A 57,671-nucleotide genomic window follows, 5' to 3' on the forward strand; every position below is an offset into this window, starting at 1 on the left:
AAGAGTTGGTTGAAATCTTCTTTACAAAGATGAATATGCCTATTAGACACACCAACGGGAATAGGTCGATGACGCAACTGTTCGAAGACATTATCAACTGCGTTGCGAATAACATTTTCGTTAATCATTTTTCTTACCCTTATTTATGCAATTGCCATGCGGTTCTCCTTTTATTCTTGGGCAGGCTAGGTCTTGGCAAAGATTGCATGTAGGTTCTAACGGTTGGTTGTGCTCTTGTTCATCGCTGGCTAGATCTTGATTAGAGATATCCTCCATAGATGTTTCTGCCGATAATTGATTCTGTTGTGTATCGTCATCTATATCAGCATTATCAATAACATCAGCAGGTTGGTTGGTTGTTGCTTCAACTTGTGGCTCAACATTCTCAATAGGAAGCGCTGATACTTTCGGTTGTTTTACCGTTGTATTTATCGCATTGAGCAATTGTTGATCTGGACGTGATATAACTTTATGGGAAACTAAACCACTGTGTTTTTCGGCTAATGAAGCACCTGTAGAGATTGCCGATTGAACAGCAGAAACGTCCCCTGTGATTTTTATCATCATCCAACCGCCACCATTGGTTTTTTCTATTTCAACAATATTGACGGCGGCGCATTTAGCCATAGAATCAGCAGTGTTAATTGCTAAAGCTAGTCCTTTTACTTCTAATAAACCAAGAGATGTCTTCACCGTGGTGTTCTCCTTACTGCTCATTCACTTATTTTAAATGGGATACCTTTGACCAAACGTGCTGCGTTGCTACCTAGGTTTCTGAGTTGTTCTGGTTTGGTAGTCGCGTTCGAGTTTGTTCTGAATAAAGGTTGTTGTTGTTGCAAATTTTTGTAATGAATTACTATTTCGTTATTGGAACAGGCGATTCCTACAGCTAGTGCCGATTGATGAGCGGCCTCATACGCGTTTTCTTCGATGGAATACTCACTATTAGCTTGCTTAATTTGAAACGGAATACCTTCTTCCTCAATACCCCAAAGGACTTGATTCCATTGGTTATCGATCTTGCCTTGTTCTGTCATGATCAAAATACTGGGTTTATGCTCGCTGAAGTTAATCATTGTTTTTCTCCTTTGACATGGAGAGGATTAAGCCTGTTGCGACGGCGTTTCTCGGTCCTTCACAGCCACGAACATTTCCTTGACCAGCAACAAGGTTGTAATGAGCAAGTGCATCGGTGACCAATTGTGGTATTTCGAAATCTAAAGAAGAGCCTCCGACCAAGACGACAAAAGGAATATCACGGATATTGCCTGTTGGGCTGACCGTTTTCAGTGCGCGTAAAGAGTTGGTTACAAAAACTCGTGATTTGGCGTTTTGTCGAATGTTGCGAACTTTTTCCAATGTAAGTTCACCGTCAAGTGGGATAAAGCCATCTTCTTTCACTACGACAACGCGAGCAAACACATCGGATGAAAGTGGTTTATCAAAAAATTGTACGGTGTTATCTTCATGACGAATATGAAATAAACTTTCAACTTTCGCGAGTGGGTAGCGTTTAATGTCTTCGGCTAAATAATGATCTTGTAAGCCCAATTCCGCTGCGATAATCATGGTGACCATTTGTCCTGCACCAGCGAGGTGAATTGCGACAATATCTTCCTTACTATTGATGATAGAAGCATCGGTTGAGCCTGCTCCTAAATCTAAAATAGCCATTGGTTTATCTGTACCTGGAGTGGTGAGTGCGCCTAAAATAGCCGCTTCCGCTTCAGCACCTCCTATCTGTACATCAATACCTAACGTATGGCGAATATCTTCTGCAATTCGTGCCATTTGTAAGTGGTCAGATTTCACCATGGACGCGATGCCAACAGCGTGCTCAAGAGCAAATTCACCTGCAAGCCCGCCTTGCACGTTTACCGGTACTAAGGTATCTACTGCGAGCAAATCTTGGATAAATATTTCATCACAAGGTTTATTGGTTAACTCCGCCATGGTCTGCCGAACATTTTCTATCATCCCGCCAATATTGGTTCCGGTCTCGCCAGTGGCATTGCTGAGTTGACCAATCGAAGAGACTGCATCCATAACTGCTTCGCTGCCACGGGCAATATCAACTTCTAGGGTTTGGTTTTTGCTGAATAACGACAATTTACCGGCAGGAATGACTCTTGCCTTAACATCACCTTCTGGCGTTTTAACCACAACAGCGGAACGAGTGCCAATTAATGCACGAGCCACTGGTACAATACTTTTAGTTTCGTCGGCAGTGAGTTCAAACATAGTCGCAATACCATATGGATTAGATAGGGTACTGATGACTTTGCCTTGTTCGGCGACTTCTATTGCGGCTTGCATACCTAGTGGAATTTTGTCGACAAAGGCAACCTCATCCACAATAGGTATGATTTTGTTGAGACGATTGTTAACTAGAACGCCATCGTCTTTTTGTAATATCGCGCCAGTAATGTTATACCCTGCATATTGCGCCGCGTTGATCATGGCTGCCGCATCTGCGAAATCGATCTCTTTAGGGACGACAACGATATAGGATTTCGAATTATCAAGTGTTAATAAATCATTAAAAGAAATGGTGACACCAACACCAATCCCAAGACCGCCTGGAGTCTTGGGATTATGACCAATCATGGTTGATTCGGTGATAATAGTCTCTGTTATCATCTCCATTGCAACATCACCGATCACAGGTGTGGCCTCATTAATTCGGATAAGATCAAGCTCTTTTAGAGAAATACCAGCCTTTGCCACTAAAAGATCTAGTGCTTTGTATATTCCTACTAAGTTTTGTTTGGTGCCTTTAATTCCAGTCGTATCTGTAATAGCACTGGCGATAAAATGCACATCAGTTGCATTATTCGGCTGAGCTAAAGTAATATTTGACTGAGCTAAAGTGACTTCAGTAGAAGAATTACCAATGTCTACGCCAACAATATAAGTCATAATCTTATCCATATCTTACGGTTGAATTGAGAGTGTTGTTGCTTAGTTATCACCTTGTAGTTTCTTTCTTTGTTGGTATAACTCAGCAGCTTCTCTAACGAACTCTGCACAAATAGTTGCTTGATATTTGCTATCTAATTCTTGAGCAATATCGAGTAACTCTTGTTTAGTAGAACGGTATGGTCTTAGCGCGTTGTAGATATCGAGTACTTTTTCGTCTGGTACTGCAGTTAATTCTGCGGCACGTTCGAAGTTAAGTGCTAAAAGTTCTCTACCTGCATCGCGTGCGATTTCAGCTTGAGTTCTTAGAACTTCAGGCGTGATACGCATGTCTTCATTGGTTACGCTACCGTTAAGTACGTTTTCTACCGTGATATCAGCAGCGGTTTTACCTGTTGGTGTTTTCACCCAATCAGGATGTACTGATGCTAAAGGGTAATCATTTACAGTCGCGGTTTTACTGCTAGTCGGTGCTGAGCTTGGAGCAGGCGCAGAACCTTGTTGACTATTCATTTTTTCCAGTACATCGCGAACCATAGATTCAATCGTTTCTGAGTTCATCTGTTCTTCCTTTTTAAATAACGACCGCTAGCTCAACCGCTTTTTTGCCAGTCACAACATGTTTGGTTTCTTTGATATGCAAGACGGCAGATTTTGCTTGGTACTTTGGTCTTGCCATCTGATCATTCAATGTTGGAACCGGTTGCGGGGTTTCCCCTTTAGCATATTTGGCGGCGTTTTTACCTATTTGACGATAGGTTTCTAACGTCAGCAAAGGTGCTTGCGGAAATAGCTCTAAGTTAGATAAAGGTGGTAAACCTTTTTGGTGTATCACCGTTGTTCCTTTAGATTGAATTCCGATACAAATACCAGAGCCACAAAGGTGCTCACCTTCCACTGCGACAAACGCAACATCAGAAGATTTGAAGCATCGAATAACTCGTGAACTTAACCCTTCTTCTTCAATTCCGGCAATCATTTCACGCAAGATGTTTTGATGTGGAACACCGATAATATTTTCGGTTTGAGATAGGCCAAATGCAGGACCGACCGCAATGACAACTTCATCACGTTTGGTGCTGATTTTGGCTTCACCTCGATCTTGCAAGAAACCTTCTGAGGTTGAAGTTGTAGCGTTGGTTACCGCTGTTTTCTTGAAAGAAACGGCTTGCGAATCTTGTTGTTGTTGCATGCTGCCGATAACATCTTCAATGATAGTTCGCAGCAATTTTTCGTTAATTTCCATAGTTAACCTCCTTAGCCGAGCTCGTTTGGATCAAGCGCATTTGGGATATTTTTAACTTGTTCCCAACGTTCGCCTTCAAGTCGATAACCCGATGCTGGACCCGCATAATCATTGAGATGATTGACTGCAGAACTCACTTCATTATCACCAACAATAATGGCTGATGTGTGCAAATAATCGCCGGAGATTTTAGCTTTTTGGATATTTAACATGTCTTTAGCAACATCTTCGAATCCACCTTCTACCAGCGCTTTTACCACTTCTAACCCGGTGCGATTTTGATCAATGATCTCTTGCGCCGCTTTAAGGTCTTCTACAATATTTCGTTCTGGCATGTCTTTAGAACCGTGAGCATACGTGGCAGCCGTTACTTCTTCATCGGTTATTGTTGGTAGCCCCATTCCTGCAAAAATAGCTTGCATTGCTCTAGCGGCTTTGTTACGTGTTGCCACGACTTCTTCTTCTAAAACAGGGTTTAACCCACCATCTACTTTTAGATCTCGTTGTAGAATGTTGTAGTCATCAAAATCTTCTGCATCTTCGTTGGAACCAGCAAACATGTTGTCGTAATTTGGTACGGCGGAATAACCAGAAGAGATGAAATCGGTTCCTGGTAAAAACTGCATCAACATACGAGCGGTTCGTCTCATATCTGAGTGAGTGAAGGTTTGGTCGTTACTTGATGCACATTCTAAATCTAAAGAAGAACAGATTAGGTTTTCTGCCAGTACAGCTCGAATGCCGGAAGGAACTGCAGATGGCACACCAATACAGCTTACCGAACCATTTTGTAGCCCTTGTACACCAGCAGCTTTAGTTATGTAGATACAACGAGCTTCTAGGTAGAGCATTGATTTACCTTCGGCATAGCCCATTTGAACTTCTGAGCCACTACCTGAAGTGAAGCGCATTTTTAAACCACGAGAAGCATAAGATGAAGCTAGGAACCCTTTAGACCATGGAGTATCATCACCATCGGTAAAGACTGGTTCAGTACCATAAACTGAAATGGTTTCGGCGTAGCAGGTGTGCCCTAACATACCAAGTTTCAGTTCGGTAGCTTCTTCTAGCGCACATTGAGTTAATACGCCAGGGCGACCAACTTGCGAACCTACTAATAAAGCGATGGCGTTGAATGGAGCATAACGAGCAACGGCAACGGTGGTTTCTTGTTCATCAAACCCGCGCAATGCGCCTTCTGCTGCGTCAGCCGCGATTTGTACTGGGTTGTCTTTAATATTGGTAACGTGTGCTTGTTGAGATGGTGTTTTTCTAGCGCGCATTTTCTGCATCGACATCATCATTTCGACTACGTTCATTTGTGACATAACATCAACAATTTTTGCTGGTGTCATAGCTGTCGTTAATGGCACGATATCTTTACGCGCTACATTTGGATCACACAGCATATTGGCGAGTTTGGCAGAATCCATCGCCATTACTTTCTCGGCGTTATCCAGATTAATACCATAGCGGGCAATAAAATGATCAATTAGGTCAAAATCGGCTTTTGGTTTGCTATCGAGTTCGACAACTTCACCATTGACAATTTTAATGGAAGGTACAGGATCGTTAGGGCTATCCATAGCGATAAACCCTTCTTCGACCCACTCTTTTACAAAGCCGTCCTGATTAACAGGGCGTTTTGCCAATGCTTCAAATCGTTTTGATTTCATGGATCAACCTCTGTTTAGCATTAGATATAAGAAGGACGGTCATTTGTTGGTTCGTCACCCATTGTTCCTAATAGGGTTTTACCAACTTCACGTGCTGATATAACAGCTTGGCGCACAGCGCCTGAATCACCTGAAATAACTAAAATCGCTTCATTACTGAAGCTCGTTCCGTTGGCAGGTGTGCTGTAAGCAACGGTTTCTACGTTGGCAGATTTCACTGCGGTATCGGCCATTAAAACGCCAACAGCCGCAGGGGCACCAACAATAATTCCACACGCTTTACCTAGAGGTGTACCAAATGCTTTCTCTAATGCGTAACTTGCACGTGCGCTATATTGCAACTCGATATGACCAGCGTCATTGGCGTAAACATCGCCAAAAGTACGGTCTAGTTCCTTAAGTGCAACTTCAACGGCACGTCTAACGTCCGATACATCGTCGCCACCAAATATAATTAATGAACCATGTCCCGCTCCACCTTTGGTATCGCGTGGAAGTTCAATCGTTACTACTTCTGTATTGGTGCTTTTTACTGCTTCATCTGCCGCCATAATATGCGGGCCAGCACCAGTACGTGCGCCTAAAATACCTATAGAACGGTATTTTTTTTCCAATTTCATTGCATCTAACACTTCAGTGTCGACATTGGCAATAACTACACCAATAGTGTCACCGATAGCGGTACCAACGAATTCTGTCAATCCACAGGTTTTTTCAGCCATTTTGCTGCCTCGTTCAATATTTTGTTGATCGGGAGTTTGATTTGTTTGATCTAGTACTTTCGCCATAACCTGAGTCATGACTTCATCGACCAGGTTGTCGTTCATTATTCAAGTCCCTTTGGAAGAATTTTTTCAACGTCCGTATGAGGACGAGGAATAACGTGTGTTGCGACGATTTCGCCAACGTTAGCAGCAGCAGAAGAGCCAGCGTCAGTTGCTGCTTTTACTGCCCCCACATCGCCACGAACGATGACGGTAACCAAACCTGAGCCAATTTTTTCATAACCGACTAGATTCACGTTTGCTGACTTAACCATAGTGTCAGCTGCTTCAATCGCCGCAGTTAACCCTTTAGTTTCAACCATACCTAATGCTTCTTGTTGCATAATTAGCCTCTACTTTTCGCTGTGTTTAATGGATGTGTATTGAGATATAAGTACGAGGATAAATCTATACTGAATCGGTGATAAAAAATTGTCTTTTTAAAATAAATATATGAATTTATCTTGGTGTGTTAATGGTAAAAAATTGCTGTTTAATCCTTAAACTGTATATTTGACAGTGTGTTAGAGTATTTAAAAAAAATGAATAAATAGTGAAAAAGTAATATTGATTTTCGAGACACAGGTATAAAAAATGCAATGTTATATGATCTGAGTAACATTTGGATAAAATACTAATGACAAATTATTACTATTTGTCATTAGTATTTTTTAAATTGTAATTATATGATTTTAATGTAAATTTATCATTATTTCGCACAATGGATAATAAAATATTATTATTTATTTTAGAGGTTTAGTGGGTAATTTCTATATTTTATGATGATTTTTTATCACTAATACTTTGGGTTTGTCGTTATTATGAATACAGAAATTTAGTTACGCATAGTATTGGTTAAGTATGTGTTTTTATTAGTATGAAATAGTTATTTATATAAAGTAGTGATCTTAATTTAAAGTTAAGTAGTGATCTGTGATAAAAATAAAAGTACATTTCGTTTTAATATAAAAACATATCATGACCACTATATTAAACAATATAAATTAAATTAAATAAGGGTTTGTCATGAAAGACTCATTGAAAGCACAGTGTATAGCAGAGTTTTTTGCTACAGGTTTGTTTTTATTTTTTGGGGCGTCCTGCTTGGCTGCAATTAAGGTTGCTGGAGCGTCATTTGGTTTGTGGGAAATCTGTATAGTGTGGGGGCTTGGTATCTCACTTGCGGTATATCTCTCTGCTGGGATTTCGGGTGCGCACTTAAATCCAGCGGTTACGGTTGGTTTGTGGTTGTTTGCTAATTTTGATAGGCGCAAAGTGGTACCTTACATTGTTGCTCAAACAGCGGGTGCGTTTTTTGGCGTTGCGGTTTGTTACTTTATTTATGCCGATCTGTTTGTCTTATACGAACAAACGCATTCAATGATACGTGGTAGTGAAGACAGTTTATATCTTGCTAGTATTTTTAGCACCTATAATAATCCGGATATTTCAATTTGGCGAGCCGCAGCAGTAGAAGTGATTATTACTGCAACCTTAATGGGGCTTATTCTAGCATTAACTGATGATGGTAATGGCGTGCCAAAAGGACCATTAGCACCATTACTTATTGGTATATTGGTTGCCGTTATTGGTGCTGCTACAGGGCCATTGACAGGATTTGCTATGAACCCAGCACGGGATTTTGGACCTAAATTATTTGCATTTTTCGCCGGATGGGGAGAAATCAGTTTTACAGGTTTAACTGAGATCCCTTACTTTATTGTACCGATTGTAGCGCCGCTTATAGGAGCATGTATTGGTGGAGCGGGTTATCGATTCTTTATCACAAAAAATTTAGTTCCAGCTTAAACAATAGATCTAATTTTTGAACTAAAACACGGTTTTACAATTAATGAAAGACAAGCAGTGCTTACTGTCACATATAGTAGCACTGCCCGTTGAAATTTTAGGTCTGTAGTGGTTATTTATTAGTCAAATCGTAATAAGGTAAATGATACAGATGAAATCAGATAGCTTTTTAGAATCACAGGGTATTAATAAAATACTGGAAGATTTTGCTAACGCAACTGGATTGGCTGTGGTTTTGGTCGATATAGAAGGTCGAGAGGTATCTGCTAGTTTCAATTTTACCGATTTTTGTTTGAAAATTCGTCAGAACCCAGACTTGCATGAACGCTGTAAAAGTAGTGATCGGTGTGGTGGTTTGGAAGCATCAAAAGAGAACAAACCGTGCGTTTACCGATGCCATGCTGGGTTGATTGATTTTTCTATTCCTTTGGAGATAAATGGCCACTTAGTCGGTTTTGTTCTATGTGGACAAGCTAGAGTGAAAAATGCCAATGATTTAGGTGATATTCAACCTGTCGATAAGAAATGGATGAGAAATGCGGAGTTAGTTGGTGATTATGAAAAAATTCCAGTGATAGATTACGCTAAGTTATTTTCTGCTGCTGATTTATTAAAAGTATTAGTGGATGACTCAGTTAAAAAACACATGGATTTTGTGGTTATCAACGATAATTACGACATTAAAAGTCTCTTTCATAGTCGCGATAGTCGGCACTCGTATGACGGAAAAATTAAAAAGGCAGTCAGGTATATTGAAACACATTATTTCGAAGAGATTAGGTTAGAAGAGGTCGCCGATCATGTTTTTTTAAGTCCGCACTATTTCAGCAAGTTATTTAAAAAAGAAATAGGGGTAGGATTTAATCATTATGTGAACCAGCAGAGGCTTCAAGGTGCGAAGAAAATGCTCCAATATAGTGATTGGTCTATTTCAAGAATTGCACATAATTTAGGTTATTCTTGCTCGAGTTACTTTTGTAAAGTATTTAGAAACTCGTATGGGATGACACCTCAAGATTTCAGAAATTCAATATCAGAAGAACATGAAAATAAAGTTAATTAATATATTTAAGTTTATCCATTATGCTGTCCTCTATAAAGGCAGAATCGTTATAGTTGTAATTTAGTTGTAATTGCAAGTTTTTAAAGTAGTTGAGGGGGGAAATATGTATGTTTTTTCTCGGATACTGCGAGAGTGGCAAATTTTTCTTTTATCTTTATCCATTTTTACTTATTTGCCCATCCACAGTCCTTTCCTGAAAAATAGTGTTGTTAATAATCCACATAAAAAAGCAGAATCTTATAAATATTGTTCTATGGTTGGCTTGTTGATCGGTTTTTTTTCCGCGATAACTTATCATTATTCAATACTGTTTTTTTCTAAACCTGTTGCAATTAGTTTGTCTATTTTTGTTAGTTTTATTCTGGCAAGAAAACCTAAATTGCATGTCTTCTTTGGTGCAAAGTTAAGCTCAAGTAGATTGAAAAAAAGTCAAGGTTCAAAAGAAAATTTTAGTTCAGTTAATGTATTTTTTTTCTTTATTGTTATCATGTTATTTGTTGTTAAATATATGGTTTTAATGCAAGTGACTAGTATTTATTCAGTTATAGTATTGTCTAGTTGTTTGAGTTATTCAACGGCATACAGTCTTATTTATACTGGTAATTGTATTAAAGAAAATAACAAAAAAGAAAAGTCGGGAATATTCGTTATAGATAGAAAAGATGATGTGATTTTTTTAATATTTATTACATTGTCAATATTATTGTTAAGCTTGGATTCTAAATTGAGCTTTTTTCTATTGTTAGCGACTTTTTTAATTAGAGTGGCTTTGTTTTCTTTGATTAGAACTCATTGTTTTATAAATAAAAAAATCTCTGTAGATGTCGTCAGAATGGCTGCTGAAGTATTATGCTATGTAATGGCATTTATTTCCTATATTGCTCACTAATACCTGTTGTTTTTATAAAAATAAATTGTCCACTTATAATAAAAAATTGTGTTCTACAGTTTTTTTATAGCGACGACTCAGTATTTATTTGATCTGTTTTTATAATGTTTGCAAATGATCGATTAAGTAAGGAATTTGTATGTCATTTGCGTTGAATTTACCAAAATTGAGTTTTTCTGGTGTTGGAGCGGTTGAAGATTCTGTTGCCGAACTCGATAAACAACCTGTTAAAAAAGCACTGATTGTTACCGATGCGAATTTAGTTCAATTAGGCTTGTTAGATAAACTATTTCAAGAGTTAAAGCGATATTCAATTGACTATGTTGTTTTTGACCAAGTCACACCAAATCCTACTGCGTCATTGGTAAGACGTGGTTTAAGTCAATATATAGAATCACAGTGTGACTGCTTTATTGCCGTTGGTGGCGGAAGCCCAGTGGATTGCGCCAAAGCTATTCGAGTTATGGCGTCAAATGAAGGCGATATTTGTGATTTCAATGGGGTAGGGATGGTAAAAAATCCAGGTGCCTTCTTTATCGCTATTAATACAACGGCAGGAACCGCTGCTGAAATGACTTCTAATTCCGTTATTACCGATGAAGATAATCAAGTCAAAATGGTTATCATTGATAGTAAACAAATTCCGGATATCGCGGTTAATGATCCGACGCTGATGGTCGATTTACCCTCCGGTGTAACCGCAGCAACAGGTATGGATGCACTAACTCATGCAGTTGAAGCTTATGTCACGCCTGGCTCTCATACTTTAACCAAGCCGACGGCTTTAGAAGCAATAAGATTAATCACCAAATGGTTACCGGTTGCTGTAGACGATGGCAAAAACCTATCAGCGCGAGATAACTTGGCGTGTGCTCAGTTTCTAGCGGGTATGGCCTTTAATAGCGCAGGACTGGGCCTAGTCCATGCTATGGCTCATCAGCCAGGAGCAACGCATAATTTACCTCATGGTGTCTGTAACGCAATACTGTTACCAGTCGTATGCAAGTTTAATGCGGAGCTTTGTCCTGAACCATTTCGTGCAGTGGCTGAGGTGATGGGTGGCGCTACGTTTGATCTAAATGATAAGCAAGCCGCTGATTTAGCGGTTGAGCTAATTTGTAAGTTATCTGAAAGAGTCGGTATCCCAAGTGGGTTTGCTGAATTAGGAATCACAGAGTCTGATCTAGCTGGTTGGATTGATAAAGCGATGCAAGATCCTTGTCTTCCTGGTAACCCAAGACAACCAAATGAAGCCGAAGTTTTAGCTCTTTATAAACAAGCGCTTTAATAGCGTTATCGTTTAATCGGCGTAGCAGAAAAAATGGCGTTATGCCGATTAAAAGCAACATCAACTATTTTAATTAACCGATCAATTGATTTATTTAATCACTTGATTTAACTAAGCAATCAATAACTGATTTATTGATTTTAAACAAAAATTTTTTTACAAAAACAGGCAATATCACTATTCCATTAGGTGAGAATAAAGTTCACTTTATTCTTTAAAAGGGAACCAAGTAGAAGCTTGGGCTGTACCCGCAACTGTGTTTGGCGAGCTAATAGCAATGAACCACTGGACTTTGTCTGGGAAGGAGCTGTTATGTGTTGACCCATAAGCCAGGATACCTGCCTAACGGGATAACAAGCATGCGAGCGGGTGTCTCGACGTTTATTCGTTATTTATACAATAACCAATTCTCTCTTCCTCCCTATCGCCATTTTTTATTCAACCAGCCTTTGGGTCGGTATAAAATTTTGGAAATAGAATTATGAAATGTTCAACCAACTTTCGCCATTTGATCAGGAAATTTTTGCTACTAGCCGTCGTGCCGTCAATAGTCAGCATGTCTTCAGTTGCGTCTGATGATAATGTTACTAATACCGCAGGAAACAAAATGAATACTCACAAATCAGCAATTGTATTGGCTGCTTTTGGAACCTCTTATGACAGTGCAGTTAATTCATTAATTGCGATAGAGAAGCATATTGAATCGGCCTATCCTAATACGCCCGTTCGCTTTGCTTTCACTTCTAATATTATTCGAAAGAAATGGCATGCACGTCAAAATGATGAAGAATATAAACGTGCTCACCCACAGGTACCAGAGCATTTTTATAGCGTTAAAAATGTATTGGGTACCTTGGCTGACCTGCAAAATGAAGGCTATAAAAATATTGTTGTCCAAACCACGCTTCTGTCTCATGGTGAAGAATTTATTGATTTAAAGGCGTATGTGGATGCATTGGCTTCGATTGAAACAATTAAAGAAAAATGGAAACCTTTTAACCATATCGCTATCGGTCGTCCTTTAATGGGTACTTGGGGACATCATTATGAATATCAGGCTGATCTTGATGTTCTTGCTAGTGCATTAGCCGACGATATTGCTTTAGCAGAAAAAAATGACTCTGCTTTAGTTTACATGGGACATGGTAACGAGCATTTATCTACCGGTTTGTATGCTGAATTAGAGCAGCGATTAAATACCATGTATCCACAAGTGAACAGTTATGTTGGCTTGGTAGAAGGTTTTCCTGGTTTCGATATGTTGTTGGAGAAAATACAAGCCGATCAGATTACCAATGTCACTATTAAACCACTAATGGTTGTTGCTGGTGATCATGCAACTAATGATATGGCAGGCGACGAAGATGACTCTTGGAAGGTCATGTTATCAACAAATAATATTAATGTGATTCCAGTTTTAGAAGGTTTGGGCAGCAAACAAACGATTCAAGCAATTTATTTACGTCACCTTCAAGATGCGGCAAAAGATGCCGGCATTGAATTGGAGTAATAGTAAAGATGAATCACTCACTCGGTTGTTCTACTGCTCACTCTATAGAAAATAACGTTATCGAGCATAATGTTATAAAAAGCCATGTTATAGACAACAATGTTATAGACAACAGCACTATTGCAAATAATGTGCTCATAGAAGTTAAGGCATTGTCACGCTCGTTTGGTAACAGCATGGCTGTTGATGAGGTGGATTTTGTTATTCAGCAAGGTGAGATATGTGCTTTTCTTGGTCCAAATGGCGCAGGGAAAACCACCATCATAAAAATGTTAACCGGTTTATTGGAACCGAGTTCGGGCCATATTCTTTACCAGAATGAACAGTATGATCCGAGCCGCCTAGCGTTGAAAAAAATGATAGGAGTAGTTCCACAACATAATAACCTTGATAAAGAACTTACGTTAACAGAAAACCTTAGAGTGCATGGCTTATTGTACAAAATGCGCGGTAGTGTATTAAATAATGCTATCGAACAATGCCTTGAATTTGCCCAATTATCCGAACATAAAAATAAGCCAGCGGGTAAGTTATCAGGTGGCATGAAACGCAAATTAGTGATTGCTCGTGCACTCATGCATAACCCTAAAATTCTCTTCTTAGACGAACCAACCGTAGGGCTTGACCCACTGGCTCGTCGAAAAATGCTGTCATTTCTAAGCAAGATAAATAGGGAAAGAGAATGCACCATATTTCTTACTACCCATTACATCGAGGAAGCAGAAAAATTAGCGGAAAGAGTTATTTTTATTGATAGAGGAAGAATCGTTACTCAAGGCACGTCAGAAAGTTTAAAACAACAGCTAGGCTGTTGCGCGATAGACATCGAGAAAGAGGAATTAGAGCAAGAGTTTTTTGCTCATCGTGACGATGCATTAGTCCGGATTAAAGCACTAGGTAATGTGCCGGTTAGTATAAGAGAGACCACATTAGAAGATGTTTTTGTTCATTTTACCGGAACGAGGTTACATAAAAATGTTTAGTGGTGTGATAGGTATCTATTATCGTGAAGTGACGGTATTAAAGAAAAAAATCGTCCGAATACTACTGGCGTCCGCGGTGCCTCCATTCTTGTATCTTATGGCTTTCGGTTACGGCGTTGGCAAAGGCACCGTAGTCGGTGAAGTGGATTATCTTACCTTTTTACTACCCGGCTTATTGGCAATGTCGAGTATGAACTACAGTTATAATATCGCTTCGGAAATTAATATCAGCCGTTTTTATTTAAAGATCTTCGAAGAGTATCTTCTTGCACCAAATCAACGTTGGCAAATTGTTGTAGGAGAAGTGTTGTACGGTATGACCAAAGGTATGATCCCAGTCTTAATGGTTTCCCTTTATTGTCTTGGTTTTGGTATTGACCTTCATTTTTCGCTACTGTTTTTTGCCGCTTTGTTCTTCCATCTCATGGCCTTTGCGCTGATTGGCTTAATTGTCGCGTTAAAGATGAAAAACCATCGCGACCAAGCCACCATGAACACCTTTATTATCACTCCTATGATGTTTTTATCGGGTACTTTTTTTCCTGTTGACCAAATGCCTATGGTGGTACAAGCCCTGGCGGCGATTTCGCCATTAACATATAGCGCTGATCTTATTCGTTCTTCTATGCTGGCTACCGAACCGTTCAGTTTTTCTTCGTTAGCCATCTTACTTATCTTGAATCTAGTGTTAGTTGTTATCGCTAACCAAATCGTCAAGAGGGTAGAAACATGAAACTAGGATTAATGGTTATCTTGGCGCTGTGTATATTGGTTTCCATGTTTATTGGTCCTCATTGGATTAATCCAACCGATATGGCACCTGTAGAACAGAGTATTTTGACTGAGCTAAGAATGCCGCGAGTCCTTTTTGCTAGCATAATCGGCGCAATGCTTGGTCTTAGCGGAAGTATTTATCAATTGACGTTAAAAAACCCATTAGCAGATAGCTTTACCACTGGTGCGGCATCGTCTTCTGCGTTAGGTGCGGTGCTGGCTATTTCTCTAGGCGTTCCCGCTCAATTTATTTTTGTGTTTGCTTTTGCTACTGGCATTAGCGGTTTGATGCTGGTGTATCGAATGTCACTTACTGCCGGCAGAATAAATCCGATTACCATGATCCTAGCTGGTGTCGTTATGAATATTATCGCTTCTGCCATCATCAGTTTTTCTAAATATTATTTTGAAGATTCACTTAATTCAATTGTTTATTGGTTAATGGGTGGCATCTTTATGGTCAGCTGGCAGCGAGTGGCGATATGTGTGGTTTTATTTGGATTAGTATTTAGCTATTTATATAAGAATTCAATGAAATTGAATGTGTTAGCTTTAGATGAACATTCAGCACAAAGTCTTGGACTTGATGTGCACAGATTGCGAACGATTGTGTTTGTCCTATCGACGTTACTGGTCTCGGTAGCGGTTAGCTTCTCTGGCATTATCGGTTTTGTCGGGCTTATTGTTCCGCATATATCTCGTAGCCTTTTTGGTAGCGATATGAAGAACAATATTTTCTATTCAAGTTTGTTTGGTGCTTTTTTATTAATGGCATCGGACACTTTATCTCGAGTAATAATTCCTGGTGGCGCTGAACTACCGGTCGGTATTTTGACCGCGCTATTTGGTGGTTTGTTCTTCTTTTATCTTTTAAAACGACGTAGAGAGCATTTCTGGAATGGTTGATATTCAAATTAACAATCTAGTCTACAAAAGAGCCAATTTTTCTCTATGTTTGGAATCGTTAAATATTCAAGCTGGAGAGAAAGTAGCGCTAATGGGGGAGAATGGTTGTGGAAAAAGTACTTTAATAAACCTGATGGCTGGGTTGATTGATGAGGGTGCTGGCTCTGTTTTCTATCTTAATCAGGCATTGAAAACTATTAACCATGCCAAAAGAGCACATTTATTTTCGGTACTTCCTCAGTTTTCGGATGTTTCCTTTCCATTTAGTGTTTTAGAAGTGGCTTTACTGGGTCGGTTTGTGCATATGGAAGGTTCTGAATTTAACCAGAGCGATAAGAACCAGACTATTGAATTATTATCCCAACTTGATTTAGCTCACTATAAAGATCGCAGTTTTTCTGAGTTATCAGGTGGTGAGAAACGCCGAGTGATGATTGCTCGGGTACTTAATCAGCAAGCGCCTATCATCTACCTGGATGAACCGAATTCCAGTTTAGATATTCGTCATACGTTAGAGGTATTTGATTACCTACAACAATTAGATCAAACCGTGATTACCTCGGTGCATGATGTCAATTTAGCGTATCGCTATTTTGACCGTTTTCTATTTTTTAAACAGGGTCGCCTTCTCTTCGATGTCAGTAGAGATGAAGTGACTAGCCAACTACTTTCTGAGGTATACGATGTATCGGTCTCTATTGACACTACTAGTTTTAATTTTTGTTCCTAATAGTTATGCCTACCAGCGAGTGGTTTTGTTAGCTCCGGCAGCGGGGGATATTTTTATTAAGCTTAACGCGCAAGACAAAGTGGTTGGCGTAACTCGTAGTAATGATGATTTTCCTAACGCACTCAAAATAGGTTCGCACATAAAACCCAATATCGAGCTGTTAAAAGGTCTAGAACCAGATTTATTAGTTATAAGTTCAAATCGTTTTTTCTCTGAACATCTTTCGCAAAAAATAGCAGCAGATGTCATTAAGTATGATCCTACTAATTTGGATGACATTCTGGTTGAGATAGAAACATTAGGCGAAATTTTAGATAGAAAGCAACAAGCGGAAAAATTAATCAAACAAATGGTCGATTTGCGTAACCAAATAAAACCTATTGCAACGGCGCCCAAGGTGGTTTTTGAGGTCACAGAAAGCCCTTTTATTATTGCTGGCCAGTTAAGCATTGTGCAGGGAATTATTTCTGCTGCTGGTGGACAGTTAATCGCACCATCAAACCGCAAACTAGTTAAATACAACGTAGAAAGTGTGTTGGTTGAAAATCCCGATTATTACCTTTACCAAGTTGGGCCGATGAACAAAAAGCCAACGCCACCGAGCCAAAGGGCTAACTTCAGCATGATGAAGGGGCAGGTTATTAAAGTCGATCAGTTGGAATTTTCAAGAGCAAATACACATTCATTTGAGTTGGCGCTTGAGATGAATAAGCAGTTTATACACTGAAACCAGTGAGTAATAAAAACAATTAGTAATCGGCTAATAAGTCGCAACAACTATAGGAATCGGTAGTGGGTAAATTAAAGCGTTCTGCAAATAAAGACGAGTTACGTGGTGGATATACCACGGGAGCTTGTGCGGCTGCTTCAGCCAGAGCAGCGGTGCGCATGTTAGTCACTCAACAATCGTTCTCAAACATAGAGATTATTTTGCCCAACAAACAAGCGGCGACATTCGAATTGCATCGATTAGAAACCAATGTTGATGCCACTTCGTACGGATTGGATCAACCCAATAGCTCTGTTATGCAATCTGTTTTGGCTGGCATCATAAAAGATGCAGGGGATGATCCTGATTGTACGCACGGTATAGAGATACAGTGTACCGCCAAATGGTCGCAGAAGCCGGGCATCGAATTGAAAGGAGGCAAAGGCATTGCCCGTGTCACTTTACCCGGTTTGGAATTGCAAGTGGGTGAACCTGCGATTAACCCAGTCCCTAGAGCCAATATAGTCGCGATGGTTTCGTTAGAACTGGCTCAGTTACAAGTGACTAATTCTTCGGCGTTATTAAATAAAGGGGTTGAATTAACCATTAGTGCACCGCGAGGCGAAGAAGTAGCTAAGGAAACCATTAGTGAAAGATTGGGGCTTATTGGTGGTATTTCTATTTTAGGAACTCGAGGCACAGTGAAGCCTTATTCTACCTCTGCATTTGCAGCGTCTGTTCGACAATCTATTCAAATTGCCGCAGCAAATAAGCTTGATCATGTGGTGCTGACTACAGGCAGTCGATCTGAAAAGGCGGCAATGGATCTCTTTTCTCAGCTTGGTGATATGGCATTTATCCAAGCGGGTGATTTTATGGGAATAGGATTAAGAGCATCGAAGCGCTATCAAATCAATAAAGTGTCCATGGTGGTGATGATAGGCAAAATGGGCAAGTTGATTTCAGGAAAAATGATGACTCATGTTTCTGGTCACGCAATAGATTTCGATCTGTTAGCGGAGTTAGCCAAACAAGAAGGTATGGATCCACAAGTCTGCGAGCAGATCTTAAAGGCCAATACTGGCCGTCATGTTTTAGACATTGTTAGGCAATATGAAGCAAGAAGGTTCTTTACTCGTTTGTGTAAAGAGAGCTTAGACCAGGCCAATAAGTACATAAATTATGCCCTAGAGACGGAGATGATTTTAATTGACTTTGATGGGACACCGCTGGGACGTTTTGCTAAGCAAGATGAGCTAGCCAATACGGCGAACGCAAATAATTTAACTGCTATGAACGATATGAATAAAGGGCGGAATGATAATGGATAAAATGCAACAGATGACGCGTCAAGGAAAAGCGATTGAAAACGGATCCTTTTCGATTATCGATCATGAAATTCATCAATATCACGGTGGGCATAGTTTTGATCAACAGCAATGGCAAGTGGTTCGACGAGCCATTCATACCACGGGTGATTTTGATTTTGCTAACTTGTTTCGGTTTAGTCAAGGCGCGGTGCAACAAGGAATTGATGCCTTAAAAAATGGTTGCGCAATTATTAGTGATGTCACCATGATAACCAGTGGCCTTAGTGCACAGCGTTTGTCGGTATATAACAACCAAGCACATTGTTTTATTAGCGATGACGAGGTGATAACTAAAGCAAAACAGACCGGAGACACCCGAGCCATTTGGGCGATGAGAAAAGCGCGAGACTTAGGGATTTTAGATGGTGCGATTGTGGGGGTAGGTAATGCGCCTACTGCTTTGTACGAAATATTACGCATGGTAAAGGAAAGCGAAGCCAAGCCTGCGTTGGTCATTGGTATTCCGGTTGGTTTTGTTAAAGCACAAGAATCTAAACAAGCGCTTATCGACCAAAATGAGGTGCCTTATATCGCCAGCATTGGCCGCAAAGGTGGCAGCCCTATTGTGGTCTCTAGTATTCACGCGCTTCTTTATCAGACTGTGTAACAAGGTAAAACGAATGATGACTCGAATTACAATAGTTGGTGTTCCGGAAGATGGGTGCTTAGGTTTGACTAGTCGAGCGGTCAATGCCGTTTCAAACGCCAGAGTGGTTGCTGGTCATCCAAGGCATCGAGAGTGGTTTCCTCAATTTGAAGGACTCTTTTTAGATATGTCGCTAGGTTTTTCTGATTGGATGAATAAAGTGATCGACGAGAGTGAAGAAGGAGAAGTGGTGATTCTCGCGTCTGGTGACCCGCTTTTCTTTGGAATAGGCACTACACTATTAAAAAAAATGTCTGCCAGTGACTTAACTTTTATTCCGTCCATTAGCTCGGCTCAACTTGCATTTTCACGTTTAGGCTTGCCTTGGAATGAGGCTCGCTTTCTGTCTTGCCATGGTAGAAGTTTAACGGGTCTAACAAGTCAGCTACAGCAAGGTGACTTGTTTGCGATATTAACCGATTACAAGAATACTCCTTCGGTGTTAGCGGCACATATGCAAAGGTTCAATCAAATGGACTGGCAACTTAGTGTATGTGAACAATTGGGCGCAACCAATGAACGCATTCGCTCTTTTACGGTTGAAGAGCTCGTTAATAGTGATATTGAATTCGACAAATTGAATATTGTTTTGGCCCAACGGCTCACCAATAAAAAATGGGGCGGACATGGTCAGTTTTCCAGTGATGAAAGCTTTTTAAAACGAATGCCACAAAAAGGTCTGATTACTAAGTTAGCCGTCAGAAACTTGGCGTTAACAAGTTTGACTATTCAAGCCAACGATACAGTATGGGATATCGGTTCAGGGTCGGGTTCGGTTGCAATTGAGTCGGCCAAACTGGCTTGGAATGGCAAAGTGTATGCGGTGGAATGCAATCAAGAGTGTTTGCAAAGCATACAAGAAAACTGCTTTGCACACAGTACCGACAATGTCTGCCTGATTGACACTAAAGCACCCGATGGGTTAGCCGATTTACCCGACCCTGATGCGGTATTTATTGGTGGCAGCAGAGGTCAAATGGCATCCATTTTATCCACTGCCGTGCAGCGGCTAAAAAACCACGGCCGGTTAATGATCAGTGCCGTTACCATAGACACCGTTGCCGAAGTATACCAATGGGCAAAACAAAACCAACATACGTTATCCACTCAAGTTATCAATGTGTCTCATACTCAACCACTGGCGCACTATCAACGCTTTCAGGCTGAGAATCCAATCTATTTATTTACGGTAATAAAAACTGTACAGGAGAATTTATCATGAGCGTTTCATCACTAGGTCAGCTTTACGCCGTAGGTATAGGAACTGGCGATAGCGAACTACTGACGTTAAAGGCAGTACGAATAATTAAACAAGTTGATGTGTTAGCTATTCCAGAAAAAACCAAAGGCAAGGCCGATTCATTTGCATGGGAAATAGTAACAGGCGGGATTAGCGAAGATGAGATTAGCGCTGAACGCTGCTTCCTACACTTTCCGATGACGCGTGATGCTGGTCAGAATGTTCCAGCATGGCAAGCCGCAGCAGAGACGATTCTTGGTCATTTAAAACAGGGTAAATCTGTCGCTTTTGTTACCGAAGGCGATCCATCGGTGTTTAGTACTTGGGCTTATATTCAGGAAGAGTTATTGGTTACTGCGCCAGAACTAGAACCGATTATTATTCCTGGTGTTACCTCTATTACTGCGGTGCCTGCCGCTACTAAGATTCCATTAGCCGATGGTCAAGAACGCTTTTGTGTGGTTCCTGCAACCTACGGAATAGACTGTTTGGATGAATTGGTCAAAGAGTTTGACACCATTATGTTGATCAAAGCTGGACGAGTTATTCCTAAATTGTCAGCGAAATTAAAGCAACTAGGCTTAGAAAATACTGCAACGTATGTTTCACACGCCAGTACTGAACAACAACAAGTGTTTAGTAACCTAGATGATGTGCCAGAAGGGCATCGCTATTTTTCGATGGTTCAATTATCCATTCGCTCTCGTAAAGGTATTTTACGCGGCAAGTTATCCGTAGCGTAATTGAGGTTGTTATGAAATTAGCAATATACGCAATTACAGTTAACGGTGCTAGGCAGGCACAACGTCTCAAAAAAGCGTTACCGTTTGCCGATGTGTTCGTTGCGCAAGTCGCGATAAACGACACCGTGAATGCGGAGCTTTTGTCTTTTCCATTATCCGATTTTGTTGCTGAAAAATTTGCTCAATACGATGGCCATATTTTTATCTTTGCTAGTGGCATCGTTACTCGAGTGATTAGCCCGTTAATTAAAGATAAACGACTTGATCCAGCGGTGGTCTGTTTAGACGAACAAGCTAAATTTGCAATATCCATGTTGTCGGGTCATCGCGGTGGCGCGAACGAATTGACCCAACGGGTTGCGCATCTTGTAAAGGCGACCCCAGTCATCACAACCGCGTCTGATGTGTCGGAAAGTGTTTCAGCCGATATGTTTGGAGCGCCATTTGGTTGGGTACTTGACCCTATATCGGAGTGTTCCATTACATCGGTATCAGCCAGCATAGTTAATGATGAGCCAGTTGCTATTGTGCAAGAATCGGGAGAAAAAAACTGGTGGAATTATGACAAAAGAATGCCGGCACATCTTATTACTAGCAATACATTAGATGGCATTGACCCTAATTACTTTAAAGGGTTGCTGTTAGTTAGCGACCAAAACCGATTGGAATTAAACCAATGGCAGAATCGGGTAGTCGTGTGGCGTCCAAAATCTCTGGTACTAGGGATTGGTTGTGACAGAAATACGCCGCTTTCGGTATTAGAAGCAGGATTGACGGCTTTTATGCAACAGCATAATCTTGCTATCGATTCGGTATGTGCTGTTTCAAGTATTGATTTAAAAAAAGATGAGCAGGCCATTATTACCTTATCTGCTCAGAAACAATGGCCGTTTGTGACTTATTCTCCTGAGAAACTAGATGGACTTGCAGGCATACAAAATCCGTCGGATTACGTTAAAAAAGTAACAGGCAGTTGCTCTGTCGCGGAGGCGGCGGCGTTACGGCACAGCAACACGGACACACTTCTGGTACCTAAATGGGTATTTAAACAAGACGGTTTTAATATGACGCTATCGTGTTGCAGAAAGTTGTTTTCTGAATCACTCGTTCAGCAAAATCGTAAAAATTGGTTTGGTGCAAAAAAACATGGCAGTGAACAACGTCACGGTATTACCGAACAGATGAGTACCAAAGAGCCGAGTACCAAAGGGAGTGATACTGAAAACACTAATAGTGGCTTTGAAGATACGGTGTCGGTAACGGCGACTTCACCAACAAAGCTTAATGCACATGGCAATGCAGTTTTAGAAGGTTATCAATGTAAACCGGTTCATGCAGACCTTGACCGAGCCATGTTATTCCATCGCTATCACATCTTACTTTGCGAAGGGAAACGATGCGTTAAATCGGGTAGTAAAAATTTAGCGCATGATCTACGAATGCTGCTCAAACAAATGGGGTTGGCCAGTGGTAACCAACGAATAAAAATTAGTCGTACCTTGTGTGCAGGCGCATGCAGAAACCGTTCAACTTTGGTTATTTATGAACGAAATTCTGGAGCGAGCACCGTTAAAGATCAACGTTCTACGGAGATGCTTACTGGTTGTGAGGCGTTTAGCGTATCGGTTAACAACGCACAATGGTTAAGAAATGTAGAGCAACTTTCTCAGCAACAGTGGCAAGCACTATTTCGTGCTTTGGCAGATAACCAACCTATTAATCAAGTGATAGGTGAAGAATATTTTGCAGTGGTAGAAGGCCCTGCAATGGAGAACAATTGTGGCTAAATTATCTTTAGTTGGATTAGGTCCCGGTAGCTTAGAATTAATGTCAGTAAAAGCTCAACAAGTGGTTAAGCAGGCGGATGTTATTGTTGGTTACGGGCCGTATGTGAAAATGGTGGCTTCATTGATTGATAGCCAAGCACTAGTAAGAACCGGAATGACAAAAGAGTGGCAAAGAGCTGATTCGGCGATTGTACTGGCTGTTGAAGGGAAAAACGTTGCCTTGGTGTGTTCGGGGGACGCGGGAATGTATGCCATGGCGCCATTGGTGTTTGAAATGTTAGCCGATAAACCGCAACCAATTGAGTTAGAGATGGTTCCTGGCATCACCGCTGCTAATGCTTGTGCTTCTTTGGTCGGTGCGCCACTTGGACATGACAGTTGTACTATTTCTCTATCTGATTTGTTGACACCGTGGGAAGTGATTACCAAACGAATTGAAGCAGCGGCTTACGCTGATTTTGCCATCACCTTTTATAACCCACGATCTAAAAAGCGTCAGAATCATATTATTGAGGCACAACAAATTCTATTGCAGCATCGTGATCCGCAAACGCCTGTTGCGGTTGTTAATGCAGCTTATCGTCCAGAGCAATCAGTTCAACTGGCAACATTGGCTAACTTTACCGAATTAGAGTTTGGTATGAATTCAGCAGTAATCGTGGGAAACAATAGCAGCTATCGATTTGAAGATTGGATAGTCACCCCACGCGGTTACAAAAATAAATATACATTGGACGACGGCGAAACCAGAGAAGGTCAAACGCCCGGCCGTTCACTTATTCAGAATAAGCAACACGTTGAGGTGACAGAATGACCGTTTATTTTATAGGAGCAGGGCCGGGAGACCCAGATTTAATCACAGTGAAAGGTGCTAAGTTAGTTGAGCGTTGTCCAGTGGTTTTATACGCGGGGAGCTTAGTGCCAAAGGCGGTAATAGAACGAGCTCGCCCGGATGCAAAAGTGTTTAATTCCGCAGATATGGATTTAGACGACATTACCAAAGTGTACACTGATGCTTTCGAAAATGGTCAAGATGTGGCCAGAGTACAAACCGGCGATCTTTCAATTTATTCTTCTTTAGCTGAGCAATCTCGTCGCTTAAATGCGTTAGGTATTGATTGGCAAGTCGTTCCGGGTGTTTCCTCTTTTCAAGCCTCGGCAGCCGCGTTAGGTCAAGAGTTAACCTTACCTGAAGAGTGTCAAACCATCATATTGTCTCGGGCTTCAGGTCGTACCCCTGTTCCGGATAAAGAAAACCTCAAATCGTTAGCAAAACATGAAGCGACCTTATGCTTGTTCTTGAGCGCGACGTTAATTCGTAAAGTTGTGCGTGAATTGAGTGACGTTTATCCACAAACTTGGCCAGTGGCGGTTGTGGAAAAAGCATCGCATCCTGAACAACGTATTATTCGTGGTACATTGGCCGATATTGCACAAAAAATGCATGACGCTAACATTCGTTCGACCGCAATGATCATCGTAAGTAAAGTGTTTGCGATTGATGATTTTGTCGATTCAAAGCTCTATGATCCGACTTTTTCTCATGCTTGTCGTAAAGCCAAAGTGGTGGAGTCACAACAACAAAAGGTGGTTAGTGATGAATAACGGTAAAGTATATTTAATTGGTGCAGGTCCCGGTGACCCCGGTTTGTTAACGTGCCGTGCTCAACAATTATTAACGGAATGCGATGTGGTTTGTTATGACAAATTGGTTGCGCCTGCAATCTTAGCGATGATCCCAAATCATGTTCAGCTTCATCAAATGGGCTATCGCGGTTATCAAGGTGGACACATAGAATATGACATGCATCCAGATGTGATCAAGTATGCATTAGCAGGGAAAAGTGTTGCTCGTCTAAAATCTGGCGATCCTTGTATATTTGGTCGTACTACCGAAGAGTGCCGCGACTTAAAAGCGCACAATATTCCATATGAAATTGTACCAGGCATTACAGCAGCACTGGGTGCAGCGGCTTATTCTGGCTTTCCTTTGACTAGCGGTGGCATTGCTTCCAGTGTTACTTTTGTTAGTGGTCATCAACATTCAAAAACCATTGCATCATGGGGCGAGTTAGGTCGTTCAGGTGGGACATTAGTGCTGTACATGGGCGCAAAAAAACTGGCTCAACATGCAACTAACTTGATAGAAAATGGCCGAGATCCTAATACCCCTATTGCTTTGATTAGTAACGCAACTCGTGCAGAACATTCCTGTGTTATTGGTACGTTAGCAACGATTTCGCAAAAAATAGCCACCAATCAACTTACCGGACCCGCGTTAACCATTATTGGTGAAGTAGTCTCGCAAAGTAGTGAATTAGATTGGAGAAGTTTATTACCACTTTCAGGTCGTAGTTTTATGCTGTGTGGACAGTATCCAAATGTCGACTTCCTTAAACAAAACGGTGCGCAAATGATCACAATTGATTGTTTACCTGCTACCGCTTTGCTTAATAAAAACGACCTTGAGTTATTGGTTCGTCAGCCAGAACTTGCATTTGCAGACCTCACCTCGTTTCAGTTGTGGTGGCAAGCCATGCAAGATTACCAATTTGATATCAGAAAATTCACTATGCCCATCGGCAGTCAGAGTCAATCGGTACGTAATGCATTAGCCAAAATCGGCATAATTAGTGAAAAGGTGTCTGCTGCTTCGTTGATGTTGACGGTAGAAGAAAGCAAAACTTTCGCGATTAATGAACGCCATTACCTTGTTGGCCGGATAGACAGTAAACCGTTAGCTTATGAACTTCCGCAAATTGATTGGCTACTGGTTGATGATATTGTGATTGCAGAGCAAATTTTACAACACAATCCGCAATACTTCGCGAACAGTCGAATTGTCGCGCTGAATCGTCAGGCGAGAGATTGGGCCTTAGCTAATGATTATTTTATTGATCATGCTGAACTATCTGGCCTTATCGACGATGTTGATGCTTACGAGTGTAGCCATGTTGCTTAGTAGCGAGCTCATTAGTCAGCATACATTTGTATTCAGTTGTGTGATCGCAATCGTGGCGCTGTGGATGGACAAATTACTCGGTGAACCGCGTTATTTCCATCCACTAATTGGGTTTGGTCACTACGTTAATTGGGTCGAAAAATACAGTCGTAAACTGACGCTGTTAAGCCCACAACAACAGGGCATTTTGGCGTGGTTACTCGCGGTTATGCCAATTACTTTATTCACTCTGTTTTTACAAATGAAAGCGGCGCAAAGTTCGTTAGGTGTATTTTTGCTATTTAATAGCGTCATTGTTTATTTGACACTAGGAGGTAAAAGTTTGTTGCAACATGCGGACAATATATACCGTCCGTTAAAAGACGCTAACCTTGAACAGGCTCGCTATCAAGTGTCGATGATTGTGAGTCGAAATACAGAAAAAATGACAGAAAAAGAGATCGCCTCGTCTGCTATTGAATCGGTATTAGAGAATGGTAATGATGCTGTTTTTGCACCACTATTATGGTTTCTGATTTTGGGTGCTCCCGGTGCGGTATTGTTTCGTTTAGCCAATACCCTTGATGCGATGTGGGGATATAAAAATAGTCGTTATTTACATTTTGGCTCTTTTAGCGCCAAGGTCGACGATGCATTGGCTTGGTTTCCCGCTCGATTGACGGCTCTGATTTATGCATTACAAGGAAATTTTAAGCAAGCAATTGATTGTTGGCAAAAGCAGGCAAAACAGTGCAGTAGCCCAAACGGCGGCGTTGTGATGACCGCAGGTGCAGGCGCGTTAAATATTATTATTGGTGGTCCAACTTACTATCACGGTGTACTGCACGACAAAAAACCAATGGGATGCGGACAAGAAGCGACTTGGCAAGCGATACCTTTAGCCAATCAATTGGTTACTAAAGGCAGTTTTGCTTTTGGTTATAGCTGCTTGATCATTGCTTTAGTAGGAATGAACTAATGACAATTAAACACGGTGGTAATTTACTGCAGATTATTGCGCAGTATGGAGGAGAAGAGAGCGAATGGGTCGATCTCTCCACTGGCGTTAGCCCCTTTACTTATCCTGTAGGCAATATTCCTGAATCCGTATGGAACAGATTACCCCAACCAAACGATGGATTGGAACGAGCCGCAAAGACTTATTACCAAGCGGCTCAAGAACCGGTAGCCATTGCAGGATCTCAAGCCGGGATCATGATTTTACCCGCTATTGTGCGTCAATTACGCGCAGGTAACGCCGGTGTTATTGCATTACCTAAAGTTGGATACAAAGAGCACCAACATGCATGGCTCAAACACAGTACTGAGTGCCATGCTGGTAGCCAATCTGATTGGCAAGTGATTTGGTATGATGATTTTCCTAGTGTCGAACAGGTTAAACAAAGTGACGTGGTGCTGGTTATTAATCCAAATAATCCCAGTGGTTACACTGCCACGTCAACGGAATTACTTCACTTGCATCAACAACTAATAGATAACGGCGGCATGTTGATTGTTGATGAGGCGTTTGTCGATACTCAACCTGACAATAGTATATTAACCAAGTTGGATAAACTTGAGCATATTGTTGTATTTAGGTCGGTTGGTAAATTTTTTGGTTTAGCGGGAGCAAGGGTAGGCTTTCTATTTGCCGATCAAGAAATTAGGCAACAAGTATATCAACGAATTGGTCCTTGGACAGTGACCGGTCCAAGCCGTTGGATAATGAGGCAAGCGTTAACGGATGTTGCATGGCAAGTTGATACAAGTAAGAAAATCAGCCAAGCCTCTGAACGGTTGCAACAATTACTCACTGATTATTTAGTCGCCCCTCTTAATAAACTTAACGGGACAGTCCCTTTATCAAGATCATTATTACCGCCATCAAGGGTAGTAAAAGAGGCAGCCGTTAAAGGGACAGTCCCGCTTAATACGTCTAGTAAGGTAAGTCTTAAAGGGACCGATTTATTTTGTACCGTTTCAATCGAAGAAGCGGTTTTTCTGCATGACTGGTTGTGTCAGCACGCTATTTTTACTCGATTGTGTGATGAGCAAGATGGCGTTCGGTTTGGCTTACCAGCAAATGAATCACAATGGAAAAAGCTTGAAGCCGCCCTGGTCGAATTCAGCCAGTTGGTCTCTCGAACGTCTGCATTGGCAGTATAAGTTAGTCGACATTGGCACTGTAAGTAGCATGCATTTACGCAATAAGTAAAAGAGTTGAAATGAATATTGAAAATACAAAGGTTGAACTGGTAATTGGTGGCGCGCGTTCAGGTAAAAGTAGTTATGCAGAGCAAGTCGCTAAACAATCAGCAAAACCTGTTATTTATATTGCTACTTCTGAAGTGCGTGATGAAGAGATGGCTCAAAGAGTGGCAATGCATAAAGCGCAACGTCCATCTGAATGGCTAGTGATAGAAGAGCCGTTAGAGTTAGCTGAAACGCTCAAAGAATATAGCCGTAAAGATAATTGTCTATTAGTTGATTGTTTAACACTTTGGTTAACTAACTGTTTGTTCTCTGAATCAGCAACAGAATGGTCAGACTATAAAGCGAATTTTTTACAAGTTATCGAACAATTACCAGGACAAGTTTTATTGGTCACAAACGAAGTGGGTTGTGGTGTTGTGCCTATGGGCGATATGAGCAGGCGATTTGTCGATGAGGCAGGGTGGTTGCATCAAGCTATTGCTGAACGAGTGGCCAAAGTGACACTGGTGACGGCTGGATTACCTCTGGCTCTAAAAGATCAATAGAGTTGACAGACAGTTTGGGTTAGTAAACTAATTCGGTTGGTACAGTAAGTGGGTTAGTAAAGTAAGTTCATTGCTATATGTGGTAACTAATTAGCGAATTAGTGAGGCGCTATAGCTAATTTGATAGGTCAAGATAAGGGAATACTATGTGCTGGCTAAATTTCATTACGCTTAATTCGGTGGCTCCCATTGCCAATTTGCATTTAGTTAGTGATGCCGGTGCTGGTGAGGGGTTGATGCAACTCCATCCGACCAGAGATACAGAACTGATCGCATGTGGTAAAGCGAACACGTTGCTTAACGGGCAATCCTTTCCTTCTCCTGTTATTGACAACGGCTCGGTAACCCCCGCTATTTTAGTGCACGGTGTGCTGAGAGCGTTACAACAACAAGGTTACAAAATAAGGCTGCATTGTTATCAATTAGGCCTAGATTCTGACCCCGACTTTACCGATTGTAAAATGGATGAGGTAGTTGTACATCATTGCCAAGTGGGTGAAGAAGCGACTTTGATGCAACGTGTATTAGTGCCTGAATTATTGCGTCAACATGCTCATCAAGAGCAACATTTGCTTGCCGAATCTGGTATTGGAGGAACGACCTTTGCCACGTTGTGGTTGCAGCGTTGGATCAATAGCGATTTATGGTTTGCTGGTAGCACTAAAGATAAAGCTAAGCTGGCAGTAAAAAAACAGGTACTTGCTGAGTTGACTACGGCAACTGAGCATTTACCCAAACAAGTCAATGCTTACCTAGAGAATACGCGCTATTCAGATCCTATTCAAAGAGCCTGTTGTGCACTATTGGCCAGTGAGTTACCTTGTTTGCATTTTGCTGGTGGAGCGATGATATTTGCGCCAATTATCGCCATGGCGGAACGTATTCGAGTTACTCAGTTATCAGTTGCAACTACTCGGTGGGTTTTACAATGTCGAGACTCGCAAATTGCTGCTACTCATTTACCCGAACTGTGTCAGTTACGCAGCCCAAAAATAGAATTTTTTCTGTCTCAATTTGAAGCTTTGCGCATGTACGAGCGTGGTTACGTAGTAGAAGGCTGCGGGTTAGGTGCTTGTTTGGATTTCGCAGAGCAACAGGGGTTGGTAGCTAAACAGTTGTTAGCTAGCCTAGATACAACAGTCGCGCCTTGGTTTGTATCGCCGACTTTAACCAAATAAATGGACAAAATTATGCAAGCTACTTCTAAAGCACTTATGGTACAAGGTACTACATCTGACGCAGGAAAAAGCGTTCTGGTGGCTGGTTTGTGTCGAGTATTGGCGAGACAAGGAATAAAAGTTGCGCCGTTTAAATCGCAAAATATGGCACTAAATAGTGCAGTAACCGTAGATGGTGGTGAAATAGGTAGAGCGCAAGCTGTTCAAGCATACGCTTGCAATATTGAGCCAACAACGGATATGAATCCTGTGTTACTAAAGCCTAATACCGATATTGGTGCTCAAGTAATTATTCACGGTAAGGCATTACAAGATATGGATGCGGTTGAGTATCATGCTTTTAAGCCTCAAGTTATGAAGTATGTTATTGAATCTTTTGACCGTTTACAGAGTGAATATTCATCGGTAATGATTGAAGGTGCGGGGAGTCCTGCTGAGATCAATTTGCGAGAACATGATATCGCTAATATGGGCTTTGCTGAAGAAGCGGATATTCCAGTGATTATTGTGGCGGATATTGACCGGGGAGGAGTGTTTGCCCATCTTTATGGCACGTTGGCGCTCTTGAGTCAAAGTGAGCAAGATCGTGTCGTCGGTTTTGTTATTAACCGTTTTAGAGGGGACATCAAATTACTTGAGAATGGCCTTGAATGGCTAGAACAAAAAACAGGTAAGCCTGTAATTGGTGTACTGCCTTACTTACACGGACTAATGTTAGAAGCCGAAGACGCGATCAATATTAGCCAACTGAGTAATGATGAAGAAAAAATTACCGTGGTGGTGCCGGTTTTACAACGTATTAGTAATCATACTGACTTTGATCCACTTCGAATGCATCCGAATGTAGATTTACAATTTATTGGAAAAAACCAGCGTTTACCCCCAGCTGATCTCATTATTCTGCCCGGCTCAAAGAGTGTTTGTTCTGATCTCGCTTTCTTGCGTAGCCAAGGTTGGGATAAACAAATCGAGCGTCACCTTCGCTTTGGAGGCAAATTAATGGGAGTGTGTGGCGGTTATCAAATGCTTGGAGAGATCATATCGGACCCATTAGGTATTGAAGGTCCTATCGGTAGTAGTTCTGGGCTTGGTTATTTGTCGCTCACAACGGAGCTCCAAGAAACCAAACATTTGAGGCAAACCAAAGGTAGCATGACATTACCCGGTCAGAATAGTGTCGATGTCTTTGGTTATGAGATCCATGCGGGAGAAACACTGGGTGTAACTGATGATGCGCCACTGAAATTAACAGAAGGCCCGGATGGAGCGATAGGTATGGGCGGGCAAGTATTTGGTACCTATTTACACGGAATTTTTGAATCACCGTCAGCCTGTAGTGCAATTTTACGTTGGGCTGGACTGCAAGAAGCGAAAGGTTGCGATTTCGCTCAGATGCGAGAAGACGGTATTAATAGAGTAGCAGATACGATTGAAGAACATCTCAACCTTGAATTACTCTGGCCAGATATAACTTTGTCTGCAACTAAAAAGACAAAACAATCAAAAAATTGATAAGACTTAACGAGTCGAAACGAGCAAATAAACCAGTTTAAGTTATCGACGTTATGATCATTATGTTGAAATAAAGGTGTCTAATGGAAAACACAGTATCTTGTCCGGCTCTTGTGGTAGCGGCGCCAAGTTCAGGCAGTGGCAAAACAACGGTTGTTGCGGCCATTGCACGGCACTTTACCAATCAAGGCAAAAAAGTTCGAGTTTTTAAAACTGGCCCGGATTTTATTGATCCTAATTTTCTCGCTTTTGCGTCTGGTCATCCTGTTTATCAGTTAGATTTTTGGATGTGTGGCGAAGCAGATTGTAAACAAATGGTGGCGCAAGCTGCCCAAGATGCTGATTTAATTTTGATTGAAGGTGTGATGGGTATGTTTGATGGCCAGTGCTCGAGTGCCGACATCGCTCAAACACTCGGTATTCCTGTTCTCGCTGTGATTGATGCTGGTGCAATGGCGCAAACTTTTGCTGCGATTGCTTATGGACTAGCTAATTTTCGACCTGAAATAGAAATGTATGGTGTGTTTGCTAATCGAGTTGGCTCACCTGTACATGCACAGATGCTGCAAGAGTCGTTACCTGAAGAGTTAGCAATGTTTGGTTACTTAGCAAAAGACAGTGGCCTTACTTTACCTGAACGTCACTTGGGTTTAGTACAGGCTCAAGAACTTAAAGATTTGGATGAAAGGTTGAACCTAGCGGCGCACCTTATTGCAACAAATGAACTAAATAACAAACACAATTGCATTACTCTGCCTCCTGCGGTTGAATTTACATTACAAAAAGAGGCGAAGGTGACCAGATCACTAGAAAGTAAAGTGATTGCGATTGCACGAGATACAGCGTTTAGTTTTATTTATCAGGCCAATATAGAGTTGCTAGAGAAAATGGGAGCCACTATTCGTTATTTTTCTCCCATTGATAATCATCCTTTACCAGAATGCGATGCACTGTATTTACCCGGTGGATACCCTGAACTATATTTGGACAATTTGGCAAAAAATATCCGACTCAAAAAACAAATTAAAACGCATATAAATAGCCAAAAACCAGTATTAGCTGAATGCGGTGGTATGTTGTATTTAAATCAAACATTAACCGATATCGAGAATAATTGTGTTGAATTAGTTGCGATATTAGACGCTAATTCCGTCATGCAGCCTAAGCTTGCAGCACTAGGTTTAGTTGAAGGTGAATTGGTGGCAGGACAGACATTACGTGGCCACACATTTCATTATTCTAAAACGGAATCAAAAGAACAGATTCTATGTACCCCTATTTCCCAACGAGGAAGAAAAACCGATCCTGTCTGGCGACATAAAAATGTTGTCGCTTCTTATATTCATTGGTATTTTCCGTCTAATCCTGACTTGGTGGCAAAACTATTTTTGGGGGAACTGTGAAACTGGTTCTAATCCGTCATGGTCAAACGCAATGGAATGTTCAAAAGCGAATTCAAGGTTGGTTGGATAGTCCATTAACTGACTGCGCTAAGCAGCAACTTGAACGAATGAATATGCCTACTTTAAATCAACCATTGTTATTTAGTAGTGATTTAGGTCGAGCCTATCAATCCGCCCTCATTATTGGTCGAGGACTGAATGTCGAAGTACAAATTGATACACGTTTGCGTGAGCGTGGTTTCGGAGTGTTGCAAGGTGAAGTGATTGATGAGAAACCGAGCTTAAGTGCCTATTGGGCTGCTTACCAGTCAAGGTACCAGCAACCTTTAAGTGCTGTGCCTGAAGTGGAAAGCGAAGGGCAATTTGAACAACGAATTTGCGCGTTTTTAGAACAAGTAGTAACACTTGATGATACGTCGGATATAGTACTAGTCACTCATGGCGAATGGATACGAGCTTGCGTGAATGTTGTTAATGGCGTGACGTCGTGGCATTCCGGATTTGGGATAGAAGCCAATGCAAAACCGATGGTGTTAGATTTGATGAAAAATGAACTTGCGCTTGGTTAAAGAGAATAAGATGACCACTACTCATATAGAATTACTACGACATGGGTTACCTGAAGGTGATGAGTGCTTTAGAGGACACACAAATTTTGCGCTGACCGAGGTTGGGTTGCAACAAATGCATGCATCGACCGCAAGGATGCCGGCAGTGGGTTGTGTTATTACTTCTCCTTTACAGCGTTGTTATAAGTTTGCTGCCGGTTATGCCAAAAAACATCACCTTGAGTTAATAGAAAAAGCGGAATTTATGGAGTTGAATTTTGGCGATTGGGATGGACAGCCCAAACAAAAGATTTGGGATGAACAACAAGATAAATTAGCGACATTTTGGGCAAAACCATGGCAATTTACTCCACCTAATGGTGAACCTGTTGAGCAATATGACCAACGAATTCAATTGGCATGGACAGAGCTGCTGCAACAAAAAAAAGGACAAAAAATTTTGTTAGTGACTCATGGTGGCGTCATTAAACAGATACTAAGAATGGTTTTGGAAATGCCTAAAACCAGTCATTACTTACAAAGGTTAGATATTCCATATGCAGCAAGAGTAACCATTAGTGTTTTTCACGACGATGATGGCACGCTCTGGCCAACGGTGCATTGGCCTAGTCTTGCAAATATTAGTTGAATCATATGAAAAAAAACATAATCAGAGAGTGGCAAATATTTCTATTGGCAATGTCGATATTTAGTCGAATACCAATATCGGCAGCGGTTCCCTATAGTGAGGCACGTAAAAATGAATCTTACAAGTATTGTGGATTAGTTGGCTTAGTAGTTGGTAGCTTAAATGCGTTAGTATTTTTAACTGCCAATCTAATTTGGCCTGTTGATGTTTCGATTGCTTTGTCCATGGCATTTAGCGTTTACTTGACCGGCGCATTTCATGAAGACGGCTTTGCTGATACTTGTGATGGTTTTGGTGGCGCATTTACTGCTGAGAAAAAGCTAGAAATCATGAAAGATTCTAGAGTAGGAGCTTATGCCTTACTCGGTGTTGTACTGATTTTGTTACTTAAATATACCACCTTGATTGGATTAGACAATGTAGCATTACTGCTTGTTATTTCTCATATACTCAGTAGAACCATGGCGGTCAGTTTTGTTTATACTCATGGTTATGTTAGACAGGTCGAACAATCCAAACTGAATATAGCGCGCAGTCCGAACAGTCAAACCGACTTTATTACGTTACTGGTGATTGGCGGATTGACTCTTTTTTTTGTGCCTACACTGCAACAGGCAATAATGTTAGTTATCGTTCTGCTTGTTATGCGGTGGGTATTTAGTCGTTGGATGATAAAACAGATTGGTGGCTATACGGGTGATACATTAGGCGCAATTCAGCAAGTAACTGAAGTTATTTGTTATCTATTTTTCTTAGCTTACGTGTAACGGTGACTAAGGTGAATTTGATTGTAGATCATGTTAAATAATTTAAATGAACGTTTTTTTTGAATCCGGTACGACTAAAAAAGCTAGCTTATATAAGCTAGCTTTATCGTTGTATTAAATAGGAACTTTTATTTTAGAATCGATTTAACGTAAGCTTCGATTTCGGGTACTTGGCAGTTATTAAAAAAGCATTGTTGGAAGCGTTCACCAGAGACAGCCGTTTTAACTAATTCAGGGTCAATCGCTTTAAGTGTGTCTAAGTAATTCTCTTTAACTACCGCTGCTTTTACATCATCCAAAATTGATGCGTTGCGCTGTTGTGGTTCCGCTCGCTCAAGTGGATAGCCTTGACCTCGTTCGCCAGTTTTAAACGCTTTTTCAAAAATGTAACCAACGTTTAATTCTGCACCCCAACCGTAACCTTTAGCAAAAGCAAGAGCCAGTGCGTTACCGTTGTTGATTTGGTTGAACAAAAATGCGTCAGAAGGATCTAAGCAATATCCGCATACTACGCCTGGGTGAATATTGAGTGACATCATCGCCCCTTGACCAGTACCGCAACCTGCGATAATAAAATCAACCGCTTTAGAGTTGATAAGTAGACTAGCCATAATACCTAGGTGGATATATGTCAGATGATGGTCGTTTTCGTCACTCATCCCGACGTTATAGACAGAGTAGCCTAAAGGATCGACAACGTTTGTGAGTTGGTTTAATACGGCCGCGTTCTTGCCTGCTTGGCTATTTTCCATCATTAAAGCAATTTTCATTTTTTTCTCCTACAGTATTCACTGCCAAGGTTGAATTTGATTGTTAAAAAATTTTCATAAACCTCATCAATTGAGGTTTCATATTTCATAGAGCTGTTATCAATACAATATTTGAATATTCGTAGTTTGTTGTAGCTGGCTGTAAATTATTCTTTAATGCTTAGATGCGATCCGTCGTTACTGGTAATTTACTATCAAAATAAAGTCGTTTTATTGTAATTAAGTTCATTACAATAACGGTGAATTCGAGCATGGTTCCGCCAATTGAACCTACAGATATATTGTTAATTAACCAGCAAGTTGAACCGAGTAAAAAACCGCAACGCATTTTAATTCCGCTGAGTAAGAATACCGAATATGTACCAAATACAGTGCCTGCTATTGCCCATAACTGCCAAAGGGTGTCTGCCAACATTACACCACTAATAATACTTATCGCTATAAACGGCGCAGCAATCCACATAGATGAAAACCGAATAGCGAGTCCCGTTCTTATTGTCGATAACATCGCGCCTAGAGCCGAGACAACTGAGCCTAAAATTAGAAAGTGAATAAGATGATTTACGTTAAAAATAAGCATAACTATTTTCAACTTTCGATCGTCTTTTTGATAAAATACGGAAATACCAAGCAACAAGCTTACTAAGCCAAACAGCTGCGCGATTATTTCTTGATTGTTCATCGAGAGCACTTATTCACCTTATCGTTATTAATTTAACGTGCTAACCAACCGCCATCGACAGCAATGGTGTAGCCGTTGACGTAATTTGCCGCGTCAGAGGCAAGAAAGACACACGGACCAGCAACATCTTCCGGTGTTCCCCAACGGTTTGCTGGAATACGTTCTAAAATTGCTTGATTTCGATCCGCATCAGCACGAAGTGCTTTGGTGTTGTTGGTTGCCATGTAGCCAGGAGCGATAGCATTGACATTAATATTGTCGCTTGCCCATTCATTTGCCATTGCACGAGTGATGCCCATTACCGCACTTTTAGAAGCAGTATAAGAAGGGACACGTATTCCTCCTTGGAAAGAAAGCATAGAAGCTATGTTAATTATTTTGCCGCCATTACCTTGAGAAATGAACTGTTTAGCTACAGCTTGAGACATAAAAAATACAGTTTTTGAGTTTATGCTCATTACGTCATCCCAGTCTTGCGAGGAGAATTCAATCGCATCTTCGCGTCGAATAATACCGGCGTTATTGACTAAAATGTCAATTTTGCCGAATTCAGCCACCGCTTTCTCAATGATAGCTGGAATATCGTCTTGGTTAAGAAGATTTGCTCGGACATCTAAAAAAACGTGACCTGAAGAATTCATTTTTTCAATGGTTTCAGATGGTTCGACATAATTAACACCAACGATCTTGCATCCAGCTTGGGCAAGACCTAATGCCATACCTTGACCTAAACCTGTGTCACAACCAGTAACAATAGCGACTTTACCTTGTAGATTAAATGAATCTAACATCATGTTGTTTCCCTTAATACTTTTTAACGGTGAAATTTCTAATCGTGAACATTTTTTAATCTTGAACGTTTTTGAGTGTGGTTCACTGAGCTTTTGCTTACGATAAGATAAAATAGTAGATGTTGCAATTATTTTTGAAACATCATTTTAAAAATAAATAGTTCGAGTTGAAAAATGTGAACTAAATCCGATTAGGGTTCTTTTTTATTGAAAAGGCTTTTCATAAATACTGCTAAATGATATTTTTGCCAACTGTGTCAAAATATTACATAAACAAAGGAAAAAGATGGAAAAGTCAACGCAACCAGAAGCGGTTTCTTCAGTTTTAAAAGTATTCAGCATACTCCAAGCGTTGGGTGACCAGAAAGAGGTGGGTGTTTCCGATTTATCTCAACGTTTGATGATGTCAAAATCGACCACGTACCGTTTTTTACAGACAATGAAAACGCTTGGTTACGTATCACAACAAGGTGAAGCAGATAAATATTCTCTTACATTGAAGATGTTTGAGCTTGGCTCTAAGTCGTTAGAGTACGTTGATCTGGTTTCTTTGGCAGAAAAAGAGATGCGTCACCTGTCTGAAAAAACCAATGAAACCATTCACTTGGGAACATTAGATCATGGCTCGATTGTTTATATACATAAGATTGACTCTAGTTACAGTTTGCGGATGCATTCTCGCGTAGGGCGTCGGAACCCTCTGCATACAACGGCAATAGGTAAAGTTTTGTTGGCTGAGCGCGATGAAGCGTTTGTGCGTAATGAGTTTATTGATGTTGAATTTGTAAAAAGTACCGAAAATACGCTAGAAAATGTTGAGCAATTAATCGATGAATTGAAAATTGTCCGAGCACAACATTACGGCGAAGATAATGAAGAACAAGAACCAGGATTGCGTTGCTTTGCTGCGCCAATTTATGACCGATTTGGTAATGTAATTGCAGCCGTTTCTATTTCATTTCCTACCATTCGTTTTGATGAAAATAACTTGTCCAACTATGTCGCTTTATTACACCAAGCGGGTAAAAATATTTCTGAAGCTCTAGGTTTCGAAGATTATCCTGTATAGCAGCACTACTGGTTTGTGATTTAAAATAGTATGTTCAGAGTGGCTAAGAAAGCTGCTCTGTATAATGCTCCTTATTACTCCATCTCATCATTCTTCCTTCTTGATTGGATTTTAGTTGCAAAAAACAACTAAATATTAGTTGAACAATCGTTCATCTAGTGCTTGAATGTAAGTCGTCATTAATCAAGGAGCGCATTATGATCACCTTTTACTACCACCGAACGCCGAACCCATCAAAAGTAGCATTGTATTTAGAAGAAACAGGTTTGCCTTATGAGCTTGTTGCCGTTGATACCGCTAAAGGGGAGCAGCATAGCCCTGAATATTTGAAGATTAACCCTAACGGTAAAACACCAGCAATTGAAGATGATGGTGTGCGTGTTTTTGATTCAAATGCCATTTTGCTCTATCTTGCAGACAAAACGGGTAAATTAGCAGGTGATCAAGCTGACCGTTCTGAATTACTTTCTTGGATGATGTTTATCGCTTCTGGCTTGGGACCATTTTCTGGCCAATGTGTTCATTTCCGCCATGCTGCTCCAGAAAAAGTACCGTACGCGATTAACCGTTATCTTCGCGAAGCTCAACGTCACTATGAAGTTTTAGACAAGCATTTAGCCGATCGTGAATATATTGTCGGTAATGATTATACGATAGCGGATGTATCAGCATGGGGTTGGGTCGATAAGGCTAATGTGGTTTTAGGTGAAGAAGGGTTAGCTCCTTACCCTAACTTAAAACGTTGGTTTGATAGCATAGACAGTCGTCCTGCAGCACAACGAGCGAGAGATATTGCTAACGATATTGAATTCAAAGTACCAAATGATGATGCAGCGAGACGTGCTTTGTACCCTCAAAATTATGCTAAAGAGTAGATACTCTGTTAGCTTTTTTCTCACATGGGTCAGGGCATAAGTTTTATAAATACTTGCCTGTGTGAGTTATTTCTCCTTTACATTATATCGTTATTACTTAAACCATACGTCATTTCTTATTCCAATAGTCATTTATAATGTTGTCACTGAATGTTGATTTTTCTCGGGTTGAAACGTTTCTTCTTTAGTTAAAAACCTTGTTTTAAACACTTATTTTCCATTTCTCATTAATGATTAACTTCTCCTGTTTCTATGTTATGCGATGCTATTATATGATAGAACATTCCAAAATGACGTATTTAATTCGATTGGTGATATTATCAGGCTCTATTAGCGTAAATGTATATAACAGGCCAATTCTTTAGCACCTAATAGTTAGAGAATTTAAGATTTTTTAATTCATTTAGGCATTAGATAAAATATTGGTTGTGAGATAATCGTTATTGTGAATAATTACGCTAGATACTCATCAATACAAACAATAACGTAAAAAATTGTATTTTTACGAAAGTAAGAAAATAAAAGGAAAAGAATGAACATTTCTTCAGAAAGGATGACTCATCTTAAGCAGTTAGAAGCTGAATCTATCCATATTATGCGTGAAGTTGCGGCAGAATTTGATAACCCAGTAATGCTATATTCTGTAGGTAAAGATTCTTCTGTTATGCTGCATTTAGCCAAAAAAGCATTTGCGCCAGGCGTGCCACCCTTTCCTTTAATGCATGTTGATACAACGTGGAAATTTAAGGAAATGATTCAATTTCGCGATTATATGGCTGAAAAAATCGGTATGAAGTTGATTGTCCATCAGAATCCAGAAGGACTTGCTATGAATATTAGTCCTTTTGTGCATGGTAGCTCAAAGCATACAGATATCATGAAGACGCAAGGGCTGAAACAAGCTTTAGATAAACATGGATTCGATGCCGCATTTGGTGGCGCAAGACGTGATGAAGAAAAATCTCGCGCAAAAGAACGTGTTTATTCATTTCGTGATGAGCATCATCGTTGGGACCCGAAAAATCAACGTCCAGAGCTGTGGAACATATTTAATGGCAAAGTAAACAAGGGTGAAAGTATCCGAGTATTCCCGTTGTCCAATTGGACAGAGCTTGATATCTGGCAATATATTTACCTTGAAGATATAGAAATTCCATCACTTTACCTATCGAAGTCACGTCCTGTAGTTGAGCGCGACGGCATGCTTATCATGAAAGATGATGAACGTATGGAACTTAAAGAAGGTGAAGTTGTGCAAGAGAAAATGGTTCGCTTCCGCACTTTAGGCTGTTATCCATTAACAGGTGCGGTGGAATCTGAAGCAACCACACTGCCAGAAATTATCCAAGAAATGCTATTAACTACCACCTCGGAACGCCAAGGGCGCGCGATTGATCATGATAGTTCAGGATCGATGGAGAAGAAAAAACGAGAAGGCTATTTCTAAATGAGCTCACCTTATATCCTAAAAGAGAATGATTCAGTTAGTGATGATGTGGTGTGGCATAACAGCACAGTGACTAGTGAAGATCGCGCTCAACTAAAGGGCCAAAAGCCAGTGGTGCTTTGGTTCACAGGTTTGAGTGGATCGGGTAAGTCAACTATTGCTAATGCGGTGGAGAGTAAGTTGTTAAGCATGGGTAAGCATTCTTACTTACTTGATGGCGACAACGTTCGACACGGTCTTAACAAAGATTTAGCCTTTAGCGATGAAGACCGGATTGAAAATATTCGTCGAATTGGTGAAGTAGCAAAGTTATTTGTTGATTCTGGCTCTATTGTATTAACTGCCTTTATCTCGCCTTTTATTAGTGACAGAGAGCAAGTGCGAGCATTATTTGCCGAGCAACAGTTTTTAGAAGTATTTATTGATACACCAATTGAGATCTGTGAACAGCGTGATCCCAAAGGCTTATACAAGAAAGCGCGTGCAGGTGAAATTAAAAATTTCACTGGTATTGATTCAACGTATGAAGCGCCACTCAATGCCGAAATTCACCTTGAAACCGCTGGTCGTTCAGTCGATGAGTGTGCGAAAGAAGTTGCCGCTCAATTAGTCTCGTTAGGTTATATATAGCTCGTTAAGTTAAACACGACTAGTGAAGTTAAATACAGAAAATCAACGTTATTTACTGCTGGTATTGCACAATATTGTTGATATTTTTTAGTTATACACATGATTATAGGATGAAGTGACTGGTGCGAAAAAGATGATTGTCTATTGCGCTAAAGGTACTTCTTAAAGGAAATTATATGTCTCATAGTTCAGAATTGATTGCTGAAGATATAGAAGCCTATCTAAAGGTTCACGAAAATAAGGATCTACTGCGTTTTTTAACTTGCGGTAATGTTGATGATGGTAAATCTACTCTGATAGGACGCTTACTATTTGATAGTAAGTTGATTTATGAAGATCAAATGGCTGCGATTGAGAAAGATTCGCAAAAATTCAATACTACTGATGAAGATTTTGATTTAGCATTGTTGGTTGATGGGTTGCAATCTGAACGTGAGCAAGGTATTACCATCGATGTAGCTTATCGCTATTTTTCAACTGAAAAGCGTAAGTTTATTATTGCCGATACGCCAGGGCATGAGCAGTACACACGTAACATGGCAACAGGAGCTTCTACTTGTGAGCTAGCCATTGTAATGGTAGATGCTCGCTATGGTATCCAAACGCAAACACGTCGTCACAGTTATATTTGTAGTTTGTTGGGTATTAAGCACATCATTGTAGCTATTAATAAGATGGACTTAGTCGACTATAGCCAAAAAACATATCAGCAAATTAAAACTGCCTACCGAGAAATGGCTAAAGACTTTAATATTGATGATATTCGCTTTGTACCTATTTCTGCTTTAAAAGGTGATAACGTCGTGACTCCTAGTACGCAAATGGATTGGTATCCAGGCGCGACTTTGATGAAACTTCTAGAAACGGTAAAAATAGATCAAGATAGAGATCTAGAACACATGCGTTTCCCTGTCCAATACGTAAACCGACCTAATCTAAATTTCAGAGGATTTTGTGGTACGTTGGCGTCAGGTATTATCGAAGTTGGTGATGATATTACGGCACTTCCTTCTGGTAAATCCTCTCGAGTTAAATCTATTTATACCTATGACGGTGAATTGGACTTAGCGCTACCGGGACATGCTATCACGGTGACACTAGAAGACGAAATTGATGTTTCACGTGGAGACATGTTAGTTCATAAAGGCCATGAACCGGTTGTAACTAAAGCGATTTCTAGCCATGTAGTATGGATGAGTGAGACGCCACTTCGAACGCACAAAGAATTTATTTTTAAATTTGCGACTAAATCATGTATCGGCAAAGTGACCAATATCGACTATAAAGTTGATGTGAATACTTTGCAGCAACATGCTGAAAATAGTGAAGCCGTTGATTTGAATGAGATAGCCGTTACCCAAGTCAGTTTAACGGATTCGGTGGTGGTCGATAAATATAAAGAGCTTCCTCAAACAGGGGCATTTATTATTATAGACCGTCACAGTAATGTAACGGTTGGTGCGGGCATGATTGATACGGTAGGCACTGAATCTGATGATGATAAACGCCTCTATAGTCAAGCAGAACGAGACCTAAATGCCTACGTTCGTAAGCATTATCCTGAATGGGGTTGTGCAGAAATTTAACACGTCTGTGTGATATCTTCTGTAACAATAATAAAGCTAGAATTTGATTCTAGCTTTATTATTTTCTAAACGGCTATTTGGGAATAGAGCGAGAGGTTGTAGTCGCTATGAACGGGATATTTTCTTAAGTCTTTTTTGCTGAATTGAGCGGCAGGTTAGAGAATAATTCATCAATCATTTCTTTGCCTATCTGCTTGTCTTTGTTCGCTCTTATATAAGTTCTTAATCCGATGATCTGTACTTGTAAATGACGAGCGATTTTATCTGGTTGACAAGATGAATCTAACTCACCTTGTTCAACTGCTTGTTCAATTATACGGGTAAACGCTTTTTCCACACCGGCTAATTTTTCTTTTGCTATATCGACTAATTCTTGATGTTCATCTGTCAATTCAGCAATAGTTTTTACTAACATACACATACCACTTGGTGCGGTATCTTGACTATTGACAACAATATTGGTGATAAAAATTTTGAGCGCTCCAAGAGGCGAATTGGTTTCTGCTAGGTATTTTTTCAATTGAGAACCGCTTAAATCAGCATAATGGTTAAGCGCTTCTTTAAATAAATTTTCTTTGCTGCCAAAGCTAGCGTATATACTGCCAGGACGCAAATCGACGACTTCTTGGAGGTTGCGCATAGACGTCCCATGAAAGCCTTTTTCCCAATATAGATTGGTGGCTTTATCTATAACGTCTTCTCGGTCGAATTTGGTCTGTTTACTCATAATATTACCTATCCAAAGGCGTGAACGAACGTTCATAATAACGTGATTAGCAGATTAAATCTACAGAGTTAGTAATGCCCAATAGCGAACGATTGATTCTACAGCGCAAGTGAGAGCGCATAATGCAATAGTGAAAGCTAGAATCCGTTTTGTGTCTATATCTTTATTTTTGACCGCATGATTTAAGTCTAATGTTTGCTTAAAACGTCGTCGACTGTAATAAATAGCAAATAATGTTGCTAATAGTAGTACGCCACCGTTTAATTGTACCACTAAACTATCGTTGCTCCCTCCAATTCTAATCATCAAGGCCCCTATTCCTAATGATAGAAAGTGGGTACGCATCCACGACATTGAGGTTCTTTCTGGTTGTAGGCCAGGATCTCGTTCACTGTTATTCATATGGAAATAGTGAAAATAATGGCAAGAGTTAAAAATAACAAAACAGCACTGATAACCTTGAGAAAGCTAGTATAGGGAAGCGGTTGTTTATTTCTCATTGCTTTCTCGTTGAGTGACCATCTTTTGTAAGCCAATATGGCTAGTAACCCAGAGCATAAACAAAGAAACGTGGATAACAGTATTCGGATTTCAGGGTTTGCAAGGTCAGGTGTTAACTGGTCGATGCCTATTGCACCAGCAAGTAGGGCAAGGGCGGTTCGTATCCAAGCTAAATAGGTTCGTTCATTTGCGAGAGAAAATCGATAATCTGGCGCTTCACCTAGATGACGCCAGTTGACTTTGGTTTTTTGATTGGTTCGTTTCATAAGTTTGTTCTTTTATTGTGATAGGTGTTCTCAAAAATAATATTTTATACAGATAACTATTATCTATTGTCTCATTTGCGCTATAATTTGTACTAATTCATTGTTATTAAAAATGAATTGAGATGGGTTATATATTGTACTTTATCTCCAGTTTACTCTGTAATTGAGATGATTGATATTGGGAGATCTGTCGATTAGTTATTGCAAAAACCAGAAGGTATCAATGAACGAGTTTGAAAATCAAATGTTACCAGTTCTAATGGTGGATAATAAAGGTATTATAATCTCCTGCAACTCAGTTTTTACCGAACTGTTTGGTTATTCACATCATGATATTGTCGATTCTTCGCTTGAAACTTATCTGAGTTTAACTGAGTGTAATTACACGCTACACCAGCTTATCTCCCTTGTGAGTTCGCAAGTTGATGGGATGATTCTACCCGCTAAATTAAGCAATATTTACCACTACGCATTACCTGTGAAAATTCATTGCCAACAGATTAATTCTGACAGTTTAACTGGAGTAGTTAGAATCTGCTTTAGAGTGTTAGATAACAAATCTGTTGATCCCATTTCAGGATTACCCAATGGTTGGGCTATTTCTTCTAGGGCAAAATGCCTTTTAGCGCATCCTGAAAATATTAAAAATACTTTTGTACTGATATTTTTTAACGTAGATAATTTTTCGACCATCAATTTTCGTTATGGTTTCGATGCTGGTGATAATTATCTACTCGTCTTAGGACGAACGTTAAAAAAACTGCTCGGTGACAGCACGGTTGTTGCTCGTTTTAACAATGCAAAATTCGGTATCTTGATAGAAAATAAGCAAGGTTTATATTCTGATAGTTTTCATACTTACACAGAATTGTTGTGTGAAAATTTATGCAAATTATCCGATAAACCACTAAAGTTGGATAATGGGTTAGAAATTAATAAGTCATATAGTATTGGAGTAAGTCAGCCTAGTGTTGAGTATAATAGCTTTCATGCAATTGAAATTGCAGCTGAAACGGCTATGTTACAAGCCAAAAAATACAGCACTTCGAGATACCATTTCTCAACCTCCAAAACATCAGGCGATATTCTGTCTCATAAGTTGATTATTGATGCGTTACCCAGTGCGATAGAACAAAATATCATCACTGTCTTTTATCAACCACAATACGAAATTAGCTCTGGTAAACTTATCGGTTTAGAAGCATTGTCTCGTTGGCATCACGCGACATTAGGTAATGTCACGCCCGACGTATTTGTGGGTATAGCAGAAGAAATAGGCTTGCACTTTGATTTCGATTTGTGGGTATTAAATCAAGTCTGCTCACAGATTGTTTCATGGAACAAGCACAATATATACGCCCCTAAAGTTGCTATAAATATTTCATTTAAAACTTTAGAAATGACCACCTTTATTAATCGACTTATTGAAGTTATTGAGCAGACGCAATGCCCAACAGATTTGATCGAGCTAGAAATTACTGAAACCGCGTCGGCTAAAAATATGGACGTGTTAAACAAGAATATTATTAAGGTTAAACAACTTGGTATTAGTATCGCCATTGATGATTTTGGAGCCGGTTATTCATCACTAAATATGATACGTGAATTCCATCAATCCTTAGATAAACTTAAGCTAGATAGATCGTTGGTAAAAAATATTTGTAATACCGACGTTGATAGAGAGTTTATCAAAAAAATCATCAAACTTAGCAAGGTATTGGATGTAGAGATTTTAGCCGAAGGTGTGGAAGAGGAGGAACAAAAAATTCTACTGCAGAAACTCGAATGCCACTATGCACAAGGATATTATTTCTCTAAACCATTATCCAAGCAGAATGTAGAGAACTTACTTAAAACTATTTCTTAGTTCCGATATCTCTAGTCATGGAAGTCTTGAGCGTATTGACGAGTACCCTAGATTTTATACTCGTCTTTGTTGAGAAAAACCTAGTCAGAAATTACTCAACAGTGGCTAAATGTTGGCTAATTACTTTTAGTACACCTAAATCTTTGTTGCTTGGGGCGATATGGTTAGCGTGAACCTTTACCCCTTCATGAGCGTTTTCCATCGCGTAGGAATGAAAGCTTGCTTGGAGCATTTCTACATCATTGAAATAGTCACCAAAACTCATGGTTTGCTTATAGCTAAAGCCTAATGTTTTTTGCAAGTGTTTAATTGCTGCCCCTTTTGAAGTCGCCGAATGCATGATATCTAGCCATATCTTTGCACTAATAACCACTTTATGACTATGACCAAATTCTGCGTTAATCGACGGATGAATGTGGCGCTCTGAACCATCGAAATGACAAATAGCTACTTTAATAATATCGTCCTCTACATCCAGTAGGTCGGTAACTTGTTTATAGCGATGATAATATTTTTTGATCTCTTCAATAGCTTGGTTAGACTTGGTTTCAATATAAGCTGAATTTTTTCCAGATAATACAATGTGTGCACCATCAATCAAACGAGCTTTAGCAATAATTGCTTTAATCGCTGGTTTATCAATAGTATGGCTATAAAGTTCTTTATCTTGATACATCACTAGCGCACCATTTTCTGCAATAAATATGATGTCATTTTTGATTGGAGAGAAAGTGTGCATTAGACTGAAATATTGACGCCCTGACGCGGCACAAAATAATATATCCTTTTCTGCTAATTGATGATAAATATCGAAAAATTCTGCAGGCAATTTCCCTTGTTGGTCAAGTAAAGTGCCATCCATATCGGCGGCGATAAACTTTATATCGGTTTGTGGCATTTTATAGCTCCATTTTAATAACTGTCTATCTTAGTAGCTGTCGATTTCTAATAAAACGTCTTGTAGTGACCATTCTAATAAGTGATTAACTTTGATGTTAAATCAATAAAGTTTTTAAGCAAAAATAACATTTATTGGCGAAGATGCTCACGGATTTATTCAACAATAGGATTATCCTCTGTCAGTTCGCTTGAATCAACTGTAGGCTATTTAGTAAATAGTTTGTTCGTATCTGGTTTTTTGAGAGAGAAAGAAACTATGTTGATGAAAAGCGACCTGATAAAACTTGAATAACTGTACAGAAAGCGCTACTTTCAATATTGAACGACTGTTCATGATTTTATATTTACAATCCTAAACAAACAGAGGTACATAGCGATGAATGGATATACCCCCCCTAAAATTTGGGTGAATGATACTAATGGCGGTAACAAATGGGCAAATATCAACAGCCCAGAGTCGGGTGCCAGATTCGAAAAAAGCTTGCCAGTTGGCGACCATTCTTTACAGCTATACTCTCTAGGGACACCAAATGGTCAAAAGGTGACAATATTACTCGAAGAATTATTGGCGTTAGGAATAAAAGAAGCCGAATATGATGCGTTTTTAATCAATATCGGCGAATCGGATCAGTTTTCATCAGGCTTTGTTGGCGTCAATCCCAATTCTAAAATTCCAGCGTTAGTTGATAAATCTGGCGAAGAAGACGTTAACGTATTTGAGTCGGCTTCTATTCTTGTCCACCTTGCCGAGAAATTTGCTGCTTTTTTACCTAAAGAAGGCTTGGCGCGAACTCAGACATTTAACTGGTTATTTTGGGCGCAAGGTTCTGCACCATTTTTAGGTGGTGGTTTTGGGCATTTTTATGCGTATGCCGACGAGAAACAAGAGTATCCAATTAATCGTTTCGCTATGGAAGCAAAACGTCAATTAGATGTACTGGATAAGCAGCTTGCTAACAACACTTTTATTGCTGGCGAAGAGTACACCATTGCTGATATGGCTATTTGGCCATGGTATGGCAACTTAGTACTAGGTAGACTTTACGATGCGGCTGAATTTTTACAGGTTGAATCTTATACTAACGTTGTTCGTTGGGCGAAAATGTTGGATGCTCGTGAACCAGTTCAAAGAGGACGAATAATAAATAAACCGTTTGGCGAAGAGTGGGAAAAAGTGACTGAACGCCATTCTGCTGAAGATATCGACAAAGTCCTCAAGCTCAAGCCGTAGTTTTATCTGCTTTGTGCCAATGTTAAATGTTGTGAATCATACACTATTCACAACGTTACTTGTTACGTGGGTAAGGTAGCTTTTTCCGTAGCTCTAGTTACGTTGCTAATCTTGAACTGATAGTAAGCAAGATGGAACCTGCTTCTACTTCGCTCGACAATACTGATTGAAGAATGGTGCTTGACCAAGATTACTGACTATTAAAAATAAATCGTCAATTAGCTGAAATTAATTTCTAAAAACACCTGTCTCCTATTGTATGCAAGTTAAGCGAACGAATTGTTCCATTCACAATGAAAATGGTAGTACAAATGAATAAAGACGGATTAGGTAAAAATTGGAAAAAACCACGTAGTTTTGATCGTAATTTAATTGTGATTGGTGGTGGTGCAGGTGGTCTAGTAACCAGTTATATTGCAGCAGCAGTAAAAGCTAAAGTAACGTTGATTGAAGCAGGAGAAATGGGCGGTGATTGCTTAAATTACGGTTGCGTTCCAAGTAAAGCGATAATCAAAAGTGCCAAAATTGCTTATCAGATGAAGAACGCTCACAATTATGGTCTAGAAGGGACAGTCGTACCGTTTTCATTCAAAAAAGTGATGCAACGTGTTCATGATGTAATCGCTGAAGTTGCACCGCACGATAGTGTTGAGCGTTATACCGATCTTGGTGTTGAAGTCCTTAAAGGTTACGGTAAATTAATTGACCCTTGGACCGTCGAAATTAGCTATGAAAATGGCTCTACGACTCGTCTAACGGCACGTAGTATCGTTATTGCTACAGGTGCTCGTCCATTTGTTCCACCTTTACCGGGTATAGAAAAAACAGGCTATGTAACCAGTGATACACTTTGGAGTGAGTTCGCTAAACTTGACCAGGCACCAGAAAAATTGGTTGTATTGGGCGGCGGCCCGATTGGTTCAGAACTGGCGCAGTCTTTTGCTCGACTCGGTTCGAAAGTCACTCAAGTTGAGATGGCAGATCGCATAATGATTAGAGAAGATCTAGAAGTGTCTGAATTTGCCACCAAAGCGTTACAAAAAAGTGGGGTGAATATTCTAACGTCTCACCAAGCGCTTCGTTGTGAATTAAAGGAAGGTAAAAAATTTATTGTCGTGAAGCACAATGATCAAGAAATAGAATTGGAATACGATCAGTTACTTTGTGCGGTGGGGCGTAGTGCTCGCTTAGAAGGCTATGGTCTTGAAGATCTTGGTATTGAAACCAACCGAACAATTGTGACAAATGAATATCTAGAGACTTTGCATCCGAATATTTTTGCTGCTGGTGATATTGTCGGTCCGTATCAATTTACCCATGTTGCAGCACACCAAGGTTGGTATGCCGCTGTAAATGCTTTATTTGGTCAGTTTAAGAAGTTTAAAGTGGATTATCGAGTGATTCCATGGACGACTTTTATCGATCCCGAAGTTGCTCGAGTTGGTATTAATGAACATGAAGCAAAAGAGAAGGGAATTGATTACGAAATTACTCGCTTTGATTTTAAAGAGCTAGACAGAGCGATTACTGAAAGTGCGACCGAAGGTTTTATTAAAGTGATTACTCCGAAAGGAAAAGATAAAATTTTAGGTGTGACGATTGTCTCTGAGCATGCTGGGGATCTTATCGCTGAATTTGTATTAGCGATGAAACATGGTCTGGGTTTGAATAAAATATTAGGTACGATTCACAGTTATCCTACTTGGGCTGAAGCAAATAAATACGCAGCAGGTGAATGGAAACGCGATCATGCACCACAAACGATTCTTCGTTTGTTAGAAAAATATCACACCTGGAGACGCGGTTAGTTGTTGATTTTAGGCGGTATTTTACCGTCTAAATATGCTAAGTTAGAGCGCATTATGCGCCTAATTTAGCTAACTCAATGTACCACTACAAATAGTAGATATTAGAGCTAACACAACAAGTAGCGCATGAGGATAAGCGATTGTTGGTCTCAAAGACTGACAAATATATTCTTTTACTAAGCCAAATTGGCTCGGTCTAGATACCAAATATTGGCTATTAAATTGGAAAGCTAGACAGTCACTCTTTTCTGGTTCAATGTTTTTTATTGCTTGCTCTAGTTCGAGTAATCTTGGTTCAATTCTCGATTGGAAGGTTTTCCAAATAGCGTCTTGTATCCATAAAATACATAGAATAGCGATGGTCATTAAAGTCATATTACTGCTCAAATAAAAGCCGCAGAAAATAAAAACACTGAATAGTTTGATCAATAAAGAATATTTTTCATAATTATCAAATTGGTGTTGAAGCAATGACCACTCGTTTTCTAGCCCAGATTTATCCACAATCGTCACCTTAGTCTCCTCGCTTATCAGATATGTTTTGAGTATTGCTATTTTTGAACAATATGAAAAGAATTATTTGCTTAGCAATCAATATTATCCGATTAGCCTATTATCAAATCTTCAACATTAGAGTGTATGGGCTAACACTGTTACAATAATGTAAGTTATTACTCAATAAAAGAAAGAGGTATTATGAAGGTTATTCGTTGGTTGTTAGGGAAAGTTATTTTGACGCTCAATTTTATATTCACTCCCAAAGGCGTTAAAAGAGATACAGAATCTCAACAAGAAGCCGATAAGAAAGCAAGTTCAATGGCACTGTACCAATTTGATGCTTGCCCATTTTGTGTAAAGGTTCGGCGTGCAATGAAACGTCAATCGGTACAAATCGAGTTAAGAGATGCTAAGAATAATCCAACGCATAGAGAAGAGTTGTTAACTCATGGTGGCGTAATTAAAGTACCATGCTTACGAATAGAAAAAGAAGGCGAAAGCATCTGGATGTATGAATCATCAGAGATTGTTGAGTATTTAGAAAAAGAATTTGCTTAAAAGTAATCATAAAAAAAGGTAAACCGATTAGGCTTACCTTTTTTCCAAATATTGTTAGCTTAAATTTCGTGAGAAATTAGATAGCTACGATATTTTCAGCGTTAGGGCCTTTTTGACCTTGGCTGATAGTAAATTCAACTTTTTGACCTTCAGCAAGAGTTTTGAAACCGTCGCCAGAGATAGCGCTGAAGTGTGCGAAAACATCTGGGCCAGATTCTTGCTCGATGAAACCAAAACCTTTAGATTCGTTGAACCATTTAACGGTACCTTTAACTTTAGACATAATATTATCCTGTAATTTTAATTAATGTTGCCTTTAATAGGCTGTAAGAGCGTAAAAACAGACTGACACTTAAAAACTACAGAGCGCGGTATTATGGATAAACAACGAAATGGAGAATATAAACAAAAGGCTTTCTTTTTTACTGGGCGCTATTATAAAGATTATTTATACTGTGTCAAGCTATGTTTCATTGAACCATTTAAAGTTGGTGTCGTGCTTTCCATTCTGCGATGGCTTTTATATGAGAAGGTCCAATTCCGCAGCATCCTCCGATAATGGTTGCACCAGCTTTATACCAACGTTCAACATAGACTAAATATTGTTGAGGCGAGAGTTCACGCATTGGTTGCATTGTTCCATTTGCCTTGTGGTTGGTTAGGATAGGCATAAAATTATTAGCGTAGACGCCTATCTGCATGTCGATTTTTGCTTTTTGGATGGTTATTTTACTCACTTCGACTGCTTGTTCCATTACTTCAGGAACCGAACAATTGAAAAGAATGCCTTTGACATTATTTTGTTTTACTACCTTTTCAATTGCAGACTGTACCGATTGCCCAGATCGTAAATTAGCTTGTTTGGTGTGAGAATCATCTAAGCTAAATGAATAGTAACAATCTTTACTATTGCTATTTAAAGCCTGATAAATAACGTCAAATTCTTCAATGCTGCAAATGGTTTCCACTAGCCACAAATCAACGTAGGGATCTTGTGCTTCAATTAACGTGTTGACTATTTTTACTGCTTCTTCGGCATCAAACAAATCAGGTCGATAGCTACCAAATGGCGGCGGAATAGCACCAGCAACTTGGACAGAAGTATTCTGGGCAACTGATTGCGCTATTTTTGCTGCCTTACGAGCTAAGTGTGCTCCTTCAGTTTTAAACCGTGCCTCGCCAAGATGAAAAGGGACACAGGCATAACTATTGGCAATAATTATTTCAGCACCTGAGTCGATAAAGCTTTGATGTACTTGAGTGACATGAGCTGGAGATTCAATTAGAGCTTGTGCACTCCAAAGTGGTTGTGAGAATGGTGCACCGATCGCTTTAAGTTCTCGTCCCATTCCCCCATCAAGTATGGTGATTTTGTTCATAATTGCGTTCTAAATTATTGGAAAGATCTGATAAACCGAGAATACCAGACCAATCCGTTTAAGGCGAAAATATTGATGGAGTATTTTCTCTTTGTAGCGGCTTTATTCTTGTTGCATTAACTCAGTTAATACTTGTTTAAAAGTATCAACTGGATGGGCGCCAGATAATGCACTTGTGCGGTCAAACACCACAGTAGGGACACTAGAAATACCAGCCTGTGTCCAGAACTGTTGGTTGGTCCGTACTTCATTTTGGCAAGAAGGATCGTCTAAACGTTTACGTGCTTCTGTATCATTTAAGCCGATACTCGCTAATTCTTTAAGTAATACTTCTCTGTCAGACACGTCTTTTTTTTCGGTGAAAAAGGCACTAAATAACCGCAATTTTAACTCGGTTTGTTTATTCATTTCTTTTGCGTATTCTAATAAAATATGAGCCTCAAAGGTGTTAACTATCTTCATACCATCAAAATAGTTAAACTCAAAACCATGCTTTGCACCTTGTGCAGTAATGTTTTCTCTTGCTCGGGCACTATCTTCTGCTGAAGAACCGTATTTTCTTGCTACGTGCGCTCGAAGTTCCTCTCCTTCTGGGGGCATATCTGGATTGAGTTCGAATGGTTGCCACTCAATTTCTATTCGGTCTTGTATTCCTAGCTCATTAATGGCTGCTTGTAGATGATTGTAACCAACGATACACCAAGGACACACGACATCAGAAACGATATCTAACTTTATCTTATTTTTCATAATTACCTTATTTGAACAGTTGTTCATTTATAATAAGTGTACACTTTCAAGTAATAATTACAATAAATAAGGCTGAGGTTTATATGAGATTGTCTATGAAGGAGATAAAAAACCACGCCTAGGCGTGGTTTTCGATTCAAGAAGTCAGTTTATGTAAACACTGGCTCTTCTCCAGAAGCATCCTTATGTATTAGCCAATGCAGATTTGTCCTAATACATAACCGACACAACAAGCACTAATTACACCAATAAGACCAACCGACATAAATGAGTGATTAAAGTACCATTTACCGATTTTAGTTGTACCAGAAGAATCAAAGTTAACGGTTGCAATATCTGAAGGATAGTTTGGTATAAAGAAGTAGCCATATACTGCTGGCATAATACCAATGAGTAGGGCAGGGTCTAAACCTAAACCTAGTCCTACAGGTAGCATCATTCTAGCTGTTGCTGCTTGCGAATTAACCACTACTGATACAATGAATAATGCGAACGCAAAGCTCCAAGGGTAATCCGTAACCATGCCGATAATACCTTCTTTAAACTCTGGCAAGGCATATTTGAAATAAGTGTCTGACATCCACGCGATACCAAAGATAGCGATAGCTGCAACCATACCAGATTTAAATACCACGCCTTCAGGAACGAGTCTTGGATCGGTTTTGGTTGCTAATAAGATAACACCACCGAATGCCAACATCATCATTTGAATAATGACTGACATTGAGATCGGTTTTCCACCATCAACAACCGTACGTACTTCAGGTACCATGGCGATAAAAACGATAACTAACAAGGCAGAAATAAATATTAATACTGAATTTCTTGCAGAAGTCGGCAAGGTTTCATCTAGTGTGGTGCTGGTTGTATTAAGTATTTTTTCACGCCACATCGGATCTTTTAGTCGACGTTGATATTCAGGATCATCTTCAAGTTCTTTACCACGACGCAAACTATAAAGTGACATTAAGAATGTGCCTGCTAGCGTAGAAGGAACGGTAACTAGAAGGATAGAGACGAGCGTAATATCCGCTTGAATGTTAGATATTTGCGCTAGATAATATACAACTGCCGCAGAAATAGGGGATGCGGTAATGGCTATTTGAGAAGCAACCGAAGCGGCAGCCATAGGACGCTCAGGTCGAATCCCATTTTTTAGCGCTACATCACCGATGATAGGCATAATCGAGTAAACAGCGTGACCCGTTCCTAACATAAATGTCATGGTGTAAGTTACAAACGGTGCAATAAGCGTTACGTTCTTAGGGTTTTTTCTAAGAATTCTTTCGGCGACTTGTAGCATGTATTTAAGCCCACCTGCCGCTTCTAATATGGAAGCACATGTTACCACCGCTAATATAATTAACATTACAGTAACAGGTGGAGAAGTCGGTGGCATTCTAAATATGAAGACTTCAACAACCAGACCGATACCAGATACGACACCTAATCCGATACCCCCATAACGAGAGCCCATATAGAGCATCACCAGCAAAAACAAAAACTCTAGATACAACATAAAAATATCCTAATCATTAATTAACTAGAATTATTTTGCGCTTTAAAAGAAGAAAGAGATTTAATCAATATCAATTTTTAATGACATCTTTGGAAGATATTTAAACTTAATATGTTCTAGCTCACATGTTGGGAAAATGTATTACGGTTTTTGCTATGTCTTCGTGTCGAACAGAACGAAACACATCCTCCATAACCGTTTCCTTATAGAGGCTGTGTTTAACGAGTTTAGCTGCAGGTTATACCAGTGCGTCATTTAGCAGCTCTAGCCTATCTTGTCCCCAAAATTGTTCACTATTAAAATAATAAGCAGGAACACCTAACACTCCATCAGCAAGAGCTTGATCGGTATTGCTTTGATATATAGCTTGGATTTTTTCTGAGTTAGCCAGCGCGATCACGGCAGCAGCATCGAGTTCTAATACAGTTAAAATGTCGTGTAACACAGACTCTTCAGCAATATCTTTTTCTTGCGACCAACATGCAGCCAAAACTTGGGCAACAAATTGACCCGCATTTAGCTTTAATTCTTGTAGAGCGATACAACATTTATCTGCCAGTGCTGGACTCGTAGGAAAATAAGCGGGTTGCAAATTTATGGGTAAATTACGCTTTATTGCCCAACGTTTAATTTCAAGTAATCGATACTGTTGTTTATTTTGCGGACGTTCGCCCAAAGGTAATGTGCCATTAATTCCAAAAATTTGGCCTAAAATAACAGGTTTAAAGTGTATGCCTTTATTTGCTCCATCAGCTATTTCTAATAGTAAATTGTGCCCTAGATAGGTAAATGGCGACAGGCTAGTGAAGTAATAGTCGATATTTTTGTTCATAAATTTTACATCCTTGAAATGACCGTTCGAATAAGGTTTTAGGGCGTTTTAAGTGATTGGTTTGCGCCTTGATTGTTAGAATGCGATAAAAATGTCATTATAAAGTCCATATAACATGATAATAAGTCCGTTTTTAAGTGAGATGTGATGGCAAAATTAGATAGACTTTCAGCACTAATTGCTCGATTTGAGCTAAAAGCAGACGTAACCGATGATCTTACTAGAGCCAATCTTTTTATATTGTCGGATAAAAATAGCGGTGAATTGACTCGTATAGAGTTTTGGCCTATTTCTTTAGGAGAATTAGATTTTGTGGCCGAACAAGAGCAGTTGTTGATTGCCGCATTAGTAAACCTAGGGGGGGAAGCCAATCCATTGGCTAGAGCATTGCCAAGGAAAACTACGCTTTCTATAGATGAAGATAATAATTTAAAGGAATTGGCCCAATTGATATTGGGTGAAGTACATGCCCAACGTTGTGGAAGCGCTACTACGTTGCAAAAATTATTTGAAGTATTGGTTATTATTTTACTCAGAAAAGTAATGCGGCAGCATGCCGACAACCCAGGCTTAATTGCTGGTTTGGCAGATAGTAAACTGAGTAAGGCCTTGGTTGCTATCCATGAAAATCCAGAGTTTAATTGGAAAATAGAAGACTTAGCTGATATTGCAGGGTTATCTCGTAGCCAGTTCATGCAACGATTTAAAAGTTGTGTGGGTAATACTCCAGCGCAATATTTACGCGAATGGAGACTATCACTTGCCCGCCAAGACTTAGCTAAAGGAGACAGAGTAAAAACGGTTGCTCAACGTTATTGTTACAGCAGCCAAGAAGCGCTAAGTAGAGCATTTGTATCACAATATCAATGTAGTCCTGCTCAAGTACGTCGACAATAGTCTACTTGGTAAAACAAATAGATTGGATAGTAAAAGAAAACCTGCTGTTCTGAAAAATAATTGTTAGACTTATTTAACGTGGACGCTAAATAAGCAAGTCCATAATTGTTTGATTTTAAAATAATAGCAGCAAAAAATCGTTAGTGAGGCTTTATGAAGTTTGAAGTGGATACCCATACCCATACGTATGCTAGCGGCCATGCGTATAGCACGTTAATTGAAAATGCCAAGTCAGCACACGAGAATGGTGTGAAGATCTTTTGTAGTACAGACCACGCTGAATCGATGCCAGGAGCACCACATTATTGGTTTTTCGCTAATCAGAAAATCTTGCCACGTTTTCTATCCGACGTAGGAATTATTCGAGGCATGGAAGCCAATATTCTTAATATTAAGGGTGAATTAGATATACATCCTTCCCTAGACGAAAAATTGGACTGGATTATTGCGAGTTTTCACGAACCAGTTTATGCACCGTCCGATAGCGCAACGCATACAGAAACCTTGATCAACGTGATAAAAAGTGGCCGTATTGATGCACTAGGCCATTTAGGTAACCCTAATTTTGACTTCGATTTTCATAAGGTATTAACGTGTGCTAAACAGTATAACGTTGCCGTGGAAATTAATAATAGTTCGCTTAAAGGTCACAGCAGGGTAGGCAGTGTAGACCGTTGTTTGCAGATTGCAAAAGTAGCAAAAGAAATAGGCACATTCGTGACAACAGGGTCCGATGCTCATTTTTGTGTCGATATTGGCAAGTTAGAACAAGTAAGTCAGATGCTTGATAAAATAGAAATGCCAGCCACACAAGTGATTACGCATACTACTCAACAGTTTTTGCAGTTTTTAACGTTACGTAATCGCTCGCCTATTGAAGAGTTCTCAGGGCTGAGTAGCAACATTTGATCCCGCTAATTTGAAGTTGGTGACTAGCAAACTCTTTGATGGTCGCCTCATTCAATTAGTGCGTTGTTGCAGCATTTTTTCTAAATATCTTTATTGATGCAGAAGGGCTAATAACGCTCAATAGCTGTATGACTAGCAGAATCCCAGTGATTGCCAAACCAACACCAATTCCTGCCCATATACCAGATAGACCATAACGTTGCATTAACCACCAGGCCGCGGGTAAACCAAATACCCAGTAACCTATGGCGGTAAGAATGGTAGGCGAAAGGACGATTTTCATCCCTCTCAACAAGTTAAGTGCTAATAATTGCCATCCATCAACAATAAAGCACAAAGCTACCACCCAGATAGATGAAACCAGTAGGTC

Annotated in this window: 61 protein-coding genes and 1 riboswitch (2 of these 62 cut by a window edge); of the genes, 38 read left to right on the top strand and 23 right to left on the bottom strand. The window is 39.9% G+C overall.

The genetic code is table 11. The features are described from left to right. The 9 genes in view from R3X26_RS04570 to pduA are tightly spaced (at most 42 nt apart) and all read right to left on the bottom strand, a layout consistent with a single transcriptional unit that may run on beyond the window. Window positions 1–128 carry the 5' portion of a phosphate propanoyltransferase gene (locus R3X26_RS04570; RefSeq protein WP_317716029.1) on the bottom strand. It extends 505 nt beyond the left edge of the window, so the window shows 128 of its 633 coding nt (coding positions 1–128); the start codon lies at window positions 126–128; the stop codon falls past the left edge of the window. Continuing rightward, window positions 121–693 carry a BMC domain-containing protein gene (locus tag R3X26_RS04575; RefSeq protein WP_317716030.1) on the bottom strand — a complete coding sequence of 191 codons (573 nt, stop codon included), beginning with the start codon at window positions 691–693 and terminating at the stop codon, window positions 121–123. The genes R3X26_RS04570 and R3X26_RS04575 overlap by 8 nt, the downstream gene beginning before the upstream one ends. A gap of 20 nt (window positions 694–713) precedes the next feature. After that, window positions 714–1,076, bottom strand: a complete 363-nt coding sequence (locus tag R3X26_RS04580) for a glycerol dehydratase reactivase beta/small subunit family protein (RefSeq protein WP_317716031.1) — start codon at window positions 1,074–1,076, stop codon at window positions 714–716. Beyond that, complete coding sequence (locus R3X26_RS04585) at window positions 1,069–2,919, bottom strand: diol dehydratase reactivase subunit alpha (RefSeq protein WP_317716032.1); 1,851 nt, start codon at window positions 2,917–2,919, stop codon at window positions 1,069–1,071. Before R3X26_RS04585 ends, R3X26_RS04580 begins: the two co-directional genes overlap by 8 nt. A 42-nt stretch (window positions 2,920–2,961) precedes the next feature. Next, a complete protein-coding gene (pduE, locus tag R3X26_RS04590; RefSeq protein ID WP_317716033.1) occupies window positions 2,962–3,480 on the bottom strand; it encodes a propanediol dehydratase small subunit PduE in 519 nt (172 codons plus the stop codon). Between the two features lie 13 nt (window positions 3,481–3,493). Next, the gene (locus R3X26_RS04595) at window positions 3,494–4,165 is read right to left on the bottom strand and encodes a propanediol/glycerol family dehydratase medium subunit (RefSeq protein WP_317716034.1); all 672 of its coding nucleotides are present in this window, start codon (window positions 4,163–4,165) and stop codon (window positions 3,494–3,496) included. An 11-nt stretch (window positions 4,166–4,176) separates the two neighbouring features. Beyond that, the gene (locus R3X26_RS04600) at window positions 4,177–5,841 is read right to left on the bottom strand and encodes a propanediol/glycerol family dehydratase large subunit (protein WP_317716035.1); all 1,665 of its coding nucleotides are present in this window, start codon (window positions 5,839–5,841) and stop codon (window positions 4,177–4,179) included. Window positions 5,842–5,861: 20 nt separating this feature from the next. After that, on the bottom strand, window positions 5,862–6,671 hold the full coding sequence (gene pduB, locus R3X26_RS04605; protein ID WP_317716204.1) for a propanediol utilization microcompartment protein PduB: 810 nt from the start codon (window positions 6,669–6,671) through the stop codon (window positions 5,862–5,864). Next, the gene (gene pduA / locus R3X26_RS04610; RefSeq protein WP_317716036.1) at window positions 6,668–6,949 is read right to left on the bottom strand and encodes a propanediol utilization microcompartment protein PduA; all 282 of its coding nucleotides are present in this window, start codon (window positions 6,947–6,949) and stop codon (window positions 6,668–6,670) included. The genes pduB and pduA overlap by 4 nt, the downstream gene beginning before the upstream one ends. 682 nt (window positions 6,950–7,631) lie before the next feature. Here pduA and R3X26_RS04615 point away from each other — a divergent pair. The 27 genes from R3X26_RS04615 to R3X26_RS04745 all read left to right on the top strand — a co-directional run bounded on the left by R3X26_RS04615 (window position 7,632) and on the right by R3X26_RS04745 (window position 34,809). Beyond that, window positions 7,632–8,414: an MIP/aquaporin family protein gene (locus R3X26_RS04615; protein WP_317716037.1), complete on the top strand. Its 783-nt coding sequence runs from the start codon at window positions 7,632–7,634 to the stop codon at window positions 8,412–8,414. Between the two features lie 151 nt (window positions 8,415–8,565). Beyond that, entirely contained in the window at window positions 8,566–9,477 is a 912-nt protein-coding gene (locus R3X26_RS04620) for a PocR ligand-binding domain-containing protein (RefSeq protein WP_317716038.1), read from the top strand. 103 nt (window positions 9,478–9,580) lie between these two features. Beyond that, the gene (locus tag R3X26_RS04625) at window positions 9,581–10,366 is read left to right on the top strand and encodes a hypothetical protein (protein WP_317716039.1); all 786 of its coding nucleotides are present in this window, start codon (window positions 9,581–9,583) and stop codon (window positions 10,364–10,366) included. A gap of 139 nt (window positions 10,367–10,505) precedes the next feature. Beyond that, entirely contained in the window at window positions 10,506–11,654 is a 1,149-nt protein-coding gene (gene fucO, locus R3X26_RS04630) for a lactaldehyde reductase (protein ID WP_317716040.1), read from the top strand. Between the two features lie 170 nt (window positions 11,655–11,824). After that, window positions 11,825–12,015, top strand: a riboswitch (cobalamin riboswitch). 120 nt (window positions 12,016–12,135) lie between these two features. Then, entirely contained in the window at window positions 12,136–13,164 is a 1,029-nt protein-coding gene (locus tag R3X26_RS04635; protein WP_317716041.1) for a sirohydrochlorin cobaltochelatase, read from the top strand. 8 nt (window positions 13,165–13,172) lie between these two features. After that, complete coding sequence (locus R3X26_RS04640; RefSeq protein WP_317716042.1) at window positions 13,173–14,147, top strand: ABC transporter ATP-binding protein; 975 nt, start codon at window positions 13,173–13,175, stop codon at window positions 14,145–14,147. Further along, window positions 14,140–14,880, top strand: a complete 741-nt coding sequence (locus R3X26_RS04645) for an ABC transporter permease (RefSeq protein ID WP_317716043.1) — start codon at window positions 14,140–14,142, stop codon at window positions 14,878–14,880. The genes R3X26_RS04640 and R3X26_RS04645 overlap by 8 nt, the downstream gene beginning before the upstream one ends. Then, the gene (locus R3X26_RS04650) at window positions 14,877–15,827 is read left to right on the top strand and encodes an iron ABC transporter permease (protein ID WP_317716044.1); all 951 of its coding nucleotides are present in this window, start codon (window positions 14,877–14,879) and stop codon (window positions 15,825–15,827) included. The genes R3X26_RS04645 and R3X26_RS04650 overlap by 4 nt, the downstream gene beginning before the upstream one ends. Beyond that, entirely contained in the window at window positions 15,820–16,557 is a 738-nt protein-coding gene (locus R3X26_RS04655) for an ABC transporter ATP-binding protein (RefSeq protein WP_317716045.1), read from the top strand. The genes R3X26_RS04650 and R3X26_RS04655 overlap by 8 nt, the downstream gene beginning before the upstream one ends. Next, window positions 16,511–17,284, top strand: coding sequence for an ABC transporter substrate-binding protein (locus tag R3X26_RS04660; protein WP_317716046.1), 774 nt, complete (start codon window positions 16,511–16,513; stop codon window positions 17,282–17,284). Before R3X26_RS04655 ends, R3X26_RS04660 begins: the two co-directional genes overlap by 47 nt. A gap of 65 nt (window positions 17,285–17,349) precedes the next feature. Further along, entirely contained in the window at window positions 17,350–18,597 is a 1,248-nt protein-coding gene (locus R3X26_RS04665) for a cobalt-precorrin-5B (C(1))-methyltransferase (protein WP_317716047.1), read from the top strand. Continuing rightward, on the top strand, window positions 18,590–19,243 hold the full coding sequence (locus R3X26_RS04670; protein WP_317716048.1) for a precorrin-8X methylmutase: 654 nt from the start codon (window positions 18,590–18,592) through the stop codon (window positions 19,241–19,243). Before R3X26_RS04665 ends, R3X26_RS04670 begins: the two co-directional genes overlap by 8 nt. Before the next feature lie 13 nt (window positions 19,244–19,256). Further along, window positions 19,257–20,504: a precorrin-6y C5,15-methyltransferase (decarboxylating) subunit CbiE gene (gene cbiE, locus R3X26_RS04675; RefSeq protein WP_317716049.1), complete on the top strand. Its 1,248-nt coding sequence runs from the start codon at window positions 19,257–19,259 to the stop codon at window positions 20,502–20,504. Further along, on the top strand, window positions 20,501–21,265 hold the full coding sequence (gene cobI, locus R3X26_RS04680) for a precorrin-2 C(20)-methyltransferase (RefSeq protein WP_317716050.1): 765 nt from the start codon (window positions 20,501–20,503) through the stop codon (window positions 21,263–21,265). The genes cbiE and cobI overlap by 4 nt, the downstream gene beginning before the upstream one ends. An 11-nt stretch (window positions 21,266–21,276) precedes the next feature. Next, window positions 21,277–23,052, top strand: coding sequence for a cobalamin biosynthesis protein (locus R3X26_RS04685; protein ID WP_317716051.1), 1,776 nt, complete (start codon window positions 21,277–21,279; stop codon window positions 23,050–23,052). Beyond that, entirely contained in the window at window positions 23,045–23,866 is an 822-nt protein-coding gene (cobJ, locus tag R3X26_RS04690; protein ID WP_317716052.1) for a precorrin-3B C(17)-methyltransferase, read from the top strand. The genes R3X26_RS04685 and cobJ overlap by 8 nt, the downstream gene beginning before the upstream one ends. After that, window positions 23,863–24,657 (top strand): precorrin-4 C(11)-methyltransferase, encoded by a 795-nt coding sequence (gene cobM / locus R3X26_RS04695; RefSeq protein ID WP_317716053.1) that lies wholly within the window; start codon window positions 23,863–23,865, stop codon window positions 24,655–24,657. Before cobJ ends, cobM begins: the two co-directional genes overlap by 4 nt. Further along, window positions 24,650–26,014 carry a uroporphyrinogen-III C-methyltransferase gene (cobA, locus tag R3X26_RS04700; protein ID WP_317716054.1) on the top strand — a complete coding sequence of 455 codons (1,365 nt, stop codon included), beginning with the start codon at window positions 24,650–24,652 and terminating at the stop codon, window positions 26,012–26,014. Before cobM ends, cobA begins: the two co-directional genes overlap by 8 nt. Then, on the top strand, window positions 26,004–26,972 hold the full coding sequence (gene cbiB / locus R3X26_RS04705) for an adenosylcobinamide-phosphate synthase CbiB (RefSeq protein WP_317716205.1): 969 nt from the start codon (window positions 26,004–26,006) through the stop codon (window positions 26,970–26,972). Before cobA ends, cbiB begins: the two co-directional genes overlap by 11 nt. Next, a complete protein-coding gene (locus tag R3X26_RS04710) occupies window positions 26,972–28,159 on the top strand; it encodes a threonine-phosphate decarboxylase (RefSeq protein ID WP_317716055.1) in 1,188 nt (395 codons plus the stop codon). The genes cbiB and R3X26_RS04710 overlap by 1 nt, the downstream gene beginning before the upstream one ends. Window positions 28,160–28,218: 59 nt before the next feature. Beyond that, on the top strand, window positions 28,219–28,752 hold the full coding sequence (gene cobU / locus R3X26_RS04715) for a bifunctional adenosylcobinamide kinase/adenosylcobinamide-phosphate guanylyltransferase (protein WP_317716056.1): 534 nt from the start codon (window positions 28,219–28,221) through the stop codon (window positions 28,750–28,752). A gap of 146 nt (window positions 28,753–28,898) precedes the next feature. Beyond that, entirely contained in the window at window positions 28,899–29,930 is a 1,032-nt protein-coding gene (locus R3X26_RS04720; RefSeq protein ID WP_317716057.1) for a hypothetical protein, read from the top strand. 12 nt (window positions 29,931–29,942) lie between these two features. Beyond that, window positions 29,943–31,442, top strand: a complete 1,500-nt coding sequence (locus R3X26_RS04725; protein ID WP_317716058.1) for a cobyric acid synthase — start codon at window positions 29,943–29,945, stop codon at window positions 31,440–31,442. Window positions 31,443–31,525: 83 nt separating this feature from the next. Continuing rightward, the gene (locus tag R3X26_RS04730; RefSeq protein WP_317716059.1) at window positions 31,526–32,845 is read left to right on the top strand and encodes a cobyrinate a,c-diamide synthase; all 1,320 of its coding nucleotides are present in this window, start codon (window positions 31,526–31,528) and stop codon (window positions 32,843–32,845) included. After that, window positions 32,842–33,414 carry a histidine phosphatase family protein gene (locus tag R3X26_RS04735; RefSeq protein WP_317716060.1) on the top strand — a complete coding sequence of 191 codons (573 nt, stop codon included), beginning with the start codon at window positions 32,842–32,844 and terminating at the stop codon, window positions 33,412–33,414. Before R3X26_RS04730 ends, R3X26_RS04735 begins: the two co-directional genes overlap by 4 nt. A gap of 10 nt (window positions 33,415–33,424) precedes the next feature. Next, complete coding sequence (locus R3X26_RS04740) at window positions 33,425–34,042, top strand: histidine phosphatase family protein (protein WP_317716061.1); 618 nt, start codon at window positions 33,425–33,427, stop codon at window positions 34,040–34,042. A 5-nt stretch (window positions 34,043–34,047) separates the two neighbouring features. Beyond that, window positions 34,048–34,809, top strand: coding sequence for an adenosylcobinamide-GDP ribazoletransferase (locus R3X26_RS04745; protein ID WP_317716062.1), 762 nt, complete (start codon window positions 34,048–34,050; stop codon window positions 34,807–34,809). A gap of 128 nt (window positions 34,810–34,937) precedes the next feature. Here the strand turns inward: R3X26_RS04745 and R3X26_RS04750 are convergent, their stop codons facing one another. The 3 genes from R3X26_RS04750 to kduD form a co-directional block, all read right to left on the bottom strand. Continuing rightward, entirely contained in the window at window positions 34,938–35,579 is a 642-nt protein-coding gene (locus R3X26_RS04750; RefSeq protein WP_317716063.1) for an RpiB/LacA/LacB family sugar-phosphate isomerase, read from the bottom strand. A 160-nt stretch (window positions 35,580–35,739) separates the two neighbouring features. Next, the gene (locus tag R3X26_RS04755) at window positions 35,740–36,261 is read right to left on the bottom strand and encodes a YgjV family protein (protein ID WP_317716064.1); all 522 of its coding nucleotides are present in this window, start codon (window positions 36,259–36,261) and stop codon (window positions 35,740–35,742) included. A gap of 32 nt (window positions 36,262–36,293) precedes the next feature. Then, window positions 36,294–37,055, bottom strand: coding sequence for a 2-dehydro-3-deoxy-D-gluconate 5-dehydrogenase KduD (gene kduD / locus R3X26_RS04760; RefSeq protein WP_317716065.1), 762 nt, complete (start codon window positions 37,053–37,055; stop codon window positions 36,294–36,296). Between the two features lie 283 nt (window positions 37,056–37,338). Between kduD and kdgR the strand changes: the two genes are divergently transcribed. From kdgR to cysN, 5 genes are all read left to right on the top strand, one after another. Beyond that, complete coding sequence (gene kdgR, locus R3X26_RS04765) at window positions 37,339–38,121, top strand: DNA-binding transcriptional regulator KdgR (RefSeq protein ID WP_317716066.1); 783 nt, start codon at window positions 37,339–37,341, stop codon at window positions 38,119–38,121. A 197-nt stretch (window positions 38,122–38,318) separates the two neighbouring features. Continuing rightward, entirely contained in the window at window positions 38,319–38,996 is a 678-nt protein-coding gene (locus tag R3X26_RS04770) for a glutathione S-transferase family protein (protein WP_317716067.1), read from the top strand. A 532-nt stretch (window positions 38,997–39,528) separates the two neighbouring features. Continuing rightward, complete coding sequence (gene cysD, locus R3X26_RS04775) at window positions 39,529–40,443, top strand: sulfate adenylyltransferase subunit CysD (RefSeq protein ID WP_411572392.1); 915 nt, start codon at window positions 39,529–39,531, stop codon at window positions 40,441–40,443. Further along, window positions 40,444–41,073, top strand: a complete 630-nt coding sequence (gene cysC / locus R3X26_RS04780) for an adenylyl-sulfate kinase (protein WP_317716068.1) — start codon at window positions 40,444–40,446, stop codon at window positions 41,071–41,073. It abuts the gene before it with no gap. Window positions 41,074–41,249: 176 nt separating this feature from the next. Then, window positions 41,250–42,659, top strand: a complete 1,410-nt coding sequence (gene cysN / locus R3X26_RS04785; RefSeq protein ID WP_317716069.1) for a sulfate adenylyltransferase subunit CysN — start codon at window positions 41,250–41,252, stop codon at window positions 42,657–42,659. A 124-nt stretch (window positions 42,660–42,783) separates the two neighbouring features. On the opposite strand, the gene R3X26_RS04790 is transcribed toward cysN, so the two are convergent. From R3X26_RS04790 to R3X26_RS04800, 3 genes are read right to left on the bottom strand one after another with little or no spacing between them, the layout of a single operon-like run. Beyond that, the gene (locus R3X26_RS04790) at window positions 42,784–43,386 is read right to left on the bottom strand and encodes a TetR/AcrR family transcriptional regulator (protein ID WP_317716070.1); all 603 of its coding nucleotides are present in this window, start codon (window positions 43,384–43,386) and stop codon (window positions 42,784–42,786) included. Between the two features lie 60 nt (window positions 43,387–43,446). Then, complete coding sequence (locus tag R3X26_RS04795; protein ID WP_317716071.1) at window positions 43,447–43,788, bottom strand: DUF202 domain-containing protein; 342 nt, start codon at window positions 43,786–43,788, stop codon at window positions 43,447–43,449. Continuing rightward, entirely contained in the window at window positions 43,785–44,153 is a 369-nt protein-coding gene (locus R3X26_RS04800; protein WP_317716072.1) for a YidH family protein, read from the bottom strand. The genes R3X26_RS04795 and R3X26_RS04800 overlap by 4 nt, the downstream gene beginning before the upstream one ends. A gap of 223 nt (window positions 44,154–44,376) precedes the next feature. On the opposite strand from R3X26_RS04800, the gene R3X26_RS04805 reads away from it, so the two are divergent. Then, window positions 44,377–46,020, top strand: a complete 1,644-nt coding sequence (locus tag R3X26_RS04805; protein ID WP_317716073.1) for an EAL domain-containing protein — start codon at window positions 44,377–44,379, stop codon at window positions 46,018–46,020. A 91-nt stretch (window positions 46,021–46,111) separates the two neighbouring features. Here R3X26_RS04805 and R3X26_RS04810 read toward each other — a convergent pair whose 3' ends face one another. Then, the gene (locus tag R3X26_RS04810; RefSeq protein ID WP_317716074.1) at window positions 46,112–46,918 is read right to left on the bottom strand and encodes an HAD family hydrolase; all 807 of its coding nucleotides are present in this window, start codon (window positions 46,916–46,918) and stop codon (window positions 46,112–46,114) included. A gap of 378 nt (window positions 46,919–47,296) precedes the next feature. Between R3X26_RS04810 and yghU the strand changes: the two genes are divergently transcribed. Both yghU and R3X26_RS04820 read left to right on the top strand, forming a co-directional pair. Next, window positions 47,297–48,151: a glutathione-dependent disulfide-bond oxidoreductase gene (yghU, locus tag R3X26_RS04815; protein WP_317716075.1), complete on the top strand. Its 855-nt coding sequence runs from the start codon at window positions 47,297–47,299 to the stop codon at window positions 48,149–48,151. Between the two features lie 311 nt (window positions 48,152–48,462). Next, window positions 48,463–49,959, top strand: a complete 1,497-nt coding sequence (locus R3X26_RS04820) for a dihydrolipoyl dehydrogenase family protein (protein ID WP_317716076.1) — start codon at window positions 48,463–48,465, stop codon at window positions 49,957–49,959. Window positions 49,960–50,028: 69 nt separating this feature from the next. Here the strand turns inward: R3X26_RS04820 and R3X26_RS04825 are convergent, their stop codons facing one another. Continuing rightward, window positions 50,029–50,463, bottom strand: coding sequence for a hypothetical protein (locus R3X26_RS04825; RefSeq protein WP_317716077.1), 435 nt, complete (start codon window positions 50,461–50,463; stop codon window positions 50,029–50,031). Window positions 50,464–50,655: 192 nt separating this feature from the next. Between R3X26_RS04825 and R3X26_RS04830 the strand changes: the two genes are divergently transcribed. Beyond that, entirely contained in the window at window positions 50,656–51,015 is a 360-nt protein-coding gene (locus tag R3X26_RS04830; protein WP_317716078.1) for a glutaredoxin, read from the top strand. A gap of 76 nt (window positions 51,016–51,091) precedes the next feature. On the opposite strand, the gene R3X26_RS04835 is transcribed toward R3X26_RS04830, so the two are convergent. The 5 genes from R3X26_RS04835 to R3X26_RS04855 form a co-directional block, all read right to left on the bottom strand. Then, window positions 51,092–51,298, bottom strand: a complete 207-nt coding sequence (locus R3X26_RS04835; protein WP_411572393.1) for a cold-shock protein — start codon at window positions 51,296–51,298, stop codon at window positions 51,092–51,094. Between the two features lie 199 nt (window positions 51,299–51,497). Continuing rightward, a complete protein-coding gene (locus R3X26_RS04840; protein WP_317716079.1) occupies window positions 51,498–52,394 on the bottom strand; it encodes a homocysteine S-methyltransferase family protein in 897 nt (298 codons plus the stop codon). Window positions 52,395–52,496: 102 nt separating this feature from the next. Next, a complete protein-coding gene (locus R3X26_RS04845; RefSeq protein ID WP_317716080.1) occupies window positions 52,497–53,144 on the bottom strand; it encodes a DsbA family oxidoreductase in 648 nt (215 codons plus the stop codon). A 190-nt stretch (window positions 53,145–53,334) separates the two neighbouring features. After that, window positions 53,335–54,663, bottom strand: coding sequence for an anaerobic C4-dicarboxylate transporter (locus R3X26_RS04850; RefSeq protein WP_317716081.1), 1,329 nt, complete (start codon window positions 54,661–54,663; stop codon window positions 53,335–53,337). 238 nt (window positions 54,664–54,901) lie between these two features. Then, entirely contained in the window at window positions 54,902–55,495 is a 594-nt protein-coding gene (locus R3X26_RS04855) for a 2-hydroxychromene-2-carboxylate isomerase (protein ID WP_317716082.1), read from the bottom strand. Window positions 55,496–55,642: 147 nt separating this feature from the next. On the opposite strand from R3X26_RS04855, the gene R3X26_RS04860 reads away from it, so the two are divergent. Next, on the top strand, window positions 55,643–56,392 hold the full coding sequence (locus R3X26_RS04860; RefSeq protein WP_317716083.1) for an AraC family transcriptional regulator: 750 nt from the start codon (window positions 55,643–55,645) through the stop codon (window positions 56,390–56,392). Between the two features lie 153 nt (window positions 56,393–56,545). After that, on the top strand, window positions 56,546–57,301 hold the full coding sequence (locus R3X26_RS04865) for a phosphatase (RefSeq protein WP_317716084.1): 756 nt from the start codon (window positions 56,546–56,548) through the stop codon (window positions 57,299–57,301). A gap of 55 nt (window positions 57,302–57,356) precedes the next feature. On the opposite strand, the gene R3X26_RS04870 is transcribed toward R3X26_RS04865, so the two are convergent. After that, window positions 57,357–57,671: the 3' portion of an MATE family efflux transporter gene (locus tag R3X26_RS04870; protein WP_317716085.1), read on the bottom strand. The gene runs 1,056 nt beyond the window's last position; the window shows 315 of its 1,371 coding nt (coding positions 1,057–1,371); its start codon lies beyond the right edge, outside the window; it ends in the stop codon at window positions 57,357–57,359.

The organism is Vibrio sp. TH_r3, assembly GCF_033101115.1.
Lineage (GTDB): Bacteria > Pseudomonadota > Gammaproteobacteria > Enterobacterales > Vibrionaceae > Vibrio.

Bases quoted from the DNA above. Each gene is read 5' to 3' on its own strand.
- R3X26_RS04580 (WP_317716031.1), bottom strand. From the start codon at position 1,076: ATGATTAACTTCAGCGAGCATAAACCCAGTATTTTGATCATGACAGAA.
- cbiE (WP_317716049.1), top strand. From the start codon at position 19,257: ATGATGACTCGAATTACAATAGTTGGTGTTCCGGAAGATGGGTGCTTA.
- R3X26_RS04645 (WP_317716043.1), top strand. From the start codon at position 14,140: ATGTTTAGTGGTGTGATAGGTATCTATTATCGTGAAGTGACGGTATTA.
- pduE (WP_317716033.1), bottom strand. From the start codon at position 3,480: ATGAACTCAGAAACGATTGAATCTATGGTTCGCGATGTACTGGAAAAA.
- cysC (WP_317716068.1), top strand. From the start codon at position 40,444: ATGAGCTCACCTTATATCCTAAAAGAGAATGATTCAGTTAGTGATGAT.
- R3X26_RS04600 (WP_317716035.1), bottom strand. From the start codon at position 5,841: ATGAAATCAAAACGATTTGAAGCATTGGCAAAACGCCCTGTTAATCAG.
- R3X26_RS04585 (WP_317716032.1), bottom strand. From the start codon at position 2,919: ATGACTTATATTGTTGGCGTAGACATTGGTAATTCTTCTACTGAAGTC.
- R3X26_RS04640 (WP_317716042.1), top strand. From the start codon at position 13,173: ATGAATCACTCACTCGGTTGTTCTACTGCTCACTCTATAGAAAATAAC.
- R3X26_RS04595 (WP_317716034.1), bottom strand. From the start codon at position 4,165: ATGGAAATTAACGAAAAATTGCTGCGAACTATCATTGAAGATGTTATC.
- cobI (WP_317716050.1), top strand. From the start codon at position 20,501: ATGAGCGTTTCATCACTAGGTCAGCTTTACGCCGTAGGTATAGGAACT.
- R3X26_RS04800 (WP_317716072.1), bottom strand. From the start codon at position 44,153: ATGAAACGAACCAATCAAAAAACCAAAGTCAACTGGCGTCATCTAGGT.
- kduD (WP_317716065.1), bottom strand. From the start codon at position 37,055: ATGATGTTAGATTCATTTAATCTACAAGGTAAAGTCGCTATTGTTACT.
- R3X26_RS04655 (WP_317716045.1), top strand. From the start codon at position 15,820: ATGGTTGATATTCAAATTAACAATCTAGTCTACAAAAGAGCCAATTTT.
- R3X26_RS04720 (WP_317716057.1), top strand. From the start codon at position 28,899: ATGTGCTGGCTAAATTTCATTACGCTTAATTCGGTGGCTCCCATTGCC.
- R3X26_RS04820 (WP_317716076.1), top strand. From the start codon at position 48,463: ATGAATAAAGACGGATTAGGTAAAAATTGGAAAAAACCACGTAGTTTT.
- R3X26_RS04770 (WP_317716067.1), top strand. From the start codon at position 38,319: ATGATCACCTTTTACTACCACCGAACGCCGAACCCATCAAAAGTAGCA.
- R3X26_RS04710 (WP_317716055.1), top strand. From the start codon at position 26,972: ATGACAATTAAACACGGTGGTAATTTACTGCAGATTATTGCGCAGTAT.
- cobM (WP_317716053.1), top strand. From the start codon at position 23,863: ATGACCGTTTATTTTATAGGAGCAGGGCCGGGAGACCCAGATTTAATC.
- cobA (WP_317716054.1), top strand. From the start codon at position 24,650: ATGAATAACGGTAAAGTATATTTAATTGGTGCAGGTCCCGGTGACCCC.
- R3X26_RS04835 (WP_411572393.1), bottom strand. From the start codon at position 51,298: ATGTCTAAAGTTAAAGGTACCGTTAAATGGTTCAACGAATCTAAAGGT.
- R3X26_RS04750 (WP_317716063.1), bottom strand. From the start codon at position 35,579: ATGAAAATTGCTTTAATGATGGAAAATAGCCAAGCAGGCAAGAACGCG.
- cbiB (WP_317716205.1), top strand. From the start codon at position 26,004: ATGTTGCTTAGTAGCGAGCTCATTAGTCAGCATACATTTGTATTCAGT.
- R3X26_RS04845 (WP_317716080.1), bottom strand. From the start codon at position 53,144: ATGAAAAATAAGATAAAGTTAGATATCGTTTCTGATGTCGTGTGTCCT.
- kdgR (WP_317716066.1), top strand. From the start codon at position 37,339: ATGGAAAAGTCAACGCAACCAGAAGCGGTTTCTTCAGTTTTAAAAGTA.
- R3X26_RS04865 (WP_317716084.1), top strand. From the start codon at position 56,546: ATGAAGTTTGAAGTGGATACCCATACCCATACGTATGCTAGCGGCCAT.
- R3X26_RS04625 (WP_317716039.1), top strand. From the start codon at position 9,581: ATGTATGTTTTTTCTCGGATACTGCGAGAGTGGCAAATTTTTCTTTTA.
- R3X26_RS04620 (WP_317716038.1), top strand. From the start codon at position 8,566: ATGAAATCAGATAGCTTTTTAGAATCACAGGGTATTAATAAAATACTG.
- R3X26_RS04840 (WP_317716079.1), bottom strand. From the start codon at position 52,394: ATGAACAAAATCACCATACTTGATGGGGGAATGGGACGAGAACTTAAA.
- R3X26_RS04805 (WP_317716073.1), top strand. From the start codon at position 44,377: ATGAACGAGTTTGAAAATCAAATGTTACCAGTTCTAATGGTGGATAAT.
- R3X26_RS04855 (WP_317716082.1), bottom strand. From the start codon at position 55,495: ATGAACAAAAATATCGACTATTACTTCACTAGCCTGTCGCCATTTACC.
- fucO (WP_317716040.1), top strand. From the start codon at position 10,506: ATGTCATTTGCGTTGAATTTACCAAAATTGAGTTTTTCTGGTGTTGGA.
- R3X26_RS04745 (WP_317716062.1), top strand. From the start codon at position 34,048: ATGAAAAAAAACATAATCAGAGAGTGGCAAATATTTCTATTGGCAATG.
- cysN (WP_317716069.1), top strand. From the start codon at position 41,250: ATGTCTCATAGTTCAGAATTGATTGCTGAAGATATAGAAGCCTATCTA.
- R3X26_RS04830 (WP_317716078.1), top strand. From the start codon at position 50,656: ATGAAGGTTATTCGTTGGTTGTTAGGGAAAGTTATTTTGACGCTCAAT.
- R3X26_RS04810 (WP_317716074.1), bottom strand. From the start codon at position 46,918: ATGCCACAAACCGATATAAAGTTTATCGCCGCCGATATGGATGGCACT.
- R3X26_RS04725 (WP_317716058.1), top strand. From the start codon at position 29,943: ATGCAAGCTACTTCTAAAGCACTTATGGTACAAGGTACTACATCTGAC.
- cysD (WP_411572392.1), top strand. From the start codon at position 39,529: ATGAACATTTCTTCAGAAAGGATGACTCATCTTAAGCAGTTAGAAGCT.
- R3X26_RS04795 (WP_317716071.1), bottom strand. From the start codon at position 43,788: ATGAATAACAGTGAACGAGATCCTGGCCTACAACCAGAAAGAACCTCA.
- R3X26_RS04660 (WP_317716046.1), top strand. From the start codon at position 16,511: ATGTATCGGTCTCTATTGACACTACTAGTTTTAATTTTTGTTCCTAAT.
- R3X26_RS04730 (WP_317716059.1), top strand. From the start codon at position 31,526: ATGGAAAACACAGTATCTTGTCCGGCTCTTGTGGTAGCGGCGCCAAGT.
- R3X26_RS04790 (WP_317716070.1), bottom strand. From the start codon at position 43,386: ATGAGTAAACAGACCAAATTCGACCGAGAAGACGTTATAGATAAAGCC.
- R3X26_RS04650 (WP_317716044.1), top strand. From the start codon at position 14,877: ATGAAACTAGGATTAATGGTTATCTTGGCGCTGTGTATATTGGTTTCC.
- R3X26_RS04860 (WP_317716083.1), top strand. From the start codon at position 55,643: ATGGCAAAATTAGATAGACTTTCAGCACTAATTGCTCGATTTGAGCTA.
- R3X26_RS04755 (WP_317716064.1), bottom strand. From the start codon at position 36,261: ATGAACAATCAAGAAATAATCGCGCAGCTGTTTGGCTTAGTAAGCTTG.
- pduA (WP_317716036.1), bottom strand. From the start codon at position 6,949: ATGCAACAAGAAGCATTAGGTATGGTTGAAACTAAAGGGTTAACTGCG.
- R3X26_RS04615 (WP_317716037.1), top strand. From the start codon at position 7,632: ATGAAAGACTCATTGAAAGCACAGTGTATAGCAGAGTTTTTTGCTACA.
- R3X26_RS04670 (WP_317716048.1), top strand. From the start codon at position 18,590: ATGGATAAAATGCAACAGATGACGCGTCAAGGAAAAGCGATTGAAAAC.
- yghU (WP_317716075.1), top strand. From the start codon at position 47,297: ATGAATGGATATACCCCCCCTAAAATTTGGGTGAATGATACTAATGGC.
- R3X26_RS04850 (WP_317716081.1), bottom strand. From the start codon at position 54,663: ATGTTGTATCTAGAGTTTTTGTTTTTGCTGGTGATGCTCTATATGGGC.
- R3X26_RS04685 (WP_317716051.1), top strand. From the start codon at position 21,277: ATGAAATTAGCAATATACGCAATTACAGTTAACGGTGCTAGGCAGGCA.
- R3X26_RS04635 (WP_317716041.1), top strand. From the start codon at position 12,136: ATGAAATGTTCAACCAACTTTCGCCATTTGATCAGGAAATTTTTGCTA.
- R3X26_RS04740 (WP_317716061.1), top strand. From the start codon at position 33,425: ATGACCACTACTCATATAGAATTACTACGACATGGGTTACCTGAAGGT.
- cobU (WP_317716056.1), top strand. From the start codon at position 28,219: ATGAATATTGAAAATACAAAGGTTGAACTGGTAATTGGTGGCGCGCGT.